A 56,535-nucleotide genomic window follows, 5' to 3' on the forward strand; every position below is an offset into this window, starting at 1 on the left:
TGTCATATTCAACGTGAGAGGTGTTGATGGTGATACCACGAGCTTTTTCTTCCGGCGCGTTATCGATCTGGTCGAATGCGCGAGCGGAACCACCGTAGGTTTTAGCCAGAACGGTAGTGATGGCAGCAGTCAGGGTAGTTTTACCATGGTCAACGTGGCCGATAGTACCAACGTTGACGTGCGGTTTTGTACGTTCAAATTTTTCTTTAGACACGGCTATATTCCTTACTATAGTGCTCTCCCCTTCGGAGAGAGCACGGGACTTAGGTTTTAATCCTGTGGATTATTTACCACGGGCTTCAATAACGGCCTGAGCAACGTTGTTCGGCGCATCATCATACTTCAGGAATTCCATGGTGTATGATGCACGACCTTTGGTCAGAGAACGCAGCTGAGTTGCATAACCGAACATTTCGGACAGCGGTACTTCAGCGTGGATCTTAACGCCGGTTACTTCGGATTCCTGACCGCGCAGCATACCGCGACGACGGCTCAAGTCACCGATAACGTCACCAGTGTTCTCTTCCGGAGTTTCTACTTCAACCTTCATGATCGGCTCAAGCAGAACTGGTTTTGCTTTCTTAAAGCCTTCTTTAAAGGCAATAGACGCAGCCAGTTTAAACGCCAGCTCAGAGGAGTCAACGTCGTGGTAAGAACCGAAGTGCAGACGGATACCCATATCAACTACCGGGTAACCTGCCAGCGGACCAGCTTTCAGCTGTTCCTGGATGCCTTTATCAACGGCCGGGATGTATTCGCCAGGAATTACACCACCTTTGATGTCGTTGATGAACTCGTAACCTTTCGGGTTAGAGCCCGGCTCCAGCGGGTACATGTCGATCACAACGTGACCGTACTGACCACGACCACCAGACTGCTTGGCGTGTTTACCTTCGATATCGGTAACTTTCGCGCGAATCGCTTCACGGTAAGCAACCTGAGGTTTACCGACGTTCGCTTCAACGTTGAATTCACGCTTCATACGGTCAACGATGATGTCGAGGTGCAGCTCACCCATACCGGCGATAATGGTCTGGTTAGACTCTTCGTCAGTCCATACGCGGAAAGACGGGTCTTCTTTAGCCAGACGACCCAGAGCCAGACCCATTTTTTCCTGGTCAGCTTTGGTTTTCGGCTCAACGGCGATGGAGATTACCGGCTCAGGGAATTCCATACGCTCCAGAATGATCGGCGCATCCGGGTCACACAGGGTGTCACCAGTAGTTACGTCTTTCAGACCGATTGCAGCAGCGATGTCGCCCGCGCGAACTTCTTTGATCTCTTCACGTTTGTTAGCGTGCATCTGTACGATACGACCGAAACGCTCACGTGCAGCTTTCACGGAGTTCAGTACGGTATCACCAGAGTTAACCACACCGGAGTACACGCGGAAGAAGGTCAGGTTGCCCACGAACGGGTCGGTAGCGATTTTGAACGCCAGTGCAGAGAACGGCTCGTCGTCGCTTGCGTGACGCTCAGCCGGAGTATCTTTACCGTCGTCCAGGATGCCGTTGATCGCCGGAACGTCAACCGGGGATGGCAGGTAGTCAACTACCGCATCCAGCATCGCCTGAACACCTTTGTTCTTGAACGCAGAACCACAGGTTACCAGGATGATTTCGTTGTTCAGAACGCGCTGACGCAGAGCTTTTTTGATCTCTTCTTCAGTCAGTTCTTCACCACCCAGGTATTTTTCCATCAGCTCTTCAGAAGCTTCAGCTGCGGACTCGATCAGGTTCTGGTGCCATTCGTCAGCCAGGTCCTGCATGTCAGCCGGGATATCTTCGTATTCGAAGGTTACGCCCTGGTCTGCATCGTTCCAGTTGATGGCTTTCATTTTCACCAGGTCAACAACGCCGGTGAAACCTTCTTCAGCACCAATTGCCAGCTGCAGCGGAACCGGGTTCGCGCCCAGACGGGTTTTGATCTGACCAACAACTTTCAGGAAGTTAGCGCCCATGCGGTCCATTTTGTTAACGAATGCGATGCGCGGAACTTTATATTTGTTTGCCTGACGCCATACGGTTTCAGACTGCGGCTGAACACCACCAACTGCGCAGTAAACCATTACCGCACCATCAAGAACACGCATGGAACGTTCTACTTCGATAGTGAAGTCAACGTGCCCCGGGGTGTCGATGATGTTTACACGGTGCGGTTCATACTGCTTAGCCATACCAGACCAGAATGCAGTAGTCGCAGCGGAAGTGATGGTGATACCACGTTCCTGCTCCTGCTCCATCCAGTCCATGGTAGCGGCGCCGTCATGAACTTCACCGATTTTGTGGTTTACACCGGTGTAGAACAGAATACGTTCGGTAGTAGTGGTTTTACCGGCGTCGATGTGCGCACTGATACCGATGTTACGGTAGCGTGCGATGGGTGTTGTACGAGCCATTTGATTCCTCGTTTATTTCTTTAGGCGTTCAGTTAAGTTATCCAGAGCGGGCGACTCATCTGAAGCGCCCGCCTGGTGACTATGACTCCGAAGGGATTACCAACGGTAGTGAGCGAACGCCTTGTTGGCTTCGGCCATACGGTGAACGTCTTCACGTTTCTTAACTGCAGTACCTTTGTTGTCTGCAGCATCAGTGAGTTCGTTCGCCAGGCGCAGAGCCATGGATTTATCACCGCGTTTACGAGCAGCTTCAACGATCCAACGCATTGCCAGGGCATTACGACGGACCGGACGAACTTCAACTGGAACCTGATAAGTAGAACCACCTACGCGGCGGGACTTAACTTCGACAGTCGGGCGCACGTTTTCGAGCGCAACTTCGAAGGCTTCCAGTTCAGATTTACCAGAACGCTGAGCCAGGGTCTCCAGCGCGCTGTATACGATAGTTTCTGCAGTAGATTTTTTACCATCTACCATCAGGATATTGACAAATTTAGCCAGCAGTTCTGATCCGAACTTCGGATCCGGCAGAATTTTACGCTGACCAATGACGCGACGACGTGGCATGGAAATACTCCGTTGTTAATTCAGGATTGTCCAAAACTCTAAGAGTTTAGTATGACATTAAGATAAATCAGTTTGGCCTTACTTAACGGAGAACCATTAAGCCTTAGGACGCTTCACGCCGTACTTGGAGCGAGCCTGCTTACGGTCTTTAACGCCGGAGCAGTCAAGCGCACCACGAACGGTGTGGTAACGAACACCCGGAAGGTCTTTAACACGACCGCCACGGATCAGGATCACGGAGTGCTCCTGCAGGTTGTGACCTTCACCACCGATGTAGGAGGTGACTTCGAAACCGTTAGTCAGACGCACACGGCAAACTTTACGCAGTGCGGAGTTCGGTTTCTTAGGAGTGGTGGTATATACGCGAGTACATACGCCACGTTTCTGCGGGCAGGCTTCCAGCGCTGGCACGTTGCTCTTTGCAACTTTGCGCGCGCGTGGTTTGCGTACCAGCTGGTTAATTGTTGCCATTAAATAGCTCCTGGTTTTAGCTTTTGCTTCGTAAACACGTAATAAATCGCCTCATATATTATGAGGACGCAGAATTTTAGGGCGGTGCCGAAAAGGTGTCAAGAAATATACAACGATCCCGCCATCACCAGGCCAACTGACCGGCATGTTTGACTGTGAGTCTGACGAAATCAGTATAGCTAACCCTGCCGACACTGTCCGCAATTTGACCAGTTAGCCCGCGGGCGTCAACGTCGTCTTGCAGCACGTAAAGGGTTATGGGGGCGGATTGCAGGATCTCAAGGAAGCGGCCGCCGGCGATAGCCGCCGCGACGCCATCAGACAGCAGTAACAGATCGTCACCTTGCTCCATCAAGCGAAGCATTGCTGCGATATCGGCATGCCAGGGAGAAACACTGAGCGTATGGAGCATGGGGGCCTCAGAAACGCAAAATGACATCAAATTCATGCAGACGGGCGCGCAGGGCATCCGGCGCCAGGCATTCGGCATCCACCACCCACGGGGTCGCGGGATCCAGGCCGCGCTCTCGCGCCGACTCGGCGCACAGCCAGCACTGGTCGATATCGTATAGCGACAGCAGTTTAAAGGTGGCGATGTAGTCGCGGGCCAGCACAGCACCAGGCCGCTGGGCGGGCAACAGCTGAAACACGCCGTCGCCTACGAAAAACACGCCAATCTCGTCGGTGAGGGCGGAGGTGGCTAATAAGGCATCGAGGCCTTCCCTGCCGGCGGCGCTGCCGTGCGGTGCGGAAGAAAAAACGAAAGCCACACGTTTCATCAGAACTGTACCATCCGATCGCAAGTGAGCGCCGCTTCCGCCAGCGCGCCAAGTCCGCTTAACGTAAAACCCGGCTGCAGATTATGGCCAGGCAGAGCGAGCTGTTGCGCTTCGCGTTCGTCCGTTACGCCACGACGCAGGGCGGCCGCCACGCAGATATGCAGCGCGACGCCGTGCTCATTGTGGAGGGATTGCCACCCGCGCACCAGATCGAACTCATCGCTGGCGGGCGCCGTCAACTGGTTAGCGTTAAGCACGCCTTCGCGATAGAAAAAAACGCACGCCAGCTCATGGCCTTCCTGCAGCACGGCCTGAGCAAATTGCCAGGCGCTGCTCGCCTGCTGCGTGCCATAGGCAGGTCCGGTCACCGTGAGGGCAAAACGCATTACTTATCCAGCCCCTGGAAATCACCGCTTTTGAACTGGCGAATATAGAGGTAGACGGTGTGCTTGGAGATATTCAGACGATCGGCCACCTGGTTAATGGCGTCTTTAATATCGAAGATCCCTTTCTCGTAGAGATTCAGCACGATTTGACGGTTTTTAGCATTGTTCGACACGCTGCGATCGGCATTCACCTCTTCGATGGTGAATTCCAGAGTCTGGGCGACCAGATCGTCAACCGAGGAAGCAAAGTTCACCGGCGAGTTAACCTCAGGCGTTTCTGGTGGAATAAAGGTGCTCATGATCTGCGAAAACGGCACATCCAGATTCATGTTGATGCACAACAGACCAATCACCCGGTGATCGCGGTTGCGGATGGCAATCGTCACCGACTTCATCAGGACGCCGCTTTTGGCGCGGGTAAAGTAGCATTTGGAAACGCTGCTATCGGCGCCCGTCATATCGTGCAGCATGCGCAGCGCAAGATCGGTAATCGGTGAACCGATTTGGCGGCCGGTATGTTCACCATTGGCGATACGGATGGCAGAGCATTTCAGATCCTGCAAAGAATGCAGCACGATTTCACAGTGCGAACCGATGAGCATCGCCAACCCGTCCACCACCGCTTCATAAGATTTAAGAATATCGAAATCGGTCTGGTCAAAGGGACGTTGATCCAGCAGGTCAAGCTCGCTGGTTTCGTTGGTTAAAAGCGACCTGGACATGAAAAAAAGCACTCCTTTTCAGGAGCCTGTCGTTATTGTCAGGGCAGGCTCATCATCATTATTAAGCTATCTAAAGTAATACAGCGCCTGAGGATCTTTCCAGTTTTAATTATATCTGCGCGCAATAAAAAAGCCGCCGCCTCTGACGAGACGGCGGCCTGAACCCGATTACTTCTTAGCGTCAGCTTTCGCGTCTGCGGCTTTCGCATCGCCAGCGGCTTCCGGCTGAGCATCTGCTTTCGGCGCCGGTTTGATATCCAGCAGCTCTACATCAAAGACCAGCGTGGAGTTGGCCGGGATCCCCGGGACGCCGGTTTTGCCGTAGGCCAGATCTGGCGGAATGACCAGCTTGATTTTGCCGCCTTTCTTGATGTTCTTCAGGCCTTCAGTCCAGCCCGGGATCACCCCGTCGAGACGGAAAGAGAGCGGCTCGCCGCGGGTATAAGAGTTATCAAACTCTTTGCCGTCGATCAGCGTACCTTTGTAGTTAACCACCACGGTGTCGCTGTCTTTAGGCGCATCGCCAGTGCCTTCTTTCTCGACTTTATACAGCAGGCCAGTCTTCGACGTTTTCACGCCCTTCTCTTTGGCAAAGCTGTCACGGAAAGCTTTACCTTTGGTTTCGTTCTCAGTAGCGTCTTTTTCCATTTTCTGCTGAGCTGCGGTCTTCACGCGCGTTTCAAAGGCCTGCAGAGTCTGTTCGATCTCCTGGTCGGACAGTTTGCTCTTATCGGCAAACGCGTCCTGTACGCCGGCGATCAGCTGGGCTTTATCCAGCTTAATGCCCAGTTTTTCTTGTTCTTTCAGGGAGTTTTCCATGTAACGCCCCAGGGACGCGCCCAGCGCATAGGCTGATTTCTGATCGTCATTTTTAAATGCCGATTTACTCTCAGCCGCCGGGGCTGCTTTCGCCGCGGTATCTGCAGCAAAGGTCAGCGGTGCATTCAGGGCGACGGCCATTGTGGTCGCCAGCAGCGTTACTTTAAACAGTGATTTCATCCATTTCTCCAGGGCCGGGGCCTCTCACCCCAGGGTTATCGTAAAAAGCAAAAAACGTACTATAGAACGTCGCCGTTAAAATCTACATACGGACGTTCCTGAATATCGCCTCTTTTAGGACTATTTTTGTATGAATAAGTTTCCTGTAGGACGCAGCGATGCTGCGCGCCGGGGGAAACTTAAGTAGAATCCGCCCGCAGGATCAGACTAAAGAGGTTACCCATGCACGATAGCACATTAGAAACGCGCCTTGCGGAGCTGGAAAGCCGGCTGGCGTTTCAGGAAATCACCATCGAAGACCTCAACAAAACCGTGACCGCCCACGAGATCGAGATGGCGAAGATGCGGGAGCATATGCGTCTGATGATCGAGAAGCTGAAGGCGACCCAACCCTCCCATATCGCCTCCCAGGCCGAAGAGACGCCACCGCCGCACTATTGAGGCGTAAAAAAAGCGGGTTTCCCCGCTTTTTGTCGTCTTCGTGCCGAGGCGCAAAGATTAGTGGCAGCCGCAGCCACCGTGGCCGCCGCAGCCGCCTTTACCATGGTCGTGGCCATGATCGTGGTCGTGACCGTGACCGCCGCAGCAGCCATCGTGACCATGATCGTGGTCGTGATCGTGACCATGCGCGCCGTGCACGTGACCGTGCTCCAGCTCTTCAGCGGTCGCTTCGCGGATGGCGACAACTTCCACATTGAATTTCAGGTTCTGGCCTGCCAGCATGTGGTTGCCATCAACCACAACGTGGTCGTCTTCAACTTCAGTGATTTCTACTGGTACCGGACCCTGATCGGTTTCCGCCAGGAAGCGCATGCCAACCTGCAGTTCATCAACGCCCATGAAGACGTCTTTCGGTACACGCTGCACCAGGTTTTCGTCATACTGACCGTAAGCGTCGTTAGCGCCGACGGCTACGTCAAATTTGTCGCCCACTTCGTGGCCATCCAGCGCGTTTTCCAGGCCGGAAATCAGGGAGCCGTGACCGTGCAGGTAATCCAGCGGCGCGCTTACCGGAGACTCATCAACCAACACACCGTCTTCTGTACGTACCTGATAGGCCAGGCTGACCACCAGGTCTTTTGCTACTTTCATGATATCTCCTGAGATGGGAAGAATAGTGGCGCAGATTGTAGCGGAATTCTGCTGCCGTGTACCCTTTAGCTTAAAAAAAGCCGACGGATAACGCTAGTCGGGATGAAAAATGCCAATCACCTGCTCCTCTTTGCGTACATGCTCACGGGCCTCTTTATCCGCCTCACGCATCTGATGACCGCACTTAACGCATTCAACAACATCGACATTATTCTCACGCCACATCGCCAGTGAATCCTGCGCCTGGCACGCCGGACATTTCGCCCCGGCAATAAAACGTTTACGCACTGCCATATGATTTACCTTTATTCAAACTCGTCCCAGCCGTCCAGCTGCCGGCTCTCTTTCTGCATTTCGCGCTGAAAAATCTCTTCCAGTTCGCGCCGGGCTTCCCGCACGCGTGATATCTGTACCGTATCAGTATGCACCGGCATTAACTCACGCAGCATTCGCATATCGAGGCGTCGGAAGTGCAGCTGCGCGCGCTGGGCCTGGTGAGGATGCATCCCCAGGGTAATGAGGGCTTTACGCCCCAGCTCAAGCGCACTGGAGAAAGTCTCACGAGAAAACTGCGTCACGCCGGCCTGCAGCAGCTCATGCGCCTCGACGCGCCCGCGAGCGCGGGCCAGGATGTGCAGATGTGGAAAGTGTTGTTGACACATCTCCACCAGCCGCATGGTGTCTTCCGGCTCATTACAGGTAATGACGATCGACTGCGCCTCCTCCGCCCCTGCCGAGCGCAGCAGCTCCAGCTGGGTAGCGTCGCCAAAATAGACTTTATAGCCATAGTTGCGCATCAGATTTACCGCGCTGATGTCTCGCTCCAGCACCGTAATACGCATCTTATTAGCCATCAGCAGGCGACCGATCACCTGGCCGAAACGGCCAAAGCCAACAATAATCACCTGCGGTTTATCATCCTCTACCCACGGCGCCTCATCGGTATCCTCCGCTGGATTCAGGCGTCGCGACAATATCTTATCGATCCCTTTCATCAGCAGCGGCGTGGTCATCATCGACAAGGTGACGGCTACCAGCAGCAGCGCCATCTGGTCGTGCTGGAACAACCGCTGCGAGGCGGGCAGCGAAAAGAGGACAAACGCGAACTCGCCGCCCTGGCTTAATACGCCCGCAAACTGCATACGTTCGGAACTCCGCAGGCCATAGAGACGGGCCAGCAGATAAAGCACCAGCATTTTTACCGCCACCAGCACCGCCACGCTCACCGCCACCCACAGCAGATGGGTGTACAGCACGCCAAGGTTCAGCGCCATCCCGACGGAGATAAAGAACAACCCAAGCAGCAGCCCCTTGAACGGATCGATGGCGATCTCCAGTTCATGGCGATACTCGCTTTCCGCCAGCAGCACGCCGGCGATAAAGGTACCCAGCGCCATCGACAGTCCCAGCGCCTCCATAAACAGGGCGGATCCGAGAACCAGCAGCAGCGTGGCGGCAGTGAACACTTCCCTGACCCCGGAGCTGGCGATAAAGCGGAATACCGGCCGCAGCAGATAGCGACCGCCAATCAGCATCCCGGCAAACGCCAGGACCTTCATGCCGACTGTCAGCCAGTTCACATGCTCATCCGCGGAACCAGCCAGCAGAGGCACCAGCGCCAGCGCCGGGATCACCGCCAGATCCTGAAACAGCAGGACCGAAAAGCCTAACTGCCCTGATTCGCTGCGGCTCATTCCCTTCTCGCGCATCAGCTGCAGTGCCATCGCGGTAGAGGACATCGCCAGGCCAATCCCGCCGACCACCGCCGCCTGCCATGAAAACCCTGTCGTCATCAACAGACCGCCGAGGATCGCCGCGCTGAGCATCACTTGCGCCGCGCCAACGCCGAAGATGGAGCTTCGCAGCCGCCATAGCTTGGCGGGATTGAGCTCCAGGCCGATGATAAACATCAGAAACACCACGCCGAGTTCAGAGAAATGGAGAATTTCATCCACATCGCTGATAAATCCGAGCCCCCACGGACCAATGGCGATCCCGGCCAGCAGATAGCCCAGCACCGCGCCAATCCCCAGTCTTGAAGCCAGAGGGACGGCGATGACGGCCGCGAACAAAAACAGCACCCCCGCCAGCAGCAGATCAAATCCCGCCATGGACACCTCCGGCGGCAAGGGGGTTGGCCAGCCAGTCTCGATAGGCCAGGGCGCGGCTGCGCAGCTCCTCTGGCTGCTGCCGCCGGGCCCAGTAGACGATAATGGGGCTCATCCAGTGCATACGGCACATACCGGCGGTCAGTTCAAAAGGACGCAGAATATCGTTCATCGGATAGCGATTTGCATCGCGACGGTAAGCGCTCTCTGGTTCGCCGGTGGTGATCACGCTGCGCCAGTACTTTCCCGCCAGTTCGTTCCCTCCGGCGCCGCTGGCGAAGCCGCGGCTTAAGACACGATCCAGCCACTCTTTGAGCAGCGCAGGACAGCTCCAGGTATATAAAGGATGCTGGAAAACAATCACCTCATGCTGGCGCAGCAGGTCCTGTTCGTGAGCAATATCGATAAAAAAATCCGGATAGTGCGCGTAGAGATCGTGCACGGTGACGTTCGGCAACTGTAAGGCGGGTTGTAATAAAACCCGGTTGGCCACGGAATCCTGAGATTCTGGGTGGGCATACAGCAGCAACACTTTCGCTGTCTGAGACATCATTCCCCTCCCGTAGGTCTTCTGGCGGCCTGCACAGCCCCGGCTTTTTGACACAGCCAGAATGACTTTGTGTATCGTCTTCGTTTTGGGCTACCATGGCGGCCCGGTGAAGCGATTCGCTTCCAAACTACATTATCATAATGACAAATTAACATAGTCTGAACATACGGCGCCTTATGATTGTTTTCTCCTCGTTACAAATTCGTCGCGGCGTACGCGTCCTGCTGGACAACGCCACCGCTACCATCAACCCTGGCCAGAAGGTCGGTCTGGTGGGGAAAAACGGCTGCGGGAAATCGACGCTGCTATCGCTTTTGAAAAACGAGATAAGCGCTGACGGCGGCAGTATGACCTTTCCCGGCAACTGGCAGCTGGCCTGGGTGAATCAGGAAACCCCGGCCCTGCCGCAGCCGGCAATCGATTATGTCATTGACGGCGATCGTGAATATCGCCAGCTGGAAGCCGCGCTCCAGCAGGCTAACGAGCGCAACGACGGCCATGCCATCGCCACCGTCCACGGCAAGCTGGACGCCATCGACGCCTGGACCATCCGCTCCCGCGCCGCCAGCCTGCTGCACGGCCTGGGTTTCAGCAATGAACAGCTTGAGCGGCCAGTCAGCGATTTTTCCGGCGGCTGGCGTATGCGCCTTAATCTCGCGCAGGCGCTGATCTGCCGCTCCGATCTGCTGCTGCTCGATGAACCGACTAACCACCTCGACCTTGATGCGGTGATCTGGCTGGAGAAGTGGCTGAAGGGCTACACGGGGACGCTGATCCTGATCTCCCACGATCGCGATTTCCTCGATCCTATCGTCGACAAAATTATCCACATCGAACAGCAGACGATGTTTGAGTACACCGGCAACTACAGTTCGTTTGAAGTGCAGCGCGCCACCCGGCTCGCTCAGCAGCAGGCGATGTACGAAAGCCAGCAGCAGCGTGTCGCGCATCTGCAAAGCTATATCGATCGCTTCCGCGCCAAAGCCACCAAAGCCAAGCAGGCGCAGAGCCGTATTAAAATGCTGGAGCGGATGGAGCTCATCGCCCCGGCGCACGTGGATAACCCGTTCCACTTCAGCTTCCGCCAGCCGGAGAGCCTGCCTAACCCGCTGCTGAAGATGGAGAAAGTCAGCGCCGGCTATGGCGAGCGTATTATCCTCGACTCCATCAAGCTCAATCTGGTGCCGGGGTCGCGTATCGGTCTGCTGGGCCGCAACGGCGCCGGGAAATCGACGCTGATTAAGCTCCTGGCTGGCGAACTCCAGCCCGTAAGCGGGGAGATCGGCCTCGCCAAAGGCATCAAGCTCGGCTACTTCGCCCAGCATCAGCTGGAGTTTCTGCGCGCCGATGAGTCGCCGCTGCAGCACCTGGCGCGCCTGGCGCCGCAGGAGCTGGAGCAGAAGCTGCGCGATTATCTGGGCGGCTTTGGTTTCCAGGGCGATAAGGTCAGCGAAGAGACCCGCCGCTTCTCTGGTGGAGAAAAGGCGCGTCTGGTGCTGGCCCTGATCGTCTGGCAGCGCCCTAACCTGCTGCTGCTCGACGAACCGACCAACCATCTCGACCTCGATATGCGTCAGGCTTTAACCGAAGCGCTGATCGACTTTGAAGGGGCGCTGGTGGTCGTATCGCACGATCGCCACCTGATCCGCTCCACCACCGACGATCTGTACCTTGTCCACGATGGCAAAGTCGAACCGTTCGACGGCGATCTGGAAGATTATCAGCAGTGGCTCAGCGACTCGCAAAAACAGGAGTCCCAGAGCGGCGACGCGCCAAAAGAGAGCGGCAACAGCGCGCAAGCGCGCAAAGACCAGAAGCGTCGGGAAGCGGAGCTACGCAGCCAGACCCAACCGCTGCGCAAAGAGATCGCCCGTCTGGAAAAAGAGATGGATAAGCTCAACGCGCAGCTGGCCAGTGCAGAAGAGAAACTTGGCGACAGCGAACTCTACGACGCCTCGCGTAAAGCAGAACTGACTGAATGCCTGCAGCAGCAGGCCAGCGCGAAATCCGGGCTGGAGGAGTGCGAAATGGCCTGGCTGGAGGCACAGGAGCAGCTGGAGCGCATGCTTCAGGAAGGCTAATCGCCGCGTCATCATTCTGCCTGCGCCTACTACGGCGCGGGCAGAGTGTATTTCTGCCCGCCCTCGCGGTCTGGCCATCAGTGACATCAATGGTTTGTTGTGGTGTAACCTGGCGTCACTGGCCACAAGACCACATATTGGCTAACTCCTGCGCGCCCTGCGCGGTATAGTCATCATCACGTTTATTAATTATTCTGGTGCTATGGTTGAAATCATCCCCACAGACATGACGCCCCCCGAAAACGATTCGCGTGAGTTCCATCCCATGCGCGGCGCGGGCAATCGTCATCTGCAAACCATGCTGCCGCGGCTGATCCGCCGTAAATTGCGCTTTACCCCGCACTGGCAGCGCCTTGAGCTGCCAGACGGCGATTTTGTCGATCTCGCCTGGAGCGAAGACCCGCACCAGGCGTGCCACAAGCCGCGCCTCGTCGTCTTTCATGGTCTGGAAGGGAGTCTGCACAGCCCGTATGCCCATGGACTGATCCACGCGGCGATGCAGCGCGGCTGGCTTGGCGTAGTCATGCATTTTCGCGGCTGCAGCGGCGAACCTAACCGCAATCACCGCATCTATCACTCCGGCGAAACGGAAGATGGCACCTGGTTTCTGCACTGGCTGCAGCGCGAGTTTGGCCCCGCGCCGACCGCCGCCGTCGGCTATTCGCTGGGCGGCAATATGCTGGGCTGCCTGCTGGCAGAAGAAGGCGACCGCTGCCCGCTGGATGCGGCGGTGATCGTCTCCGCGCCTTTCATGCTGGAAGCCTGCAGCTATCATATGGATAAGGGCTTCTCGCGGGTTTATCAGCGCTACCTGCTCAATCTGTTAAAAGCCAACGCCTCACGCAAGCTGAAAGCGTATCCTGGCTCGCTGCCCGTCGATTTACGTCAGCTCAAAGGGATGCGCCGCATCCGGGAATTTGACGATATGATCACCGCCAAAATCCATGGCTTTGCCGATGCGCTGGATTACTACCGGCAATGCAGCGCCATGCCGCGGCTCAGCGATATCACTAAGCCGACGCTCATCATTCACGCGAAAGACGATCCGTTTATGGACCACCATTCCATTCCCCCGCAGGAACAACTGCCGGCGAACGTCGAGTATCAATTGACTGAACAAGGCGGCCACGTTGGCTTCGTCGGCGGCACCCTGCGTAAACCGGAGATGTGGCTGGAAAGACGCATTCCCGACTGGTTAAACCGCTGGCTGGAGGTTCCCGTATGATTATTCCCTGGCAGGATCTGGATCCCGAAACGCTGGATAACCTGATTGAAAGCTTTGTGTTACGTGAAGGCACCGATTATGGTGAACATGAACGTTCACTTGCCGATAAAGTCGCCGATGTAAAACAGCAGCTGAAACGCGGAGAGGCAGTCCTCGTGTGGTCGGAACTGCATGAGACGGTCAATATTATGCCGCGCGCCCTGTTTAACGGCTAAGGCGACGCCACTACATCGTTTAACCAGGGAGTTGTTATGTCTGCCAAACATCCGGTGATCGCCGTCACAGGCTCCAGCGGCGCGGGCACTACCACCACCAGCCTCGCCTTTCGCAAAATCTTCGCGCAGCTAAATCTGCACGCTGCGGAGGTGGAAGGCGACAGCTTTCATCGCTACACCCGCCCGGAAATGGACATGGCGATCCGCAAAGCGCGGGATCAGGGCAAACATATCAGCTACTTTGGCCCGGAGGCGAACGACTTCGGTCTGCTGGAACAGACCTTTGTCGACTATGGCCGCCATGGCAAAGGTCAGTCGCGTAAATACCTCCACACCTATGACGAAGCCGTGCCGTGGAATCAGGTGCCGGGAACCTTCACCCCGTGGCAGCCGCTGCCGGAGCCGACGGACGTGCTGTTCTATGAGGGGCTGCACGGCGGGGTTGTCACGCCGCAGCATGATGTCGCCAGCCATGTCGACCTGCTGGTCGGGGTCGTGCCTATCGTTAATCTCGAGTGGATACAGAAACTCATTCGCGACACCAGCGAGCGCGGCCACTCCCGGGAGGCGGTGATGGACTCCGTCGTCCGATCGATGGAAGATTACATCAACTTCATCACCCCGCAGTTTTCCCGCACCCACATCAACTTTCAGCGCGTGCCGACGGTGGACACCTCCAACCCGTTTGCCGCGAAAGCGATCCCCTCTCTGGACGAGAGCTTTGTGGTGATCCATTTCCGCAATCTGCAGAACATCGACTTCCCCTGGCTGCTGGCGATGCTACAGGGCTCGTTTATCTCGCACATGAACACTCTGGTGGTGCCGGGCGGTAAAATGGGGCTGGCGATGGAGCTTATTATGGCGCCGCTGGTCGAACGCCTGATGGAAGGCCGCAAGATCGGCTAACAGAAGAAACCCCGGCCAGGCCGGGGTTAAGAAAATTCACAACAGCAGGCGAAGACTACGCCTCGATCACTTCATAGGAATGGGTGATCTTCACCGCTTTTTCCAGCATCAGCGCCACCGAGCAGTATTTCTCTGCCGACAGATCCACCGCACGGGAGACCGCGGCATCTTTCAGCGCCTTACCGGTGACGATAAAGTGCAGATTAATATGCGTGAACAGGCGCGGCGCCTCTTCCCGGCGTTCAGAGGTCAGCTTCACTTCGCAGTTAGTCACCTCATGGCGACCTTTTTGCAAAATGGAGACCACATCGATCGCACTGCAACCGCCCGCCGCCATCAGCACCATCTCCATCGGGCTGGGCGCCTTATCCCCGGAGTTGCCATCCATCAGAATCTGGTGTCCTGACGCGGACTCCCCGATAAAGGTTAACCCTTCAACCCATTTCACACGCGCTTGCATAAAATTTAACTCCAGTATCGCAATATTCTTGTCAGATTACGCGCACATAACAATTCTCGCAACGGAAGGCGACCTGCGTCATGCTGAAGCGAGACACCAGGAGACATGCGGCGAAAGCTATGCTAAAACAGTCTGGATGCTACAGTAATACATTGATGTACTGCATGTATGCAGAGGAGTTCACATTACGGGCTGTCGAAAAATCATCAGCCAGCTTCCCAGGTATAGGGAAACAATACGATTGCATGCCCGGACGCCGTGTAGTGTCGGCGCCCGGAGATAGCTTATAACAGAGGATAACCGCGCATGGTGCTTGGCAAACCGCAAACAGACCCTACCCTTGAATGGTTCTTGTCTCATTGCCACATTCATAAGTACCCATCAAAGAGCACGCTGATCCACCAGGGTGAGAAAGCAGAAACGCTGTACTACATCGTTAAAGGCTCCGTGGCTGTACTCATCAAGGATGAAGAAGGTAAAGAGATGATCCTCTCCTACCTCAACCAGGGCGATTTCATCGGTGAATTAGGCCTGTTTGAAGAGGGTCAGGAGCGTAGCGCCTGGGTACGGGCGAAAACCGCATGTGAAGTGGCCGAAATCTCTTATAAGAAATTCCGTCAGCTGATCCAGGTGAACCCGGACATTCTGATGCGTCTCTCTTCGCAAATGGCTCGCCGTCTGCAGGTGACGTCTGAGAAAGTGGGCAACCTCGCCTTCCTCGACGTGACGGGCCGTATCGCCCAGACGCTGCTGAACCTGGCGAAGCAACCCGATGCCATGACCCACCCGGACGGTATGCAAATTAAAATTACCCGTCAGGAAATTGGTCAGATCGTCGGCTGCTCTCGTGAAACCGTTGGCCGTATTTTGAAAATGCTGGAAGATCAGAACCTGATTTCCGCCCACGGTAAAACTATCGTCGTCTACGGTACCCGTTAAGTTGCTAAGCGGCGTATTGCTCCTGCAGTACGCCGTTTTTGTTTTTCCCTCATGTGGCGCAGGCTGATTTACCACCCGGAAGTTAACTATGCACTGCGGCAAACGCTGGTGCTGTGTCTGCCTGTGGCCATCGGTCTTCTGCTCGGCCATCTCCAGCAGGGCCTCCTGTTCTCCTTAGTCCCCGCCTGCTGCAACATCGCCGGCCTCGACACCCCGCATAAGCGCTTTTTTAAACGTCTGATTATCGGCGGCTGTTTGTTTGCCGGATGCAGCCTGGTGGTGCAGCTGCTGCTCGCCCAGGCGATTCCCCTGCCGCTTATTCTCAGCGGCCTGGCGCTATTGCTCGGCGTCACCGCGGAGATCAGTTCGCTGCACGCGCGCCTGCTGCCCGCGTCGCTGATCGCCGCCATTTTTACCCTCAGCCTGGCGGGCAATATGCCCATCTGGGAGCCGCTGCTGATCTACGCCTTCGGCACGCTATGGTACGGCGTGTTTAACTGGTTCTGGTTCTGGCTGTGGCGTGAACAGCCGCTGCGGGAGTCACTCAGTCTGCTCTACCGGGAACTGGCCAATTATTGCGAAGCCAAATATAGCCTGTTGACCCAGCATACCGATCCCTCGACCGCCCTGCCGCCGCTGCTCATCCGCCAGCAGAAGGTGGTCGATTTAATCACCCAGTGCTATCAGCAGATGCATATGCTGGCCGCCAACCAACGTAACGACCACAAACGTCTTCTGCGGGCGTTCCAGATGGGGCTGGATCTACAGGAGCATATTTCGGTCAGCCTGCATCAGCCGGAAGAGGTGCAAAAACTGGTAGAACGCAGCCATGCCGAAGCGGTGATCCGCTGGAACGCGCAGACCGTCGCCGCCCGTCTGCGCGTGCTGGCGGATGACATGCTCTATCATCGCTTTCCGCAGCGCTTCCAGATGGATAAACAGATCGGCGCCCTGGAAAAGATCGCCCGCCAGCATCCGGACAACCCGGTCGGCCACTTCTGCGCCTGGCACTTCAGCCGCATCGCCCGGGTGCTGCATACCCAGCGCCCGCTGTATGCCCGGGATCTGATGGCTGACAAAGAGCGTCGTTTACCGCTGTTTCCCGCGCTAAAAAACTATCTGTCGCTGAAATCGCCCGCGCTGCGCAATGCCGCCCGCATCAGCGTGATGCTGAGCATCGCCAGCCTGATGGGCAACGCCCTGCATTTGCCGAAGCCCTACTGGATCCTGATGACGGTGCTCTTTGTTACCCAGAATGGCTATGGCGCCACGCGGGTTCGTATTGTCCACCGGGCGGCGGGGACGCTCGCCGGCCTGATCATAGCCGGGCTGACCTTGCACTTTCACGTTCCGGAGAGCTACACCCTGAGCGGGATGCTGCTGATCACACTGCTCAGCTATCTGATTATCCGCAAACACTATGGCTGGGCGATGGTGGGCTTTACGGTGACGGCGGTATATACCCTGCAGCTGCTGACGCTCAACGGCGAACAGTTTATTATCGCCCGGCTGATCGACACGCTGATCGGCTGCCTGATCGCCTTCGGCGGGATGGTCTGGCTGTGGCCGCAGTGGCAGAGCGGCCTGCTGAAAAAAAACGCCCACGATGCGCTGGAGGCCGACCAGCAGGCGATTCGCCTGATCCTCAGCCCCGATCCCAAAGCGCCCGCGCTGGCCTATCAACGTATGCGCGTTAATCAGGCGCACAACGCGCTCTACAACTCCCTGAATCAGGCAATGCAGGAGCCGGGGTTCAATACCCACTACCTGGAAGATATGAAGCTATGGGTGACGCACAGCCAGTTTATCGTCGAACATATCAACGCCATGACCACCCTGGCCCGGGAGCATACGATGCTCACCCCGGATCTTGCCCAGCGCTATCTCGAATCCTGTGAGATTGCCCTGCAGCGCTGTCAGCAGCGACTGGACAGCGATGGCCCCGGCAGCGCAGGGGATGTCAATATTATGGAGTCACCGGAAAGCGAGGTGCCGATCGGTCCGTTAAGCACCCTGGAGCAGCATCTGCAACGCATTCTGGGCCATCTGAACACCATGCACACTATCTCGTCTGTAGCATGGCGTCAGCGGCCGCATCATGGCATCTGGCTACGGAAGATCAGCCGTTAATCACCTTTGCCACGGCCTGGGCAAAGCGTGCCATCCCCTCGGCGATATCCTGCTCTTCGATGATCAGCGAGGGAACAAAACGCATCACGTCCGGCCCGGCGTTAAGCACCATGACGCCGGCTTCCGCAGCGGCATAGAGGAAATCGCGCGCGCGGCCCTTGTGCTGCGGCTTAAGTTCGGCGCCAATCAGCAGGCCCATCCCGCGAATATCACTGAACAGATCAAACTCGGCATCCAGCTGCTGCAGGTGTTTGACGAACAGTTCGCGTTTCGCGTTCACGCCATCCAGCACCGCCGGAGTATTGATCAGATCGAAAGCGGCGTTGGCGACCGCGCAGGCCAGCGGGTTGCCGCCGTAGGTTGACCCATGGGAACCGGCATGGAAGGCGCTGGCGATCTCGTGGGTGGTCAACATGGCGCTGACCGGGAAACCGCCGCCCAGCGCTTTCGCGCTGGTGAGAATATCCGGGGTTACGCCATAGTGCATATAGGCGAACAGCGATCCGGTACGCCCCATACCACACTGCACTTCATCAAAGACTAACAGCGCCTGGTGCTGATCGCACAGTTCGCGCAGTCCTTGCAGGAACGCCGGCGTTGCTGCCGTCACGCCACCTTCGCCCTGAATCGGCTCCACCACCACCGCGCAGGTGTGGTCATCCATCACCGCTTTTACCGCCTGCAGGTCGTTGAAGGGAACATGGACAATATCCGCCGGTTTAGGGCCGAAACCATCGGAGTACTTCGGCTGCCCACCGACCGAGACGGTAAACAGAGAGCGGCCATGAAAAGCGTTATGGAAGGCGATGATTTTGGTTTTATATGGGCTATGGCGGGTCACCGCATAGTGACGCGCCAGCTTAAAGGCTGTTTCATTGGCTTCGGTACCGGAGTTCATAAACACCACTCGCTCGGCGAAGGTGGCATCGACAAGCTTACGTCCCAGGCGCAGCGCTGGCTCATTGGTAAAGACGTTGCTGGTATGCCACAGCGTTTCGCCCTGCTCGTGAAGCGCCGCCACCAGCGCCGGGTGGCAATGGCCCAGCGCCGTCACCGCGATACCGCCGGCGAAATCAATATACTCTTTGCCCTGCTGATCCCAGACGCGGCTGCCTTTCCCCTTTACCGGGATGAATTCTGCCGGTGCATAAATTGGCAAAATAACTTCATCGAATGTGGCGCGGGTGATTGCCGGTTGTTCAGTTGCCATGTCTTGCCCATCCCTCTTCGTTATGCAGATATGATTATGATAATATAATCACAAAATATGCATAAAAAGTCAGTCAATGGCAACCGAAATCACCGCTTAATAAAGTTCGCCAGCAATTGATGGCCCTGTTCGCTAAGGATGCTTTCCGGATGGAACTGCACGCCCTCGAGATCCCAGTCGCGATGACGGATCCCCATAATCTCACCGCTGGCGCTGCGGGCGGTGACGATAAACTCAGGCGGCAGCGTCGGCGGGTCAATCACCAGCGAATGATAGCGGGTCACCGTCAGAGGATTATTCAGCTCCTGAAACACCCCTTCGCCGTTATGCTCGATAAGCGAAGTTTTTCCATGCATCACCTGCGCCGCCCGCACAATGGTCGCGCCAAACGCCTGGGCTATCGCCTGATGCCCGAGGCAGACGCCCAGCAGCGGCGTTTTCCCTGCATAGTGACGGATTACTGAGAGGGAAATCCCCGCTTCATCCGGCGTACAGGGACCGGGCGAAATCACCATCTTCTCCGGCGCCAGCGACGCTATCTCCTCCAGCGTCAACGCATCGTTGCGCCTGACCAGCACTTCCGCCCCCAGTTCGCAAAAGTACTGATACAGATTCCAGGTGAAAGAGTCATAGTTATCGATAAGCAGGATCATAGCGGCTCCGGAACAATCAAACCGGGCTATTCTACTCAGATTCCCGCGCTTCGCTTACCACTTTGCGAAAGATCGCCGCCAGCGGGTCCGGATCGCCCATCGCGCCCTGCTGGCAGGCGTTACTCCAGGCGGCAGGATCGACGTCACGCCAGTCAAGAAGGTAGCCGGCATGTATCGCCAGCTGTTCAAAGAAAATGCGCTGGGTTAGGCCATTGCCGAGACGAAAAGGGTGCAGCACATTAATTTCACCATAGAACCAGCTCAGGCGTTCGATAAAGGTATCCCGCGGCAGGCCGCAGAGATAATCCTCCTGCTCCAGGGCCTGCATCAGGGCGTTCCCTTCCTCTTCGATGCGGGCAAAGTGACAGAACGGCGTATCGCCCAGGTAGAGGTTCACTTCACGCAGCCTACCCGTCCAGTCAAACAGATCCTGATACAGCTGATGATGAATAGCGCACAGATAGGGTAAGCCGCGCACCCGCGGACCCAGCGGCAGGGTAGCCGCCCGCAGCGATGTCATCTCCAGGGCAGCCTGCTGCAGAGTGTTGGCCTGGCGGATGCCGAGGCGGTTGCGCAGGACGTTCAGGGCCGGATAGAGGTAAGGATCGCGTTCATCGCCAAATTTATCGCTCATACTCCCTCCGCAGCGTCGCGAGGCGCGCCTGCGCCTCCTCGGCAGTCAGCGTAACCAGTGGCACCGATACGCCTTCGAGGCGACGGCTGGCCTGAAAATTGCTATTACGTGTCTGTTCCCAGAGCCGGGATTTTTGCTTATCGGTGAGTGGACGCATCGTCGCCCCCTTATCGTCCCCTGTGTGCCACAAGTATAAGCAGCAATTACAGGTTATGCCGGGAGGCAACCGGCGCGGCGATAGACTACCGCGCCGTGGGAAGATTAGGGCAGCACTTTCGCAGAGAGGATAACAACCGGTTTAGTCGGCACATTCTGGTATGGGCCGACGTTATGGGTCTGAACCTGGGAGATCTTATCCGCAACGTCCATGCCTTTCACTACCTTGCCAAACACCGCATAGCCAAAGTCGCGCTGGCCATGGTCGAGGAAGGCGTTATCCGCCACGTTGATGAAGAACTGGCTGGTGGCGCTATCCTGATCGGCGGTACGCGCCATGGCGATGGTGCCGCGGGTGTTGCGCAGGCCGTTGTCTGCTTCATTTTTGATCGGCGGGTTAGGCTGTTTCTGCTGCATCTGCTCGTTGAAGCCGCCGCCCTGCACCATGAATCCCGGGATCACGCGATGGAAGGTAGTGTTGTTGTAGAAGCCGCTGTTAACGTACTTCAGGAAGTTATCCACGGAAATCGGGGCTTTCTGGCTGTTTAACTCAAGCTCAATGTTACCTGCCGAGGTGGTCAGCAGCACATGCGGATCGCCCTTTGCCGCCATGGCCGGGGAGAACGCTGAAATGGCGAAAACGGCAGCCATCGCCGCCAGTGTTGATTTGAGCATGGAAAATCCTTAACGGAGCAGAATAAAAGCGAGTGCCTTGATTCTAAAGAGCCTTTGCATCCTGGGCCAGCCTTTTACCAAATTTTACTTAGCTGTAATAATTGTAACCGCGCAAACGTTCTCTCTGGCGTCGAAAAAACGTGATTCAAGTCACATTAAAACATGCAAAAGATAACGTATTTCACAATAAACATTTAATTACATCACCTGAACGACTAAAATATGTCCGCCCGGCGCGGCGTCAACGCGCTTTACCTTTCTATTCACAGGCCAGTCATGACTAACAGCAACCGTATTAAGCTCACATGGATCAGCTTCTTCTCCTACGCCCTGACCGGCGCGTTGGTGATCGTCACCGGGATGGTGATGGGTAACATTGCGGATTATTTCCATCTGCCCGTTTCCAGTATGAGCAACACCTTTACCTTTCTGAACGCCGGTATTCTGATCTCCATCTTCCTCAATGCCTGGCTGATGGAGATCGTGCCGCTGAAAACTCAGCTGCGTTTTGGCTTTATTTTGATGGTGCTGGCGGTGGCCGGCCTGATGCTCAGCCACAGCCTGGCGCTGTTCTCCGCATCAATGTTCGTTCTCGGCCTGGTGAGCGGGATCACCATGTCGATCGGGACCTTCCTGATCACCCATATGTATGAAGGCCGTCAGCGCGGGGCGCGTCTGCTGTTTACCGACTCCTTCTTTAGCATGGCGGGAATGATTTTCCCGATGGTCGCCGCGGTCCTGCTGGCGCGCAGCATCGAGTGGTACTGGGTCTACGCCTGTATCGGTCTGGTGTATGTCGCTATTTTCGTCCTGACATTCGGCTGTGACTTCCCGGTACTCGGCAAAAAAGCGCAGAGCGAAAACAGCCAGCCGGTGGTGAAAGAGAAGTGGGGCATCGGCGTGCTGTTCCTCTCCGTCGCGGCGCTGTGCTATATCCTCGGTCAGCTGGGCTTTATCTCCTGGGTACCGGAATATGCCAAGAGCCTTGGCATGAGCCTCGGCGATGCCGGTAAGCTGGTGAGCGATTTCTGGATGTCCTACATGATCGGCATGTGGTCATTCAGCTTTATCCTGCGCTTCTTCGACCTGCAGCGCATCTTAACCGTCCTCGCCGGCCTCGCGACGGTGCTGATGTACCTGTTTATCAATGGTTCGCCGGAGCATATGCCGTGGTTTATTCTGACCCTGGGCTTCTTCTCCAGCGCCATCTACACCTCGATCATCACGCTCGGTTCGCAGCAAACTAAAGTCGCTTCACCAAAGCTGGTGAACTTTATCCTCACCTGCGGCACCATCGGCACCATGCTGACTTTCGTGGTCACCGGCCCGATTGTGGCAGCCAGCGGTCCGCTGGCCGCGCTGCACACCGCTAACGGCCTCTACGCCGTGGTGTTCGTGATGTGCTTTATCCTCGGCTTCGTCTCCCGTCACCGCCAGAACAACGCTCAGGCGGCGTCTCACTAAGCCTTCGGCCCCTTTGCGTCCGCAAGGGGGCTGTTTCTCATAAAAGAAAGCTCCTCGCCACCGCGGTCGGTCTGGATCCAGGTTTGCGCCAGTTGGGTGGTCGCAATCACCCTTCCCTCGCGAATTGACCAGCGCACCGGCACCTGGCAGCGTACCGCCTCAAAGCCATTCTCCGCCGGCAGAATGATCAGGTTAGCCGGATTGCCGCTGACGATGCCGTAATCCGTCAGGCCAAACGTGCGGGCGCTGTTGTCGGTGACAAGCTGCAGGCCGTCGTTAATTTGCTGGTAGCCCATCAGCTGGCAAACGTGGAGCCCCATATGCAGGACCTGCAGCATATTACCGGTCCCCAGCGGGTACCACGGGTCAAAGACATCATCATGACCAAAGCAAACGTTGATCCCCGCCGCCATCAGCTCCTTCACCCGGGTAATGCCTCGTCGCTTCGGGTAGTCGTCAAACCGGCCCTGTAGATGAATATTGACCAGCGGATTGGCGACAAAATTGATGCCGGAGAGCTTAAGCAGGCGGAACAAGCGCGAGGTATAAGCGCCATTATAGGAGTGCATGGCGGTGGTATGGCTGGCCGTCACCCGCGGACCTATTCCCGCTTTTAACGCCAGCGCGGCAACGGTTTCCACAAAGCGCGACTGTTCGTCGTCAATTTCATCGCAGTGAATATCCAGCGGACGGTCATATTTCCGCGCCAGCCGGAAAGCGATATGCAGCGATTCCACCCCATATTCACGGGTGAACTCAAAGTGCGGGATCGCCCCGACGACATCCGCCCCCAGCTTCAGGGCCTCTTCCAGCAGTGCCTCGCCGTTGGGGTAAGAGAGAATCCCCTCTTGCGGAAAAGCGACAATCTGCAGCTCGACCCATGGCGCCACCTCCTGTTTGACCTCCAGCATCGCCTTCAGCGCCGTCAACGTCGGATCGGAGACATCGACATGGGTACGGACAAACTGCACGCCATTGGCGATCTGCCACTTGAGGGTTTTCCACGCCCGGGCTTTAACGTCTTCATGGCTGAGCAGCGCTTTCCGCTCCGCCCAGCGCTCAATCCCCTCAAACAGAGTGCCGGACTGGTTCCAGTTTGGCTCGCCGGCCGTCTGGGTGGTATCCAGATGGATATGCGGCTCAATAAAAGGCGGGATCGCCAGCCCGCCGCGAGCGTTCAACACTTCGTAGCTTTCGTCCCGCGCCTCCCCCATCGGCGTGATCTCGCCAAAGCGCCCCTTATCTATCGCTATCTGCCACAGGCCGTCGCGGTCTGCCAGGCGTACGTTCTGAATCAACCAAAGCGGCGCTGCTGTCATATCAACCTCTCCATTCAATACGGCTTGTTTTCTACTCAACCCCAATCGCGACCCACCCAATTCTTGTACACAAAATCAGCAAAAAGGAAAAGCCAGCGTTTTCCACAACTTAGAAAAATACAGACAAATCAATTGTATACCCATTAAGTGGTAGGTGAAGTTGTCATTGATTTGCATCAATAAGCCTGATGGCTGAATCGTTAAGGTAGGCGGTAATAGAAAAGAAATCGAGGCAAAAATGAGCAAAGTCAGAATCGCTATTATCGGTAACGGCATGGTTGGCCATCGCTTTATCGAAGAGCTTCTTGATAAGGCGCCTGCCGGACAATTCGACATTACCGTGTTCTGTGAAGAGCCGCGTATCGCCTACGACCGTGTCCACCTGTCGTCTTATTTCTCCCACCATACCGCAGAAGAGCTGTCGCTGGTCCGCGAAGGTTTCTATGAGAAACACGGCGTCAAGGTGCTGGTCGGCGAAAGGGCCATCACCATCAACCGCCAGGAGAAGGTGATCCACTCCAGCGCCGGGCGCACGGTGTTCTACGACAAGCTGATCATGGCGACCGGCTCATACCCCTGGATCCCGCCGATTAAAGGCGCGGAAACCCAGGATTGCTTCGTCTATCGCACCATTGAAGATCTCAACGCCATTGAATCCTGCGCCCGTCGCAGTAAACGCGGCGCGGTGGTCGGCGGCGGTCTGCTCGGCCTCGAAGCCGCAGGCGCGCTGAAAAACCTCGGCGTGGAAACCCATGTTATCGAGTTCGCGCCGATGCTGATGGCCGAGCAGCTCGACCAGATGGGCGGCGAGCAGCTGCGGCGCAAAATTGAAAGCATGGGCGTGAAAGTTCACACCAGTAAAAACACCAAAGAGATCGTTCAGCAGGGCATCGAGGCGCGCAAAACCATGCGCTTCGCCGACGGTAGCGAGCTGCAGGTCGATTTCATCGTCTTCTCTACCGGGATCCGCCCGCGCGATAAACTGGCCACCCAGTGCGGGCTGGCGGTTGCCCAGCGCGGCGGCATCATGGTCAACGATAGCTGCCAGACCTCCGACCCGGATATCTATGCCATCGGCGAATGCGCCAGCTGGAACAACCGCGTGTATGGCCTCGTCGCGCCGGGTTATAAAATGGCCCAGGTGGCCGTCGATCACCTCCTCGGCAGTGAAAACAGCTTCACCGGCGCCGACCTCAGCGCCAAGCTGAAGCTGCTGGGCGTGGACGTGGGCGGCATCGGCGATGCCCACGGCCGCACGCCGGGCGCCCGCAGCTACGTCTATCTTGACGAAAGCAAAGAAGTCTATAAGCGTCTGATCGTCAGCGCCGACAACAAAACCCTGCTCGGCGCGGTGCTGGTCGGCGACACCAGCGACTACGGTAACCTGCTGCAGCTGGTGCTCAACGCCATTGAGCTGCCGGAGAATCCGGATTCGCTGATCCTCCCGGCCCACGCCGGCAGCGGCAAACCGTCGATCGGCGTCGATAAACTGCCGGACAGCGCGCAAATCTGCTCCTGCTTTGACGTCAGCAAAGGCGACCTGATCGCCGCCATTAACAAAGGCTGCCATACCGTCGCGGCGCTGAAAGCGGAAACCAAGGCCGGTACCGGCTGCGGCGGCTGTATCCCGCTGGTCACCCAGGTGCTCAACGCCGAGCTGGCGAAACAGGGCATCGAGGTCAACAACAACCTGTGCGAGCACTTCGCTTACTCCCGCCAGGAGCTGTTCCACCTGATCCGCGTGGAAGGCATCAAAACCTTCGACGAACTGCTGGCCAAACACGGCCAGGGCTACGGCTGTGAAGTTTGTAAACCGACCGTCGGCTCCCTGCTGGCTTCCTGCTGGAATGAGTACATCCTCAAGCCTCAGCACACGCCGCTGCAGGACACCAACGACAACTTCCTCGCCAACATCCAGAAAGATGGCACCTACTCGGTCATTCCGCGCTCCGCGGGCGGCGAAATCACCCCGGAAGGGCTGGTCGCCGTGGGCCGTATCGCTCGTGAATTCAATCTGTACACCAAAATCACCGGCTCCCAGCGCATCGGCCTGTTTGGCGCGCAGAAAGACGACCTGCCGGAAATCTGGCGGCAGCTGATTGAAGCGGGCTTCGAAACCGGCCACGCCTACGCTAAAGCGCTGCGGATGGCGAAAACCTGCGTCGGCAGCACCTGGTGCCGCTACGGGGTCGGCGACAGCGTCGGCTTCGGCGTCGAACTGGAAAACCGCTACAAAGGCATCCGCACCCCGCACAAAATGAAGTTCGGCGTCTCCGGCTGTACCCGCGAATGCGCGGAAGCCCAGGGCAAAGACGTCGGGATCATCGCCACCGAGAAAGGCTGGAACCTGTACGTATGCGGTAACGGGGGGATGAAGCCGCGCCACGCCGATCTGCTGGCCGCGGACCTCGATCGCGAGACGCTGATTACGTATCTCGACCGCTTTATGATGTTCTACATCCGCACCGCCGATAAGCTGACCCGCACCGCGCCGTGGCTGGACAACATGGAAGGCGGGATCGACTATCTGCGCAGCGTGATCATCGATGACAAGCTCGGTCTGAACGACCATCTGGAAGAGGAGCTGGCTCGCCTGCGCGCCGCCTTCGCCTGCGAGTGGACCGAGACCGTCAATAACCCGGCGGCGCAGACTCGCTTCAAACACTTTATCAACAGCGACCAGCGCGACCCGAACGTTCAGGTGGTGCCGGAACGTGACCAGCATCGCCCGGCCACGCCGTATGAGCGTATCCCGGTTACTCTGGTGGAGGAAAAAGCATGAGCCAGTGGGTAAACATCTGCAAAATTGACGACATCCTGCCCGCCACCGGCGTCTGCGCCCTGCTCGGTCAGCAGCAGGTGGCGATCTTCCGTCCCTATCATGACGACAGGGTGTTCGCCATCAGCAACATTGATCCGTTCTTTAACGCCAGCGTACTGTCTCGCGGAATTATCGCCGAGCATGACGGCGCCCTGTGGGTTGCCAGCCCGCTGAAAAAGCAGCGCTTTCGCCTGAGCGATGGCCTGTGTATGGAAGATGCCAGCCACTCTATCGCCCGTTTCGACGCCCGGGTAAAAGACGGCCACGTTCAGCTTAAAGCGTGAGTCCCGCTTCCTCCCCCCGGTCACGGGGGGAGATATAAGTAACACTTCTGACCGACAGCGCATGAGTGCGGGATATGTCGCATGTTTTGTATTACCTTTGCTGCTATTCTACGACCACTCACTTTCTACCCATTATTTTTATGAGGTTATTCTGTGGATCACTTACCCATATTCTGCCAGTTACGCCAGCGGGATTGTTTACTGGTTGGCGGCGGGGATGTCGCCGAACGCAAGGCCCGTCTGCTGTTGGATGCTGGCGCAAACGTCACGGTCAATGCGCTCGACTTTACCCCTCAGTTTCAGGTGTGGGCCGATTCACAGATGCTGACCCTGGTGCAGGGGGAGTTTATCCCCTCGCTGCTGGACAACTGCTGGCTGGCCATCGCCGCTACCGATAATGAAACGGTGAACCAGCAGGTCAGCGACGCGGCCGAAGCGCGGCGTATTTTCTGTAACGTGGTGGATGCCCCGCGCCAGGCCAGCTTTATCATGCCGTCGATCATCGACCGCTCGCCGCTGATGGTCGCCGTCTCCTCGGGCGGGACATCACCGGTGCTGGCGCGCCTGCTGCGCGAGAAGCTGGAGTCAATCTTACCCCTGCATCTTGGTCAGCTGGCCCGCTACGCCGGCCATCTGCGCGCTCGCGTCAAGCAGCAGTTTGCCACCGTAGACGAACGCCGACGCTTCTGGGAGAAGCTGTTCGTTAACGACCGCCTGGCGCAGTCGCTGGCCAATGATGATCGGCAGGCAGTGGCGGATACCACCGAGCAACTGCTGACCGAGCCGTTAGAGCATCGCGGCGAGGTCGTCCTGGTTGGCGCCGGCCCCGGTGACGCCGGGCTGCTCACGCTCAAAGGCCTGCAGCAGATCCAGCAGGCCGACGTGGTGGTCTATGACCGACTGGTCTCCGACGACATCATGAATCTGGTGCGCCGCGATGCCGACCGGGTGTTCGTTGGCAAGCGCTCAGGCTACCACTGCGTGCCTCAGGAGGAGATCAACCAGATCCTGCTGCGCGAAGCGCAAAAAGGAAGACGCGTGGTCCGGCTGAAAGGCGGCGATCCCTTTATCTTTGGCCGCGGCGGAGAGGAGCTGGAGACCCTCTGCGAGGCGGGCATCCCCTTCTCGGTTGTGCCAGGCATCACCGCCGCCTCCGGCTGCTCCGCCTACTCGGGGATCCCGTTGACCCATCGCGATTTCGCCCAGGGCGTGCGCCTGGTCACCGGCCATCTGAAAACCGGCGGCGAGCTGGACTGGGCGAACCTGGCGGTGGAGAAGCAGACTCTGGTGTTCTACATGGGTCTGAACCAGGCGCCGGCGATCCGCGAGAAGCTTATCGCCCACGGCATGGCGGAAGATATGCCTGCCGCCATCGTCGAGAACGGCACCGCCGTGACGCAAAAAGTGGTCAGCGGCACCTTAGGACAGCTGGATATTCTGGCGCAGCAGATGGCCAGCCCGGCGCTGATCATTGTCGGCCGCGTGGTCGGCCTGCGGGATAAACTGAACTGGTTCTCGAACCACTAACCTTCGCCTCGCGGCGTGAACGACAGGCATAAAAAAGGGCGGGATAATCCCGCCCTGTTTAGCTGTTGCGTCGCTTACGGCTTGGCGACAAAGCCAATCGCTTCGTATACCGCTTTCAGGGTTTGAGAAGCCCGCGCGCTGGCCTTTTCTGCGCCGTCTTTCATCACCTGATTGAGAAACGCTTCGTCGTTACGGAAACGGTGATAGCGCTCCTGCAGGTCAATCAGCATGCCCGATACCGCTTCGGCGACTTCGCCTTTCAGGTGGCCATACATTTTGCCTTCGAAGTGCTGCTCCAGCTCAGGAATGGTTTTCCCGGTGACCGCGGAGAGGATATCCAGCAGGTTGGAGACGCCCGCTTTCTCTTTCAGGTCGTAGCGCACCACCGGCGGCTCGTCGGAATCGGTGACCGCACGTTTGATCTTCTTGACCACCGATTTCGGGTCTTCCAGCAGGCCGATGACGTTGTTGCGGTTGTCGTCGGACTTGGACATCTTTTTCGTCGGCTCCAGCAGCGACATCACGCGCGCGCCGGATTTAGGGATAAACGGCTCAGGCACTTTAAAAATATCGCCGTAGATGGCGTTAAAACGCTGGGCGATATCGCGACTCAGTTCAAGGTGCTGTTTCTGATCTTCGCCCACCGGAACCTGGTTGGTCTGGTACAGCAGGATGTCAGCGGCCATCAGTACCGGATAATCAAACAGACCGGCGTTGATGTTCTCCGCGTAGCGCGCGGACTTGTCTTTAAACTGGGTCATGCGGCTCAGTTCGCCGAAATAGGTGTAGCAGTTCAACGCCCAGCCTAACTGGGCGTGTTCCGGCACGTGCGACTGAACGAAGATAGTGCTTTTCTGCGGGTCGATGCCGCAGGCCAGATACAGCGCCAGGGTGTCCAGCGTCGCCTTACGCAGCTGCTGCGGATCCTGGCGCACGGTGATGGCGTGCTGATCCACGATGCAATAGATGCAGTGGTAATCGTCCTGCATGTTTACCCACTGACGCAGCGCACCCATGTAGTTGCCAATGGTCAGTTCACCTGAGGGCTGTGCGCCACTAAAAACGATGGGCTTAGTCATGTTTCAATTCCTGAGTTTCACTGTGCGGTAACCCGAGAGCGGGTAAGAGTTCATTAAACTGGTCGAAGAGATAGTCCGGCTCGCTCAGCGCAAGCGGTTCGCCATAGTTATAACCGTAGGTCAGGCCAACCGAGCAGCAGCCAGCCGCTTTGGCCGCCTGAATATCATTACGTGAATCGCCGACGAACAGCAGCGCCTCCGGCGTCAGGCCGAGCTTTTGCGCTACCAGCAGCAGCGGTTCCGGATGCGGCTTTTTGTTCTGGACGTCATCGCCGCCGATCACCACGGTAAAATATTTCGCAATATCGAGCGCGTCCAGCAGCGGGGCGACGAACGGCGTCGGCTTATTGGTCACCAGCGCCAGTGGCAGGCCTTTGCCCTGCAGCGCGCCGAGCGTATCGGCCACTGCCGGAAACAGGAAACTGCCCTCTTCCGCCGCTTCGGCGTAATAGCGGTCAAACAGTTTACGCAAAATGCGCAGCTGTTCGTCTTGCGGAATATCATGATCGTCGACGGAAGGCTTGCCCATCGCCGCACGTAACGTGGCACGCTCCTGGCGAGCCCAGCTCAGCGCCCGCTCCATCAGGACATCGGCGCCGTTGCCGATCCAGGTGACGACGCGCTCTTCTCCCGCCACCGGCAGCTCCAGGGCGTAGAGGGCGTTATCAACGGCGGCGGTCAGACCCGGCACGCTGTCCACTAGCGTGCCGTCGAGATCAAACGCGATGCCGCGGATCGCCTGTAATTTATCCATGACTCACCTTCGCTAATTCACTACGCATTTGATCAATCACTTTCTTGTAGTCCGGCTGGCCGAAGATCGCCGAACCGGCAACGAACATATCCGCGCCCGCCGCGGCGATTTCGCCGATATTGCTCGCTTTCACCCCGCCATCCACTTCCAGACGGATGTCGTAGCCGGACGCATCGATGCGCTGGCGCACTTCACGTAGTTTATCCAGCGTCTGGGGAATAAAGGACTGGCCGCCAAAGCCCGGGTTAACCGACATCAGCAGGATCACGTCCAGTTTATCCATCACATAATCGAGATAGCTCAGCGGCGTCGCGGGGTTAAACACCAGGCCCGCTTTACAGCCGTGCTCTTTGATAAGCTGCAGGCTGCGGTCGACGTGTTCGGAGGCTTCCGGGTGGAAGGTGATGATGCTGGCGCCAGCTTCGGCAAAATCAGGAATGATGCGGTCGACCGGCTTCACCATCAGGTGGACGTCGATCGGCGCGGTAATACCGTAGTTACGCAGCGACTTCAGCACCATCGGGCCAATCGTCAGGTTCGGCACGTAGTGGTTGTCCATGACGTCGAAGTGCACGACATCCGCACCCGCCGCCAGCGCCTTCGCGGTATCCTCACCCAGACGGGCAAAATCAGCCGACAGAATCGAAGGGGCAATCAAATACTGCTTCATCCGCATCTCCTTGAAATTTATTTGGTCTTAGGCGGACGGTAGAGCGCTAAGAGCTCGTCCACCTTTTTACGCGTACCACCGTTGCTGCTGATGCTGCGCCGAACCTTCACAATATGCGTTTCTGCCGCGTTTTTATACCACTCCTGCGTCAACGGCGTGCGGTGGTTGGAAATCAGCACCGGGATCCGTTTCTTCATCAGCGACTCCGCCTTTTGCGCCAGCAGCACCTGTTGCTCCAGGTTGAAGCTGTTGGTGTGGTAGGCGGTAAAGTTCGCCGTCGCCGTCAACGGCGCATAGGGCGGATCGCAATACACCACCGTGCGGCTATCCGCACGCTGCATGCACTCTTCATAAGATTCGCAGTAAAACTCAGCGTTTTGCGCCTTGTCGGCAAAATGATAGAGCTCAGCCTCGGGGAAATAGGGCTTCTTATAGCGGCCAAACGGCACATTGAACTCGCCGCGCAAATTGTAGCGACACAGGCCGTTGTAACCGTGACGGTTCAGATACAGGAACAGCACCGCGCGACGCAGCGGGTCCTGGCTCTGATTGAACTCATCACGGTACTGGTAGTAGCGCTCAGCGACGTTATTTTCCGGGGTAAACATCTCGCGGGCGGCAGCGACGTACTCGTCGGTGCGCAATTTGACGATGTTGTACAGGCCGATTAAATCACTGTTGATATCCGCGAGGATATAACGAGAAAAGTCGGTATTGAGAAATACCGACCCGGCGCCCACAAAGGGCTCGATTAAGCACTCACCTTCCGGCAAATGCTTTTTAATATCGTCAAGCAGGGGGTACTTCCCCCCTGCCCACTTTAGAAAAGCGCGATTCTTTTTCATGCTGCCTAACTAATTACACGTTCTCCGGCTGTGGAGAAAGCTCCGACAGCATCCTGCGCTTAAGACTACCCCACGGCATTATTTCAGATCAGCCTGAACCTGATGCAGTGGTTTTGCCCATGGATTTTTCGCCTGCACGTCCGGCGGCAGCGAGGTGACCGCGCGTTTCGCTTCATCTTTCGATGAATAGATACCGCTCACCAGCACGTACCACGGTTGGCCGTTACGCGATGTTTCATAGACAACATATCTGTCCAGCTTCTCTTTCTTCGCCCAGTTGTTCAGGTTTTCATAGTTAGAGGAGCTGCTGAGCTGCAGGGTATAGTTACCCGACGGCGCAGATTTCATCGAGCTGACGTCGCCTGCCGTTTTACCGCTCTTCGCCGCCGGCGCTGCCGCGGCCGCCGTTGCGGCTGGCGCAGCAGTGGTGGTGGTTGCTGGTGCTGCAGGTTTACTCTGCGCGGTGGCTACCGGTTTGCTTTCCGCGACGGTCGTTTTCGCCGGGGCAGTGGTCGCCGCGCTTTCAACATGCTTCGGCTGAACCGACTTCGTTTCTACCGGCGCTTTTGCCACCGCCTGTGGTTTCGGCTGCGGCTTCGCTTCGATGACGGTGTGCTTACGCTCAGCAGGACGCGGCGTTGCCGCCGTCTGACGTTCGGTCGTCTGGCGCGGCGCCGCGGTGCCACTGGCGCCATTACGGATCGGCGCGACGGTTGCCGGTTCAGTTGGCAGCGTCGAGTTAGCTACGGCGCCGTCCAGCTGGCCCTGCTGCTGGGTCAACGCATTATTCAGATCGCCCTGAACTTCAACGCGCTGCTGGCCCTGCGGCTCTGCCGCGGCCTGGCCCTGGGTCGGGTTCGCGGCAATAGGCGGTACCGTGACGTCCTGCTGTGTGGTGGTATTGGCGGCAGTCTGATCCTGGCCGGCAGCTGGCGTGCTGGTGGACTGGTCGTCAGACAGATTAATGCTCTTCTCGCCGGAAGCGGTCTGCTGGCTGGAAGAAGATGGCGATTTCAGCGCGGAACCGATACCCACGATTAACAGCAACAGTACCAGAATGCCCACGCCCATCATGATGTACTGGCGGGAAGCGGGTTTCGCCGGCGCTTTTTTACGCTTACGCGGACGACGCTCTACAGGCTGCTCTTCGAGCATCTCCTCATCTTCCGCATCCAGTTCTTCTTCGAATTCTTCCTCTTCACGCTCACGACGGGCCTTGCCGGCGCGCGTCGGACGGCCTTCATCGGCATCAAGATCGACATCGTCAAAATTGATCTGCGGATCGGCATCACGCTCGGAAGACTGACGGGAACGACCAGCACGACGATCGTTGCGATCGGCTTTCATATCGTCTTCTGGTTTGAAATCATCCATTTAACACCCCACTAAAAGGCTTATGCTCACGATTATTGCACATCACCCGAAATGATAACGCCGCGCGAACGCGGCCAGACCTTCTTATTGTTGCGCCTGCTGAGTGTCAGCAATCGCGCCAAGAACCACATCGTGCGGCACTCCGCCGCGCAGCTCGCTGCTTCCTATTGCGAGCGGGAGCACCAGCCGCATTTCGCCAGCCAGTACTTTCTTATCGCGCATCATATGGGGCAAATACGCCTGCGCACGCATTTCCTGCGGGCCGCGTACCGGTAAGCCTGCACGCTTGAGCAGATCGATAAGGCGCTGAGTATCCTGCGCGCGGAACTGCCCCAGCCGTTCGGACGTATGCGCCGCCATCACCATACCTGCCGCCACCGCTTCGCCGTGCAGCCAGTTACCGTAGCCCATTTCCGCTTCGATAGCATGGCCGAAGGTATGTCCAAGATTGAGTAAAGCACGTAACCCGGTTTCACGCTCGTCGGCAGCCACAACTTCCGCTTTCAGCTCACAGCAACGGCGAATGCAGTACGCCATGGCCTTTTCATCCAACGCCAGCAAGGCATCAATGTTGTTTTCCAGCCAGCTGAAGAAGGCGCCGTCGAGGATCACCCCATACTTAATGACCTCAGCCAGTCCGGAAGCGAGTTCGCGCTTCGGCAGCGTCTTCAGACAGTTAAGATCAACCACCACGGAAACCGGCTGCCAGAAGGCGCCAATCATGTTTTTGCCGAGAGGGTGGTTCACTGCGGTTTTGCCGCCGACCGACGAGTCGACCTGCGACAGCAGGGTGGTAGGGGCCTGGATAAAACGCACGCCGCGCTGATAGCTTGCCGCGGCGAAACCGGTTAAATCACCGATAACACCGCCGCCGAGCGCCACCAGCGTGGTGTCGCGGCCATGGGGTTTTTGCAACAGCGCGGTAAATACGGTATCCATCACCGCCAGGCTTTTATACTGCTCGCCGTCGGGCAGGACTACGCTGTCAACGTTGACCCCTGCCTGCTCAAGCGCAGAGCGGACGGTATCCAGATAAAGCGGCGCCAGCGTTTCGTTGGTGACCAGCATAGCCTGGTCGCCCGACTTAAGTGGCAGGAAGGAAGCTGGATCGTTGAACAAACCAGCCGCGATGGTAATCGGGTAACTACGTTCCCCGAGGGTAACAGTAAGCCTCTCCATAACGCGACATCCACCTCAGTGACTTTTACTCTGACGCACTTTTATTAAGCCAGAATCAGTTGCTTTCCAGCATATGAATAATCTGGTTCGCGACGACTTTCGCACTCTGATCGTCTGTGCGGATAGTCACATCGGCGATCTCTTCATACAGCGGGTTACGCTCGTCAGCCAGCGCTTCCAGTACTTCACGAGGCGGCGCATCGACTTGTAGCAAAGGACGCTTTTTATCGCGCTGCGTACGGGCCAACTGCTTCTCGATCGTTGTTTCCAGGTAGACCACCACGCCGCGGGCGGAGAGACGGTTACGCGTTTCACGGGATTTTACAGAGCCGCCGCCAGTCGCCAGCACAATTCCCTGTTTTTCCGTCAACTCATTGATAATTTTTTCTTCACGGTCGCGGAAGCCTTCTTCGCCTTCAACATCGAAGACCCAGCCCACATCAGCGCCAGTGCGTTTCTCAATCTCTTGATCGGAATCGTAAAATTCCATGTTGAGCTGTTGGGCTAACTGGCGCCCAATAGTGCTTTTGCCGGCACCCATAGGCCCAACCAGAAAGATATTGCGTTTCTCTGCCATTTTTTCGGTACTACTAAGACTATTCGTTAATGATAAACCCGCTTCGCAGACACCCAGCGCCGCAGGGCATGAACTGAAACCTCATATGCAATAGAGCGAGAGTCAGACTAAAAATTATCTCAATACTCCGGCTGGTTTGGCAACTGAATAAAATCGCCGGACAATAAAGGGAGGATTGATGTCGTACCCGACTCTCAAATCGGTACCCCTTGTATGCTAAATCCGTCCTCACGTCAAACACCTGAAACGTGTTTAGCATGAAAAACCTGCTTAACGTACTGCCAGAATCCGTGGCGTAATAAAGACAACCAGTTCACGGCGTTCATTATCTTTCCCGTCGCGGCGAAACAGACGCCCCAGCACCGGGATATCGCCAAGCAGCGGGACGCTGTCGCGGGCGGTTTTGTTTTTCTGCGAAAAGATGCCGCCCAACGCCAGGGTCTCGCCGCTGCGGACTTCCACCAGGGTCTCGATCTCCTGTTTATCAATGGCCAGCGCCTCGCCGTTATCCTGCTTCAGCACCTGGCCTGGCGTGTTCTCGCTTATTCGCAGCTTCAACCGCACTCTCCCCTGCTGCAGCACCGTCGGCGTCACCTCCATGCCCAGCACCGCCTCTTTAAACTCCACCGACGTGGCGCCGCTTTCACCGCTGGAGACCTGATAGGGGATCTCGCTCCCCTGCTTGATGCTGGCGGGCTGCATATGAGAGGCGAGCAAACGAGGACTGGCGATAATCTCGACCTGCTGCTTGCGCTCCAGCGCGGAAAGCTCCAGCTCAAGCAAGCGCCCGTTAATTTTGCCGATGTTAAAGCCTGCGCGGGTGCTGGCGTCGTTGACTGACAGATCGCTGCTTAGGGTGGTGATGTGCCCGGATCCCGGCGTGCTTTCAGCCTCCGCCAGCCGCCATTTCACCCCCAGTTCACGCAGGCTGGTTTCGCTCATTGACACGATATGGGCGGCCAGCTCCACCTGTCCGACCGGCAGATCCATCTCCTGCGCCCAGGCCTTCAGCGCCGGCAGATGGCGGGCATCATCGCGGATCAGCAGCCGATTGGTCCGCTTGTCCGCCATCAGGTTTCCCCGGGCGCTAAGCAACTTACCGCCGCTTTTAGCCAGCTCCTCGGCATCGGCATAGTGCAGGGTCACGCTCTCCGCCCGCAGCGGCAGGTTCTGCAGACGTTTCGCCTGTTCCGCTTCGCGCTGCGCCAGGTTGGCCTTTTGCCAGGCCTGCGTATGTGCGTAGATGACCGTCCCCTGCTGTTGCAAAGAGAGGCCTGCGCTATCCGCCACTGCCCGCAGCGCCTGGGTCCAGGGAACCTTCTGCAGGCGCAGGGAGAGCGTGCCGCTGACGTCCGGTGCGACAACGAGATTCTTCTGGTTCATTTCGGCCAGGGCTTGCAGCACCTGGGCCACTGGCGCGTCGTCAACGACCAGCGAAACCGGCTTATCATTTCGCGCGGCGACCACCGCCAGCGGTAGCAGCAAAAGCAGGCTTATCCATCGCATCATCTTGTTTTCCTTTACGTTGCCAGCGCCACGCTGGCGGTTCACATCCCGGAGGCGTGACGATGTCCAGTTCACTGTCCGTCAGCCGGTTCACCCGCCAGCCCGTGGGCAATTGCTCATCCAGGCGCACCCGTCGCCACGTGCCGCTTCCGTCCTGCAAAAAACCCATCCAGCCTGCGCCATCGCCGGCCGCGCCGCCATAACGCCATTGCGACAGCTGCGCCGCGCGGCAGGGATCCTCAACCGGCTGAAAAGGATCGCGCCCGGCCGCCAGCAGCGACAACGGCAACCACAGCAAAACCCAGCATTTACCGACCATCTTCCGCCTCCAGCTGCAGCTGCATGCGCAGCGCCTGCCCCTCGCGCTCCAGCGAGAACGAACGCGGGTTCATCCCGCTGCGCGCCAGCCATGAAAACAGAGCGGGTACCGTCGGCCAGGAGAGAGCCAGCTCCATCTCGCCGCCGCTCCCCTGCGGATGCCAGGCGATTAGCTTCGCCCCGGCGAGCGGAATGGCTATGGGCGAGAACGGCTGCTTGTCGATGCGCTCCCCGGATCTTTCACCGTCAGGGATGCGCAGCGCCATGATCCGCCGCCACTGCGTTTGCAGAGCGCCATCGCGGGACAGCGCCGCCAGCGGCGGCCGGGCATCGCGCCAAAGCGCCACGCCGCCCCCCGTCAGCCCCATCGCGAGCAGGATCAGCAGCCCCGCCCGGGTGCGCAGGGTATTAATCCTCATCGGCGCGCGCTCCCGACAGGGTGAAACTGAACCGCCAGCGCCCCTCGGCGTCGCGCTGCGTTCCGCCGGCTTTAGCCGGCGCGAATCCCGTGACGCTGGCCAGAGAAGCCTCCACTCCGGCCAGCGCCTGCAGGTTGAGGGCCAGGCCATCCAGCGTCAGGCGCGCCCCCTGGTACTCCAGCCGCGTCAGCCATGCCTGAGCGGGCAGGTCCGCCGCGAGCGCCATTAGTCGGGGTTGCCAGGCAGCGATCGTCGATCTGCGCTGGAGCTGCTCGCGCTGGCGTTGATGCTGCTGCCACGCTTCGCGCATCGCCTGTTCACGTTGTTTGAGCGAGGCGAGCAGCGCTGCGTCGGCCGTCGCGTGGAGCCTCGCCAGGGCGTCGCGCTGTAGACCAGCCGTTCGCCCCACCTGCAGGGTCATCCCCGCCAGCAGCACGATACCGATGGCTAACAACAGGGTGTAGCGCAGGCGCTGGCGGCGACGCAGGTCACGCCAGGGGAGAAGATTAACGACATGCGTCATGGCGCCCGCCCCCCCAGCGCCAGCCCAAGGGCAATGGCGTAGCGATCGCCATCGGCTGGCAGCGGAGGCTGCCGGCGGTGAACCACCTGCCAGACATCAAAACGACTGGCCTCGTCGCCCGCGTCAGCGCACAAGCGCAGAGGAACCTGAAGCTGCCCCGCCAGCTGGCTCAAGGACCCTATCGCATCGCAGGCGTCACAGCCCCAGGCCTCATGGGTCGCCCATAGCCAGTGCTTTTCATCCCGCCACGCCAGGCCTTGCTCTGCTGCCGTCACCCAGGGGAAAAAAGCGCCGAGCGCACTGGCATCCGGTACGATGGCAGTTACCCGCAGGCGCAGCCGCCCTGCCAGCTCCCGCAGAACATTGATATCCAGCCGCTGCGCCGCCGTAACCTGCCAGCCGTCATTTCGCGAGGTGGGCGCATAATCAATACAGAGAGAGGAGGCGGGCATCGCCAGCTGCTGGGTCATGGCGCTGGCTATCCACGTCGCCTGTTCCCGCTCTCGCAGGGCGAACTGGGGATAAGGCACGCGTTTTTGCAGCGTGCGAGCTGCGGGGAAGGCGATATTGATCTGATGCTGTACCGGTAGCTCCCGCCGCCAGGCGGCCAGCCGTGAGCCGAGGGCGCTGACGTCCGCCACCATCCCCTGCCGCACCAGGCCTGGCGGCAACGGAATGCGCCACCAGCGGCGCAGCGCCCAGTGTGAGCGCTCAAACAGTAGCGCGACAATGGCAATGCTATCTTGTTGGATATGCATTCCGATCCGCCAGTTTCTGAAAGCCATGCTTATGATCTCCTTATCCGGCAAAACTGTCCGGCTATATCAATGCACCTGGCTTGCCTTTATACTACCGCGCGTTTGTTTATAAACTGCCCAAATAAAACTAAATGGGAAAACACCGGTGAAGTTCGTAAAGTATCTATTGATCCTTGCAGTCTGTTGCGTACTGCTGGGAGCAGGCTCGATTTTTGGCCTCTACAAATACATAGAGCCGCAACTCCCCGACGTCGCAACCCTGAAGGATGTGCGTTTGCAGATCCCGATGCAGGTCTATAGCGCCGACGGTGAGCTTATTGCGCAGTACGGCGAAAAGCGCCGTATCCCTGTCACGTTGCAGCAAATTCCCCCCGAGCTGGTGAAAGCGTTTATCGCTACCGAAGACAGTCGTTTCTATGAGCATCACGGCGTCGATCCGGTGGGTATTTTCCGCGCCGCCAGCGTGGCGATGTTTTCAGGCCACGCCTCGCAGGGCGCCAGCACCATCACCCAGCAGTTAGCGCGTAACTTCTTCCTCAGCCCCGAGAAGACGTTGATGCGTAAGATTAAAGAGGCCTTTCTGGCTATCCGCATCGAGCAGCTGCTGAACAAAGATGAAATCCTTGAGCTGTACCTGAACAAGATTTACCTCGGCTACCGCGCCTATGGCGTCGGCGCCGCGGCGCAGGTCTATTTTGGCAAACCTATCGACCAGCTGACCCTCAGCGAAATGGCGGTGATTGCCGGTCTGCCGAAAGCCCCGTCCACTTTTAACCCGCTCTATTCGATGGATCGCGCCACAGCCCGGCGCAACGTGGTGCTGTCGCGTATGCTGAGCGAGGGGTACATCACCCAGGCGCAATACGATGAGGCGCGCAGCGAACCCATCGACGCCAGCTACCACGCGCCGAAAATCGCCTTCTCCGCGCCCTATCTGAGCGAAATGGTGCGCCAGGAGATGGTGAATCGCTACGGCGAGCAGGCCTACGAAGATGGCTACCGGGTGTACACCACGATTACCCGCAAAAACCAGCAGGCGGCCCAGCAGGCGGTCCGCAATAACGTGCTGGATTACGATATGCGTCACGGCTACCGCGGCCCGGCCAGCGTGCTGTGGAAGGTCGGCGAAACGCCGTGGGAGGCGAAAAAGATCGTTGACGCCCTGAAGCGCCAGCCTGGCTTTGGCCCGCTTTCTCCTGCGGTGGTCACCTCCGCGAATGCCCAGGAGGCCGTCGCGCTGTTGGCTAACGGCGACTCCGTTTCGCTGACGATGGACGGCGTGCGCTGGGCTCGCCGCTTTATCTCCGATACGCAGCAGGGGGCGACCCCGCGTAAAGTCAACGACGTCGTGCAGGCCGGGCAGCAGATCTGGGTTCGCAAAGTGGGAGACAGCTGGTGGCTGTCGCAGGTCCCGGACGTCAACTCGGCATTGGTCTCCATTAACCCGCAAAACGGCGCGATTATCGCCCTTGTCGGTGGGTTTGACTTTAACCAGAGCAAGTTCAACCGCGCCACTCAGGCGCTGCGCCAGGTCGGCTCCAACATCAAGCCATTCCTCTACACGGCTGCGATGGATAAAGGCTTAACTCTGGCAAGCATGCTCAACGATGTGCCAATCTCGCGCTGGGACGCCGGAGCCGGTTCCGACTGGCGGCCGAAAAACTCGCCGCCGCAGTATGCCGGTCCGATTCGTTTACGCCAGGGCCTGGGGCAGTCGAAAAACGTGGTCATGGTGCGCGCCATGCGCGCCATGGGCGTTGACTATGCCGCCGAGTATTTGCAGCGCTTTGGCTTCCCGGCGCAAAACATTGTCCACACCGAATCACTGGCGCTGGGCTCCGCCTCCTTTACGCCTCTGCAGGTCGCCCGCGGTTATTCGGTGATGGCCAACGGCGGCTTCCTGGTGAACCCGTTCTTTATCAGTAAGATTGAGAACGATCAGGGCGGGGTCCTCTTCGAAGAGCGTCCGAAAATCGCCTGCCCGCAGTGTGATTTACCGGTGATTTACGGCGATACGCCAAAATCCAACGTGCTGGAAAACAAAGATGTGGAAGATGTCGCCACCTCGACGGAACCGCAGAATGGCACCGTGCCGCCGCAGCCGCAGCTGGAGCAGGCCAATCAGTCACTGGTGGCGCAGAGCGGCGCCCAGGAATACGCGCCGCATGTGATCAACACCCCGCTGGCCTTCCTGATCAAGAGCGCGCTGAACAGCAACATCTTTGGCGAACCGGGCTGGATGGGAACCGGCTGGCGCGCCGGACGTGACCTGCAGCGGCATGACATCGGCGGCAAAACCGGGACCACCAACAGCTCGAAGGACGCCTGGTTCTCAGGCTACGGACCGGGCGTGGTGACCTCGGTTTGGATCGGCTTTGACGATCATCGTCGCGATCTTGGCCGGACCACCGCATCGGGGGCGATTAAAGATCAGATCTCCGGCTACGAAGGCGGCGCCAAAAGCGCCCAGCCGGCCTGGGACAGCTTTATGAAGAGCGTGCTGGAAGGCGTTCCGGAAGAGCCATTAACGCCGCCGCCGGGAATCGTCACGGTGAATATCGATCGCAGCACCGGTCAGCTGGCGAACGGTGGCAACAGCCGGGCGGAATACTTTATTGAGGGTACCCAGCCCACGCAGCAGGCGGTCCATGAGGTGGGCACCACCCTGACTGACGGCGGCGGTGAAACCCACGAGCTGTTCTGACAAAAAAAGCGCCTGCGGGCGCTTTTTTATTGCTGCTTAGCGTAAACGCTCGTTCAGAGTCGGCCCTGGGCCTGCAACCATTCCCGCACTAAAAACAGCGCACTAACGTTGCGGGCCTCGTTAAAATCTTCTTCATCCAGCAGCGACATCAACTGCGCCAGCGGCCAGCGCACCTGCGGCAGCGGCTCGGGCTCATCGCCCGGCAGCGACTCCGGATAGAGATCTTCCGCCACCAGGATGTTCATTTTGCTGGAGAAGTAAGAGGGAGCCATACTGAGCTTCTTCAGAAACGTCAGCTTATTGGCGCCGAAGCCAACCTCTTCTTTCAGCTCGCGATTGGCCGCTTCATCCACGGTTTCACCCGGATCAATCAGCCCTTTGGAGAAGCCCAGCTCGTAGGACTCCGTCCCGACGGCATACTCGCGAATCAAAATAATATGATCATCAACAATCGGCACAATCATCACCGCTTCGCGGGTGGAAGGCCGCATACGTTCATAAACGCGACGCACACCGTTGCTGAATTCCAGATCGACGCTTTCGACATTAAAGAGGCGCGAACGGGCGACAGTTTCAACATTGAGAATGGTGGGTTTTTGTAATGATTTGCTCATTGTCATCGGTCTATGCTGTGATTAAGCAGTCATTGTGCGATACGCAACACGCTTTCGGCAATCCAAATCGCTACTTATTTACAGAGTTGTAACCTTTTCCCTGCAAAGGGAAAAGTAATAAAGATAAAAAAGTCAATAGCTTGAATTCTCTTTGAGAATTTACCGATTTCTGGCCTTTAACGTTTTTGGTAAGCTAATACGCTGCTGCATGACATATTTACTACCCTGCAAGCAGGTGCGCCGCTAACACTGCAGCTTGACGTTAGTCTTCACGTTCACCGACGATTTCGTAAGAAAAATATAACTATGATGGGATGGGCATGGGCACCTTTCTGATATTCCTTACAGCTCTGCTAATCTGCGTATTGCTCATTGGATGGTGGTATCGCACGCACGCCAGACGCCGCCGGCTCCCTCTACTGCACGCCTTTAGCGATGCCACCACGCGGCCGATCGCGGCCGATGAGCGCCAGGCCATCGAAAAGTATCTTGCCGAACTGAGCCGCGCCCAGCAGGTTCCCGCGTCCGGCGCCACCAGCGCGCCCGTCGCTCTGGCGCTAAACGAACAGAGCGATACCGTCTATGGGGTGACGCGAGCCATCACCCGCTACGGGATCACTACCGACGCGCCGAATAAATGGCGCTATTTTCTCGATTCGGTGGAGGTACATCTGCCGCCGTTCTGGGAACAGCATATCAACGATGAAAACAGCGTCGAGCTGATCCCCACCGACAGCCTGCCGCTGGTTATCACCCTTAACGGCCATACCCTGAGCGACTATCGTCAGGAAGCGCAAAGCTACGCGCTGGAACGCGCCTCGGCCACCCAGGCCTCAATTCGCGGCGAAGAGAGCGAACAGGTAGAGTTGCGGCAGATCCGTCGGGAAAGCCCGGAAGAACACGCCCTGAACCGCCCGGATGGTCTGCGCGAAGCGATCCTGATCGTCGCCTCTTTCCTGTTCTTTTATTTCAGTCTGATTGGGCCTGCCGTCTTTACCCCATGGCTGGTGGCTGCCGGTTTGCTGCTGCTCGCCGCCGGCCTATTGGGGATCTATGCCCCGCCGCGCCGCGCCTCGCTGCGCGAAATCCATTGCCTGCGCGGCGTCCCTAAGCGCTGGGGGCTGTTTGGCGAAAACGATCAGGAGCATATCAATAATATCTCGCTGGGCATTATCGATCTCATCTATCCGCGCCACTGGCAGCCCTGGATCGCCCAGGACCTCGGACAGCAGACCGATATTGATATCTATCTCAACCGCCATGTAGCCCGTCAGGGACGCTACTTGTCGCTTCATGATGAAGTGAAAAACTTCCCGCTGCAGTACTGGCTGCGCAGCGCGATTATCGCCGCCGGCGCCCTGGTGATGGTAATCATGCTATGGGCCAGCGTACCGCTGAATATGCCGTTTAAGTTCACCCTGTCGTGGCTGAAGGGGGCGCAGACCATTGAAGCCACGACCGTCAGCCAGCTGGAAAAGGCCCATGTGCGCATTGGCGATACGTTGCGCCTGACCGGCACCGGGATGTGCAACATCCGCACGCCGGGCAGCTGGACGGCCAAAGAGGATTCGCCGTTCCTGCCTTTCGATTGTTCGCAGATTGTGTGGAACGATGCCCCTCCTCTGCCGCTGCCGGAGTCTGACATTGTCAGCAAAGCGACCGCTCTGATGCAGTCCGTCCAGCGTCAGCTGCACCCGGAAACCGACGACGACTCCCGCGTCAGCCCGGCGCTGCGCTCCGCCATTCAGAAATCTGGCATGGTGCTACTGGATGATTTCGGCGATATCGTTCAGAAAACCAACGATCTCTGTTCCGCTGCCGATGATTGCCTGCGGCTGAAGAATGCGCTGGTTAATCTCGGCAATACCCGTAACTGGGAGACGTTAACTAAGCGTGCGTCCGCCGGGAAACTGGATGGCGTGAACGTGCTGCTGCGGCCAGTCAGCGCCGAGTCGCTGGAGAATCTGGTGACCACCTCAACCGCCCCCTTTGTCATGCGTGAAACCTCGCGGGCGGCGCAGGCGCTCAACAGCCCGGCCCCGGGCGGCTTCGTCATCGCCAGCGACGAGGGTAGCGTGCTGGTCAATCAGCCGTGGCCGGCGGTGAGCCTGTATGATTACCCGGCGCATGAGCAGTGGGGGGAACTGCGGCGGCTGGCCGGTATGCTGATGCATACCCCCTTCCATGCCGAAGGGATAGTCACCAATCTGTTTACTGACGCCAACGGCACTCAGCATATCAACCTGCACCGCATTCCTGACCGCAGCGGCCTGTGGCGCTATCTGGGCATCACCCTGCTGCTGCTGTCGATGGTGGGATGCATGGCTTACCACGGGGTGCAGGCGCTGCGTCGTTATCAACGCCATCGCCAGCGTATGGAAGAGATTCAGAAATATTACGAAAGCTGCCTGAACCCGGTGCTGCTCCCCTCGTCTGACCCGCAAGATTAATTTTCCCGGCGACAGGGTGTGATACCCTGTCGCCCATTTCCCGCTCGCTGGAGAGTCATCATGCATTTTGATATCGCCTGGCAGGAGGTCGATACCGTTCTGCTGGATATGGACGGCACGCTCCTGGATCTGGCTTTCGACAACTATTTCTGGCAAACGCTGGTGCCGGAAACCTGGGGGGCCGCCCGCGGCCTCAATCTGCAACAGGCGAAAGAGGCCATGCACCAGGAGTATCACGCCGTGCAGCATACGCTAAACTGGTACTGTCTGGATTACTGGAGCGAGCGCCTGGGTTTGGATATTTGTGCGATGACCAGCGAACAGGGTCCGCGCGCCACGCTGCGTGAGGATACCGTGCCGTTCCTTGATGCGCTCAAGGCCAGCGGTAAGCGACGTATTCTGTTGACCAATGCCCATCCCCACAATCTGGCGGTGAAACTCAAACACACCGGCCTGGATGCGCACCTTGATTTATTACTTTCCACCCACACATTTGGTTATCCGAAAGAGGATCAGCGTCTGTGGCGCGCCGTGGCGGAGGAAACCGGCCTTGAGGCGCATAAAACGCTGTTTGTCGACGACAGCGAGGCAATTCTGGATGCCGCGAGGGAGTTTGGCATTCGTTACTGCCTGGGCATTACCAATCCCGACTCCGGGCTGGCGGAAAAGCAGTATCTGCGCCATCCGGGGCTGAATGATTACCGACGACTGATCCCTTCGCTTACCCCGAAGGAGAGGCGATGAAAGAGAAGCCTACCGAAACCGTCAGACTGGACAAATGGCTTTGGGCCGCCCGCTTTTACAAGACCCGCGCGCTGGCGCGAGAGATGATTGAAGGCGGCAAGGTGCATTACAACGGACAACGCAGCAAGCCCGGGAAAATCGTCGAACTGGACGCCATGCTAACGCTGCGTCAGGGCAACGACGAGCGGACGGTGCGCATCGTCGGTATCACCGAACAGCGCCGCCCGGCAAGCGAAGCCGTCACCCTGTATGAAGAGACGGCTGAGAGTATCGAGAAGCGTGAAAAAATGGCCCTGGCGCGCAAAATGAACGCCCTGACCATGCCGCACCCTGACAGACGTCCGGACAAGAAAGAGCGCCGCGACTTGATGAGATTTAAACACGGCGAGAGTGAGTAACTCGCGCCAGAAAGAGAGATGATTATGACTCAACACGATCAATTACATCGTTATCTGTTTGAAAACTATGCCGTGCGCGGCGAGCTGGTGACGGTGTCGGAAACCCTGGAACAGATTCTGGCAAATCACACTTATCCCCAGCCGGTGAAAACGGTGCTGGCGGAGCTGCTGGTCGCCACCAGTCTGCTGACTGCGACGCTGAAATTTGCCGGCGACATCACCGTGCAGCTGCAGGGCGATGGGCCTTTACAGCTGGCGGTGATCAACGGCAATAACCAGCAGCAGCTGCGCGGCGTCGCGCGTGTGCAGGGCGAGATTGCGGACGATGCGGATCTGAAAGCGATGGTCGGCAACGGCTATCTGGTCATCACCATCTCCCCGGAAGAGGGTGAGCGTTATCAGGGCGTGGTCGGTCTGGAAGGCGATACGCTGGCCGCCTGCCTGGAAGATTACTTCCAGCGTTCAGAGCAGCTGCCGACGCGCCTTATTATCCGCACCGGCGAACATGAAGGTCAGCCGATGGCGGGCGGGATGCTGCTGCAGGTGATGCCGGCGCAGGATGCCCAGACTGCCGACTTTGAGCACCTGGCGACGCTCACCGAGACCATCAAGGCGGAAGAGCTGTTCACCCTGCCGGCGAACGATGTGCTGTGGCGTCTGTACCATGAAGAAGAAGTCACGGTCTACGATCCGCAGAGCGTGGAGTTCAAGTGCACCTGCTCCCGCGAACGCTGCGCCGGCGCGCTGAAAACCCTGCCGGACGAAGAGATAGATAGCATCCTTGCCGACGAAGGCGAGATTGATATGCACTGCGACTACTGCGGTAACCACTATATCTTCAACGCCATGGACATCGCCGAGATCCGTAATAACGCCTCTCCGGCCGATCCGCAGGTCCATTAATCCTCACCTCTTTTGCAGGCACCGGGCGGCGATGTGGTTTGTCGCCCGGTGTCTGACTTTTATTTATTCACGAGTTGAATCGATTTTCGCTGAAAGAGTTACGTAATTTTATTCCAGGAAAGCGATTACATTCACATTTCAGTAGTTTTTTTAATTACTTTTTAACCATTGAGAAACATCTAACCCCACCATCCAGCCATTTCCTGAGATAATCCACTTCACTTCGTGACAGGAGTCACCGTTTTTTTCGTCATTCTGAAGAATGTCGAGATACGTAAATCTATGAGCCTGGTCGCGGTCAATACCCGGTAATAAACCCTACAATTTACAGCAGTACATCTTGGCTAAGGAGCAGTGACATGCGCGTTAATCATGGTTTAACCCCGCAGGATCTCAAGGCTTATGGTATCAATGACGTTCAGGATATCGTCCACAATCCCAGCTACGACATGTTGTTTCAGGAAGAGCTCGACCCCAACCTGGAAGGCTACGAACGTGGCGTATTAACCAGTCTGGGTGCTATCGCCGTCGACACGGGCATTTTTACCGGTCGTTCTCCGAAAGATAAGTACCTCGTGCGCGACGACACCACCCGCGATACCGTCTGGTGGTCCGATAAAGGCAAGGGTAAAAACGACAACAAGCCGCTTTCGCAGGAAACCTGGCAGCATCTGAAAGGGCTGGTAACACAGAAGCTGTCCGGTAAACGCCTGTTTATCGTCGACGCCTTCTGCGGCGCTAACGCCGATACCCGCCTCAGCGTACGTTTCATTACCGAAGTGGCCTGGCAGGCGCACTTCGTTAAAAACATGTTCATCCGCCCGAGCGACGAAGAGCTGGCGGAATTCACGCCCGACTTCATCGTGATGAACGGCGCGAAGTGCACCAACCCGCAGTGGAAAGAGCAGGGCCTGAACTCGGAAAACTTCATCGCTTTCAACCTCACCGAGCGCATTCAGCTGATCGGCGGCACCTGGTACGGCGGCGAGATGAAGAAAGGGATGTTCTCGATCATGAACTACCTGCTGCCGCTGAAGGGCATCGCCTCCATGCACTGTTCTGCCAACGTGGGCGAGAAAGGCGATGTCGCCATTTTCTTCGGCCTCTCAGGCACCGGCAAAACCACCCTCTCCACCGACCCGAAACGCCGCCTGATTGGCGATGACGAACATGGCTGGGATGACGACGGGGTGTTTAACTTCGAAGGGGGCTGCTACGCCAAGACCATCAAGCTCTCTGAAGCGGCCGAGCCGGATATCTATCACGCCATTCGCCGTAACGCCCTGCTGGAAAACGTAGTAGTGCGCGCCGACGGGACAATCGATTTCGATGACGGCTCAAAGACCGAAAACACCCGCGTCTCCTACCCCATCGACCATATCGATAATATCGTCAAACCGGTCTCCAAAGCGGGTCACGCCACCAAAGTGATCTTCCTGACGGCCGATGCGTTCGGCGTACTGCCGCCGGTCTCCCGCCTGACCGCCGATCAGACGCAGTACCATTTCCTGTCCGGGTTTACCGCCAAACTGGCCGGCACCGAGCGCGGCGTGACCGAACCCACGCCAACTTTTTCCGCCTGCTTCGGCGCCGCCTTCCTGTCGCTGCACCCGACACAGTACGCCGAAGTGCTGGTCAAACGCATGCAGGCGGCCGGCGCGCAGGCTTATCTGGTCAATACCGGCTGGAACGGCACCGGCAAGCGCATCTCGATTAAAGATACCCGCGCCATCATCGACGCCATCCTCAATGGCTCGCTGGACAACGCGGAGACCTTTACCCTGCCGATGTTTAACCTGCAGATCCCGACGGCCCTCCCGGGCGTGGATCCCCAGATCCTCGATCCGCGCAGCACCTATGGTTCCCCGGAGCAGTGGCAGGAAAAAGCCGACCAGCTGGCGAAGCTGTTTATTGAGAACTTTGAGAAGTATACCGATACGCCAGCGGGCGCCGCGCTGGTGGCGGCAGGGCCGCAGCGCTAACGGGCGCAAAGATGAAAAAGCCGGGCTTGCCCGGCTTTTTATTGTGCAGCGTTCTGACCAACCAAACGCGGGCGCGATCAGCTCTCTTTGGCCGGTTTCATCGGCGCCAGCACCCGGTGCACCGGCAGCCAGGCGCGGATCAGTAACCCGCCGCGTTCGCTGGAGCCAATCTCCAGCCGGCCGTTGTGATTATCGATAATACGCTGAACAATCGCCAACCCCAGCCCGGTGCCGCTGGTGCTGCGGGCGCTGTCGCCGCGTACAAACGGCTGAAACAGGTGCTCTCGCTGCTCAGGTTTAATCCCCGGTCCGTCATCTTCTACCTGGAACCAGGCCCGGCTCGCTTCGCTGCCGCTGCTGACCTTGATCCAGCCATTGCCATAGCGGGCCGCGTTGACCACCATATTCGCCAGCGCGCGCTTGATAGACAGAGGATGCATGCGTACCGGAATTTCGCCGGCCTGCAGGGCGGTGGCGATCTCCCGCTCATAGCCGCTCTCCGCAGCGATCACTTCCCCCAGCACCGCATTCAGATCCGCCAGCTCCATCGGCATCTCCTGCCCGGTGCGCAGATAGTCGATAAACTGCTCGATGATGGCGTTGCACTCTTCGATATCTTTATTGATCGACTCCGCGAGATAGCCGTCCTGCTCGCCCATCATCTCGGTGGCCAGACGAATGCGGGTCAGCGGAGTCCGTAAATCATGGCTGACCCCAGCCATCAGCAGCGTACGGTCGTCGGCCAGCTGCTTCACGCCCGCGGCCATGTGGTTGAAGGCGCGCGTCACCGAACGCACTTCGGAGGCGCCATACTCGCGCAGCGGCGGCGGAATAATGCCGCGCCCGACCTGCAGCGCCGCATGCTCCAGATCCACCAGCGGGCGGTTCTGAATACGGATAAACAGCCAGGCGCCGCCTATCGCCAGCAGCATGATCGCCAGGGTATAGCGGAACAGCGGCGAGAAGTCGCCCTGATGGATCTCAGTCAGCGGCACCCGCACCCAAATATTGGGCGAGAGCCAGGTCTTCAGCCACACCACGGGGGAGCTTTTATTGACCTCCACCCGCACCTCAGTGGGGCCGCCAAGCTGATGAGCCATCTGCTGGCTCAAGAATTCATAATGCTGCGCCCAGCGCAGGCCTGCGTCTTCCGCCGCTTCATTGGAATAGAGCGAAATCCCCAGCTCGCGATAAATTTCACGGCGAAACGCCGGGGGCACCACCAGCTGGGTGCCATCCTCCAGCTGCAGCTTATCAGTCATCAGCATACGCACTTCGTAGGCCAATACTTTATTAAACTGCTGGAGACTTGGCAGGATCGCGAAATTCAGTACTACCAGATAGGTCGTCACCAGGCTGACGAACAGCAAGGTGACGATCAGGAGCAGCGTGCGAGCAAAGGAGCTGCGCGGCGAAAAGCGCACGCGTTTCATGCCTTAGAACCGTCCGGGACGAAGACGTAGCCCAGACCCCAGACGGTCTGGATATAGCGCGGATGCGCCGGGTCCTCTTCCACCATGCGGCGCAGGCGGGAGATCTGTACGTCGATGGAACGCTCCATCGCAGAGTATTCGCGGCCGCGAGCGAGGTTCATTAACTTATCGCGCGACAGCGGCTCACGAGGATGGCTTACCAGCGCCTTCAGGACCGCAAACTCGCCGCTGGTCAACGGCATCGGCTCGTCTTCACGGAACATCTCGCGGGTGCCCAGGTTCAGTTTGAATTTACCAAAGGCGATAACCGCCTCTTCCTGCGACGGCGCGCCCGGCAGCTCGTTCGCCTGACGGCGCAACACCGCCCGGATGCGGGCCAGCAGTTCACGCGGGTTGAACGGCTTCGGAATGTAGTCGTCGGCCCCGATCTCCAGGCCCACGATACGATCAACCTCTTCGCCTTTCGCCGTCACCATAATGATCGGCATCGGGTTGCTCTGGCTGCGCAGACGGCGGCAAATCGAGAGACCATCTTCCCCAGGCAGCATCAGATCCAGCACCATCAGGTGGAAGGATTCGCGGGTTAACAGACGATCCATCTGTTCGGCGTTCGCCACGCTACGAACCTGGAAGCCCTGCTCGGTAAGATAACGTTCGAGCAGCGCACGCAGGCGCATGTCGTCATCCACAACCAGAATCTTATAATTCTCTTGCATTGTTTGTACTCCCAAAGGTTCACTGCAATAGTCAGTGCGTATTCTCAAAAAAGCCCGGCGCGCTCACCAGCTAAATCTGGTATATATTCCAGGCTAAATTGTTACAAAGCATATTTAACAGCAGGTTAAGTATACATTTAATCATAAGACACAGTATTTATCCTGTCGGTATTATTACGCGCTACAAATTGTGCGCAACGACAGACTGTCAGAAGGTTGAACTCACGATGAAAACGCCGCTGATCACCCGCGAGGGATATGAAAAACTGAAGCAGGAGATGGACTATCTGTGGCGCCAGGAGCGCCCGGAAGTGACCAAAAAGGTGACCTGGGCCGCCAGCCTCGGCGACCGCAGCGAGAACGCGGATTACCAGTACAACAAAAAGCGCCTGCGCGAGATCGATCGCCGGGTCCGCTATCTGACCAAATGTCTGGAACAGTTAAAGATCGTCGATTACTCCCCACAGCAGGAGGGCAAAGTCTTCTTCGGCGCCTGGGTAGAGATTGAAAACGATGAAGGCGATATCAAGCGCTTTCGCATCGTCGGTTACGATGAAATTTTTGGCCGCAAAGACTATATCTCCATCGACTCGCCGATGGCGCGCGCACTGTTAAAAAAAGAGGTTGGCGATCTGGCCATCGTCAACACGCCGGCGGGCGAAGCCAGCTGGTATGTCAATGAGATCGAATACGTTAAATAGACAAGAACTTTCCGAGAGACGCCCGGCGCGACTGGCATTTTTAGCCGTCAGTCCGTATAACTAGTCCCTGTTTTTTGACCCTAAAGATGAATTAAAAGCCATGATGAATGATTCGCTCTGCCGCATTATTGCGGGTGAACTTCAGGCCAGAGCCGAACAGGTAGAAGCTGCCGTTCGCCTGCTTGATGAAGGGAACACCGTGCCGTTTATTGCACGTTATCGTAAAGAAGTCACCGGCGGTCTGGATGACACGCAGCTGCGTAATCTGGAAACCCGCCTCGGCTATCTGCGCGAACTGGAAGACCGTCGTCAGGCGATCCTCAAATCCATCGCTGAACAGGGCAAACTGACCGACGCGCTGGAAAAAGCCATCAACACCACGCTCAGCAAAACTGAACTGGAAGATCTCTACCTGCCGTATAAACCGAAGCGCCGCACCCGCGGGCAAATCGCTATCGAAGCGGGGCTGGAGCCGCTGGCTGACCTGCTGTGGAACGAACCGTCCCACGATCCGGAAACGGAAGCCGCAAAATATATTGATGCCGATAAAGGCGTGGCCGACAGCAAAGCGGCGCTGGATGGCGCGCGCTATATCCTGATGGAGCGTTTTGCCGAAGACGCCGCGCTGCTGGCGAAGGTCCGTGACTATCTGTGGAAAAACGCCCACCTGGTCTCCACCGTCGTCAGCGGCAAAGAAGAGGAAGGCGCCAAATTCCGCGACTACTTCGATCACCATGAACCGATCGCCACCGTGCCGTCGCATCGCGCGCTGGCGATGTTCCGCGGTCGCAACGAAGGCGTCCTGCAGCTCTCTTTAAACGCTGACCCGCAGTTTGACGAGCCGCCGAAAGAGAGCCACGGCGAGCAGATTATTATCGACCATCTGGGCCTGCGCCTGAATAACGCCCCGGCGGACAGCTGGCGTAAAGGCGTCGTCAGTTGGACCTGGCGGATCAAAGTCCTGATGCATCTCGAAACCGAGCTGATGGGTACCGTGCGCGAGCGCGCTGAAGACGAAGCTATTAACGTCTTCGCCCGCAACCTGCACGACCTGCTGATGGCTGCGCCCGCCGGGCTGCGCGCCACCATGGGCCTTGACCCGGGCCTGCGCACCGGGGTGAAAGTGGCCGTGGTTGACGGTACCGGCAAACTGGTGGCCACCGATACCATCTACCCCCACACCGGTCAGGCCGCCAAAGCGGCCGTCGCCGTCGCCGCGCTGTGTGAGAAGCACAACGTCGAGCTGGTGGCGATCGGCAACGGCACCGCCTCGCGTGAAACCGAGCGTTTCTTCCTCGACGTGCAGAAACAGTTCCCGAAGGTCACCGCCCAGAAGGTGATCGTCAGCGAAGCCGGGGCTTCCGTTTACTCCGCCTCCGAGCTGGCGGCGCAGGAGTTCCCTGACCTCGACGTGTCGCTGCGCGGCGCGGTCTCCATTGCCCGCCGTCTGCAGGATCCCCTGGCCGAGCTGGTGAAAATCGACCCGAAATCCATTGGCGTCGGCCAGTATCAGCACGATGTCAGCCAGACCCAGCTGGCGCGTAAGCTGGACGCGGTGGTGGAAGACTGCGTGAACGCCGTTGGCGTTGACCTGAACACCGCCTCCGTGCCGCTGCTGACCCGCGTGGCCGGCCTGACCCGCATGATGGCGCAGAACATCGTCGCCTGGCGCGACGAGAACGGCCAGTTCCAGAACCGCCAGCAGCTGCTGAAGGTCAGCCGCCTGGGGCCGAAAGCCTTTGAACAGTGCGCCGGCTTCCTGCGTATCAACCACGGCGACAACCCGCTGGATGCCTCCACCGTTCACCCGGAAGCCTACCCGGTGGTCGAACGCATTCTGGCCGCTACCCAGCAGGCGCTGAAAGATCTGATGGGCAATAGCAGTGCGCTGCGCCACCTGAAGGCCGTGGATTTCACCGATGAGAAGTTCGGCGTACCGACCGTGACCGACATCATCAAAGAGCTGGAAAAACCGGGCCGCGACCCGCGTCCGGAGTTTAAGACAGCGAAGTTCGCAGACGGCGTAGAGACCATGAACGATCTGCTGCCGGGGATGATTCTGGAAGGGGCCGTCACCAACGTCACCAACTTCGGCGCATTTGTCGATATCGGCGTCCATCAGGACGGACTGATCCACATTTCGTCGCTTTCTGACAAGTTTGTTGAAGATCCGCACACCGTGGTGAAAGCGGGCGACATCGTGAAGGTCAAGGTCATGGAAGTCGATCTGCCGCGTAAGCGTATCGCCCTGACCATGCGTCTCGACGAGCAGCCGGGCGACAGCAACGCCCGCCGCGGCGGCGGTCAGGATCGCCCGCAGGGCAACCGCCCGGCCGCGAAAGCCGCCAAACCTCGCGGTCGCGACGCGCAGCCTGCCGGCAACAGCGCGATGATGGATGCCCTCGCGGCGGCGATGGGTAAAAAACGCTAATCCCACCCTGCCCCTTTTCAGGGGCAGTTTTCTTTTCATGACCAGGCCATCGCCATCACGCGCAAAACAGGTTCAGTTGTTTCTGATAACCTGTTTTTATTCCACGCCTGAAGACAGCGAAATTAATATTTTCATTTCGTTAACTTAAGAAACCTTAATTAAACATTAGATCGCCGAAATAATATTTCGTGCATTTTCGATCACAGACAGATTTTGCGGCACATCAATAAAAAAGTGATTTCCGCTTTAAAAATAGCGTTGATCGCATCATATGTATTGATGATAAAAACCATTCTCATTATCATCACTTTCAGAATGATTTTTTCTTTTTTCGTTGGCTATGGTATCCGGCGCGGTGACATCCCGACGCCCGGTCAATTCATCTTCGGTTAGCGATAGACAAGTAGGCCCTATGCAATTCACACCTGATAGTGCGTGGAAAATCATTGGATTCTCCCGCGATATTAGCCCAGCATACCGTCAGAAATTGCTCTCCCTCGGCATGCTGCCCGGATCCTCTTTTCATGTGGTGCGCGTGGCGCCGCTCGGCGATCCTGTTCATATTGAAACCCGACGCGTCAGTTTGGTATTACGCAAAAAAGATCTCGCCTTAATCGAACTGGAAGCGGTTGCACAATAACGGCTGGCCCGGCACAAGAGTCTGAAATATGAAAAAATTAACCGTTGGTTTAATTGGTAATCCTAATTCCGGCAAGACCACTTTATTTAATCAACTGACCGGCGCCCGCCAGCGCGTGGGCAACTGGGCCGGGGTCACCGTTGAGCGTAAAGAGGGCGTGTTCGCCACCACTGACCACCAGGTCACGCTGGTTGACCTCCCCGGGACCTACTCTCTGACCACCATCTCTTCGCAGACCTCGCTGGACGAGCAGATCGCCTGCCACTACATCCTCAGCGGCGAGGCCGACATGCTGATTAACGTGGTCGACGCCTCCAACCTCGAGCGAAACCTCTATTTGACGCTGCAGCTGCTTGAGCTGGGGATCCCCTGCGTCGTGGCGCTGAACATGCTGGATATTGCCGAAAAGCAGCAGGTGCGTATCGATATCGATGCCCTCGCCGCGCGCCTCGGCTGCCCGGTCATTCCGCTGGTTTCGACCCGCGGACGCGGGATCGAAGCGCTGAAGATTGCCCTCGACCGTCATCAGGCGAACAGCGATATTGAGCTGGTCCATTATCCGCAGCCGCTGCTGCGCGAAGCTGACCTGCTGGCGCAGCAGATGTCAGCGCAGATCCCGGTCAAGCAACGGCGCTGGCTCGGTCTGCAGATGCTGGAGGGCGACATCTACAGCCGGGCCTATGCCGGCGACGCCGCCGATAAACTGGATATCACCCTGGCGAATCTTAGCGACGAGATCGACGACCCGGCGCTGCATATCGCTGACGCGCGCTATCAGACCATCGCCGCCATTTGCGACGCCGTCAGCAACACCCTGACCGCCGAGCCAAGCCGCTTTACCGCGGCGATGGACAAGGTGATCCTCAACCGCTTCCTCGGGTTGCCGATTTTTCTCTTTGTCATGTATCTGATGTTCCTGCTGGCGATCAACATCGGCGGCGCGCTGCAGCCGATTTTTGACGCCGGCTCGGTCGCGGTCTTTATTCACGGTATTCAATGGCTGGGCTACACCCTGCACTTCCCGGACTGGCTGACCGTGTTCCTCGCCCAAGGGATCGGCGGCGGTATCAACACCGTGCTGCCGCTGGTGCCGCAGATCGGCATGATGTATCTGTTCCTCTCTTTCCTTGAGGACTCCGGCTACATGGCGCGCGCCGCCTTTGTCATGGACCGCCTGATGCAAGCCCTCGGCCTGCCGGGAAAATCCTTTGTCCCGTTGATTGTCGGTTTCGGCTGTAACGTGCCGTCGGTGATGGGCGCCCGCACCCTCGACGCCCCGCGCGAACGTCTGATGACCATTATGATGGCGCCGTTTATGTCCTGCGGCGCGCGGCTGGCGATCTTCGCCGTCTTCGCGGCCGCGTTCTTTGGTCAGAACGGCGCGCTGGCGGTCTTCTCGCTCTATGTGCTGGGCATTGTGATGGCCATTCTCACCGGCCTGATGCTGAAGCACACCATTATGCGCGGCGAAGCCTCGCCGTTCGTGATGGAGCTGCCGGTGTACCACGTCCCGCATATCAAGAGCCTGATTATCCAGACCTGGCAGCGCCTGAAAGGCTTTGTGCTGCGCGCCGGGAAGGTGATCGTCATTGTCAGCATCTTCCTCAGCGCGCTGAACAGCTTCTCGCTGAGCGGCAAGGTCGTCGACAACATCAACGACTCCGCGCTGGCCTCGGTGAGCCGGGTCATTACTCCGGTGTTTAAGCCGATCGGCGTGCATGAAGATAACTGGCAGGCCACCGTGGGCCTGTTTACCGGCGCGATGGCGAAGGAGGTGGTGGTCGGTACGCTGAACACCCTCTATACCGCCGAAGATATCCAGAACGAGGAGTTCAATCCGCGGACCTTCAGCCTCGGCGAAGAACTGCTGGCGGCCGTCGACGAGACATGGCAGGGACTGAAAGACACCTTCAGCCTCAGCGTCCTGGCCAACCCCATCGAAGCCAGCAAAGGCGATGGCGAAATGGCCACCGGCGCGATGGGCGTGATGGGCAGTAAATTTGGCAGCGCCGCGGCGGCTTACAGCTATCTGATCTTCGTTCTGCT

55 protein-coding genes and 1 pseudogene (1 of these 56 only partly in view) are annotated in these 56,535 nt (G+C 57.7%); 21 read left to right on the forward strand and 35 right to left on the reverse strand.

Translation table 11 applies throughout. The features are described from left to right. The 9 genes from MKS11_RS20410 to fkpA all read right to left on the reverse strand — a co-directional run. A partial coding sequence (locus tag MKS11_RS20410; RefSeq protein ID WP_227256966.1) for a GTP-binding protein occupies nucleotides 1-214 on the reverse strand: 214 nt, incomplete at its 3' end. A 69-nt stretch (nucleotides 215-283) separates the two neighbouring features. Continuing rightward, nucleotides 284-2,398 carry an elongation factor G gene (gene fusA, locus MKS11_RS20415; protein ID WP_004202222.1) on the reverse strand — a complete coding sequence of 705 codons (2,115 nt, stop codon included), beginning with the start codon at nucleotides 2,396-2,398 and terminating at the stop codon, nucleotides 284-286. Nucleotides 2,399-2,494: 96 nt separating this feature from the next. Continuing rightward, the gene (rpsG, locus tag MKS11_RS20420; RefSeq protein WP_002920113.1) at nucleotides 2,495-2,965 is read right to left on the reverse strand and encodes a 30S ribosomal protein S7; all 471 of its coding nucleotides are present in this window, start codon (nucleotides 2,963-2,965) and stop codon (nucleotides 2,495-2,497) included. 96 nt (nucleotides 2,966-3,061) lie between these two features. After that, nucleotides 3,062-3,436: a 30S ribosomal protein S12 gene (rpsL, locus tag MKS11_RS20425; protein ID WP_002920115.1), complete on the reverse strand. Its 375-nt coding sequence runs from the start codon at nucleotides 3,434-3,436 to the stop codon at nucleotides 3,062-3,064. A gap of 124 nt (nucleotides 3,437-3,560) precedes the next feature. Further along, entirely contained in the window at nucleotides 3,561-3,848 is a 288-nt protein-coding gene (gene tusB / locus MKS11_RS20430; protein ID WP_004202221.1) for a sulfurtransferase complex subunit TusB, read from the reverse strand. 7 nt (nucleotides 3,849-3,855) lie between these two features. Then, nucleotides 3,856-4,215 carry a sulfurtransferase complex subunit TusC gene (gene tusC / locus MKS11_RS20435; RefSeq protein WP_004202220.1) on the reverse strand — a complete coding sequence of 120 codons (360 nt, stop codon included), beginning with the start codon at nucleotides 4,213-4,215 and terminating at the stop codon, nucleotides 3,856-3,858. Beyond that, complete coding sequence (tusD, locus tag MKS11_RS20440) at nucleotides 4,215-4,601, reverse strand: sulfurtransferase complex subunit TusD (RefSeq protein WP_004202218.1); 387 nt, start codon at nucleotides 4,599-4,601, stop codon at nucleotides 4,215-4,217. Before tusD ends, tusC begins: the two co-directional genes overlap by 1 nt. Next, nucleotides 4,601-5,323: a transcriptional regulator gene (locus MKS11_RS20445; RefSeq protein ID WP_002920130.1), complete on the reverse strand. Its 723-nt coding sequence runs from the start codon at nucleotides 5,321-5,323 to the stop codon at nucleotides 4,601-4,603. Before MKS11_RS20445 ends, tusD begins: the two co-directional genes overlap by 1 nt. Before the next feature lie 168 nt (nucleotides 5,324-5,491). Then, a complete protein-coding gene (fkpA, locus tag MKS11_RS20450) occupies nucleotides 5,492-6,322 on the reverse strand; it encodes an FKBP-type peptidyl-prolyl cis-trans isomerase (protein ID WP_004202215.1) in 831 nt (276 codons plus the stop codon). Nucleotides 6,323-6,544: 222 nt separating this feature from the next. Between fkpA and MKS11_RS20455 the strand changes: the two genes are divergently transcribed. Further along, nucleotides 6,545-6,763, forward strand: a complete 219-nt coding sequence (locus tag MKS11_RS20455; RefSeq protein WP_002920136.1) for a protein SlyX — start codon at nucleotides 6,545-6,547, stop codon at nucleotides 6,761-6,763. A 57-nt stretch (nucleotides 6,764-6,820) separates the two neighbouring features. Here MKS11_RS20455 and slyD read toward each other — a convergent pair whose 3' ends face one another. The 4 genes from slyD to kefG form a co-directional block, all read right to left on the reverse strand. Continuing rightward, nucleotides 6,821-7,414, reverse strand: coding sequence for a peptidylprolyl isomerase (slyD, locus tag MKS11_RS20460; protein ID WP_004202213.1), 594 nt, complete (start codon nucleotides 7,412-7,414; stop codon nucleotides 6,821-6,823). Between the two features lie 93 nt (nucleotides 7,415-7,507). Next, a complete protein-coding gene (locus MKS11_RS20465) occupies nucleotides 7,508-7,708 on the reverse strand; it encodes a YheV family putative zinc ribbon protein (protein WP_002920143.1) in 201 nt (66 codons plus the stop codon). An 11-nt stretch (nucleotides 7,709-7,719) separates the two neighbouring features. Then, nucleotides 7,720-9,525: a glutathione-regulated potassium-efflux system protein KefB gene (gene kefB / locus MKS11_RS20470; RefSeq protein WP_004202210.1), complete on the reverse strand. Its 1,806-nt coding sequence runs from the start codon at nucleotides 9,523-9,525 to the stop codon at nucleotides 7,720-7,722. Continuing rightward, the gene (gene kefG / locus MKS11_RS20475) at nucleotides 9,512-10,075 is read right to left on the reverse strand and encodes a glutathione-regulated potassium-efflux system ancillary protein KefG (protein WP_004202208.1); all 564 of its coding nucleotides are present in this window, start codon (nucleotides 10,073-10,075) and stop codon (nucleotides 9,512-9,514) included. Before kefG ends, kefB begins: the two co-directional genes overlap by 14 nt. Before the next feature lie 173 nt (nucleotides 10,076-10,248). Here kefG and MKS11_RS20480 point away from each other — a divergent pair, with 173 nt between their 5' ends. The 4 genes from MKS11_RS20480 to MKS11_RS20495 all read left to right on the forward strand — a co-directional run bounded on the left by MKS11_RS20480 (nucleotide 10,249) and on the right by MKS11_RS20495 (nucleotide 14,499). Then, complete coding sequence (locus tag MKS11_RS20480; RefSeq protein ID WP_017899944.1) at nucleotides 10,249-12,153, forward strand: ABC transporter ATP-binding protein; 1,905 nt, start codon at nucleotides 10,249-10,251, stop codon at nucleotides 12,151-12,153. A gap of 226 nt (nucleotides 12,154-12,379) precedes the next feature. Next, on the forward strand, nucleotides 12,380-13,378 hold the full coding sequence (locus tag MKS11_RS20485; protein ID WP_072206932.1) for a hydrolase: 999 nt from the start codon (nucleotides 12,380-12,382) through the stop codon (nucleotides 13,376-13,378). Next, nucleotides 13,375-13,593: a YheU family protein gene (locus tag MKS11_RS20490; protein ID WP_002920151.1), complete on the forward strand. Its 219-nt coding sequence runs from the start codon at nucleotides 13,375-13,377 to the stop codon at nucleotides 13,591-13,593. Before MKS11_RS20485 ends, MKS11_RS20490 begins: the two co-directional genes overlap by 4 nt. Before the next feature lie 36 nt (nucleotides 13,594-13,629). After that, complete coding sequence (locus tag MKS11_RS20495; protein WP_004202201.1) at nucleotides 13,630-14,499, forward strand: phosphoribulokinase; 870 nt, start codon at nucleotides 13,630-13,632, stop codon at nucleotides 14,497-14,499. 55 nt (nucleotides 14,500-14,554) lie between these two features. On the opposite strand, the gene MKS11_RS20500 is transcribed toward MKS11_RS20495, so the two are convergent. Continuing rightward, the gene (locus tag MKS11_RS20500; protein WP_004202200.1) at nucleotides 14,555-14,959 is read right to left on the reverse strand and encodes an OsmC family protein; all 405 of its coding nucleotides are present in this window, start codon (nucleotides 14,957-14,959) and stop codon (nucleotides 14,555-14,557) included. Nucleotides 14,960-15,265: 306 nt separating this feature from the next. On the opposite strand from MKS11_RS20500, the gene crp reads away from it, so the two are divergent. Then, nucleotides 15,266-15,898 carry a cAMP-activated global transcriptional regulator CRP gene (gene crp, locus MKS11_RS20505; RefSeq protein WP_000242758.1) on the forward strand — a complete coding sequence of 211 codons (633 nt, stop codon included), beginning with the start codon at nucleotides 15,266-15,268 and terminating at the stop codon, nucleotides 15,896-15,898. 51 nt (nucleotides 15,899-15,949) lie between these two features. Then, nucleotides 15,950-18,028, forward strand: coding sequence for a YccS/YhfK family putative transporter (locus tag MKS11_RS20510; RefSeq protein ID WP_080838329.1), 2,079 nt, complete (start codon nucleotides 15,950-15,952; stop codon nucleotides 18,026-18,028). Here the strand turns inward: MKS11_RS20510 and MKS11_RS20515 are convergent. The 5 genes from MKS11_RS20515 to ppiA all read right to left on the reverse strand — a co-directional run bounded on the left by MKS11_RS20515 (nucleotide 18,018) and on the right by ppiA (nucleotide 21,356). Beyond that, on the reverse strand, nucleotides 18,018-19,238 hold the full coding sequence (locus tag MKS11_RS20515; RefSeq protein WP_004202198.1) for an aspartate aminotransferase family protein: 1,221 nt from the start codon (nucleotides 19,236-19,238) through the stop codon (nucleotides 18,018-18,020). The two genes, MKS11_RS20510 and MKS11_RS20515, sit on opposite strands and share 11 nt — an antisense overlap. Nucleotides 19,239-19,327: 89 nt before the next feature. Beyond that, complete coding sequence (gene pabA, locus MKS11_RS20520; RefSeq protein ID WP_004202196.1) at nucleotides 19,328-19,891, reverse strand: aminodeoxychorismate synthase component 2; 564 nt, start codon at nucleotides 19,889-19,891, stop codon at nucleotides 19,328-19,330. A gap of 31 nt (nucleotides 19,892-19,922) precedes the next feature. Beyond that, complete coding sequence (locus MKS11_RS20525; protein WP_284109677.1) at nucleotides 19,923-20,525, reverse strand: putative adenosine monophosphate-protein transferase Fic; 603 nt, start codon at nucleotides 20,523-20,525, stop codon at nucleotides 19,923-19,925. Then, nucleotides 20,515-20,682, reverse strand: a complete 168-nt coding sequence (locus tag MKS11_RS20530) for a YhfG family protein (RefSeq protein ID WP_004202194.1) — start codon at nucleotides 20,680-20,682, stop codon at nucleotides 20,515-20,517. The genes MKS11_RS20525 and MKS11_RS20530 overlap by 11 nt, the downstream gene beginning before the upstream one ends. 104 nt (nucleotides 20,683-20,786) lie before the next feature. Next, complete coding sequence (gene ppiA / locus MKS11_RS20535; protein ID WP_002920238.1) at nucleotides 20,787-21,356, reverse strand: peptidylprolyl isomerase A; 570 nt, start codon at nucleotides 21,354-21,356, stop codon at nucleotides 20,787-20,789. Between the two features lie 276 nt (nucleotides 21,357-21,632). Between ppiA and tsgA the strand changes: the two genes are divergently transcribed. Continuing rightward, nucleotides 21,633-22,820 (forward strand): MFS transporter TsgA, encoded by a 1,188-nt coding sequence (gene tsgA, locus MKS11_RS20540; RefSeq protein WP_004202192.1) that lies wholly within the window; start codon nucleotides 21,633-21,635, stop codon nucleotides 22,818-22,820. Here tsgA and MKS11_RS20545 read toward each other — a convergent pair. Further along, the gene (locus MKS11_RS20545) at nucleotides 22,817-24,139 is read right to left on the reverse strand and encodes a cytosine deaminase (RefSeq protein WP_004202190.1); all 1,323 of its coding nucleotides are present in this window, start codon (nucleotides 24,137-24,139) and stop codon (nucleotides 22,817-22,819) included. The genes tsgA and MKS11_RS20545 overlap by 4 nt on opposite strands. A gap of 238 nt (nucleotides 24,140-24,377) precedes the next feature. On the opposite strand from MKS11_RS20545, the gene nirB reads away from it, so the two are divergent. From nirB to cysG, 3 genes are all read left to right on the forward strand, one after another. Beyond that, nucleotides 24,378-26,921, forward strand: a complete 2,544-nt coding sequence (gene nirB, locus MKS11_RS20550; protein ID WP_017899950.1) for a nitrite reductase large subunit NirB — start codon at nucleotides 24,378-24,380, stop codon at nucleotides 26,919-26,921. Further along, complete coding sequence (nirD, locus tag MKS11_RS20555; protein ID WP_004202186.1) at nucleotides 26,918-27,244, forward strand: nitrite reductase small subunit NirD; 327 nt, start codon at nucleotides 26,918-26,920, stop codon at nucleotides 27,242-27,244. The genes nirB and nirD overlap by 4 nt, the downstream gene beginning before the upstream one ends. A gap of 153 nt (nucleotides 27,245-27,397) precedes the next feature. Next, entirely contained in the window at nucleotides 27,398-28,771 is a 1,374-nt protein-coding gene (gene cysG, locus MKS11_RS20560) for a siroheme synthase CysG (RefSeq protein WP_284109678.1), read from the forward strand. A gap of 74 nt (nucleotides 28,772-28,845) precedes the next feature. Here cysG and trpS read toward each other — a convergent pair whose 3' ends face one another. From trpS to MKS11_RS20620, 12 genes and pseudogenes are all read right to left on the reverse strand, one after another. Next, complete coding sequence (gene trpS / locus MKS11_RS20565) at nucleotides 28,846-29,850, reverse strand: tryptophan--tRNA ligase (protein ID WP_002920253.1); 1,005 nt, start codon at nucleotides 29,848-29,850, stop codon at nucleotides 28,846-28,848. Further along, entirely contained in the window at nucleotides 29,843-30,604 is a 762-nt protein-coding gene (gene gph, locus MKS11_RS20570) for a phosphoglycolate phosphatase (protein ID WP_087771814.1), read from the reverse strand. The genes trpS and gph overlap by 8 nt, the downstream gene beginning before the upstream one ends. Further along, nucleotides 30,597-31,274, reverse strand: coding sequence for a ribulose-phosphate 3-epimerase (gene rpe / locus MKS11_RS20575; protein WP_004202179.1), 678 nt, complete (start codon nucleotides 31,272-31,274; stop codon nucleotides 30,597-30,599). The genes gph and rpe overlap by 8 nt, the downstream gene beginning before the upstream one ends. A 17-nt stretch (nucleotides 31,275-31,291) precedes the next feature. Then, nucleotides 31,292-32,119, reverse strand: coding sequence for an adenine-specific DNA-methyltransferase (gene dam / locus MKS11_RS20580; protein WP_004202178.1), 828 nt, complete (start codon nucleotides 32,117-32,119; stop codon nucleotides 31,292-31,294). Nucleotides 32,120-32,197: 78 nt separating this feature from the next. Further along, nucleotides 32,198-33,493 carry a cell division protein DamX gene (gene damX, locus MKS11_RS20585; RefSeq protein WP_060656631.1) on the reverse strand — a complete coding sequence of 432 codons (1,296 nt, stop codon included), beginning with the start codon at nucleotides 33,491-33,493 and terminating at the stop codon, nucleotides 32,198-32,200. 84 nt (nucleotides 33,494-33,577) lie between these two features. Continuing rightward, entirely contained in the window at nucleotides 33,578-34,672 is a 1,095-nt protein-coding gene (gene aroB / locus MKS11_RS20590) for a 3-dehydroquinate synthase (protein WP_259596592.1), read from the reverse strand. 55 nt (nucleotides 34,673-34,727) lie between these two features. Next, the gene (gene aroK, locus MKS11_RS20595; RefSeq protein WP_002920267.1) at nucleotides 34,728-35,249 is read right to left on the reverse strand and encodes a shikimate kinase AroK; all 522 of its coding nucleotides are present in this window, start codon (nucleotides 35,247-35,249) and stop codon (nucleotides 34,728-34,730) included. 270 nt (nucleotides 35,250-35,519) lie between these two features. Beyond that, on the reverse strand, nucleotides 35,520-36,758 hold the full coding sequence (gene hofQ / locus MKS11_RS20600) for a DNA uptake porin HofQ (RefSeq protein WP_048295660.1): 1,239 nt from the start codon (nucleotides 36,756-36,758) through the stop codon (nucleotides 35,520-35,522). After that, a complete protein-coding gene (locus MKS11_RS20605; protein ID WP_087771812.1) occupies nucleotides 36,697-37,074 on the reverse strand; it encodes a HofP DNA utilization family protein in 378 nt (125 codons plus the stop codon). The genes hofQ and MKS11_RS20605 overlap by 62 nt, the downstream gene beginning before the upstream one ends. Next, nucleotides 37,064-37,492, reverse strand: coding sequence for a pilus assembly protein PilO (locus MKS11_RS20610; protein ID WP_087771811.1), 429 nt, complete (start codon nucleotides 37,490-37,492; stop codon nucleotides 37,064-37,066). The genes MKS11_RS20605 and MKS11_RS20610 overlap by 11 nt, the downstream gene beginning before the upstream one ends. Next, on the reverse strand, nucleotides 37,482-38,015 hold the full coding sequence (locus tag MKS11_RS20615) for a PilN domain-containing protein (protein ID WP_032456683.1): 534 nt from the start codon (nucleotides 38,013-38,015) through the stop codon (nucleotides 37,482-37,484). Before MKS11_RS20615 ends, MKS11_RS20610 begins: the two co-directional genes overlap by 11 nt. Next, a pseudogene (locus MKS11_RS20620) lies at nucleotides 37,999-38,800 on the reverse strand (pilus assembly protein). Before MKS11_RS20620 ends, MKS11_RS20615 begins: the two are co-directional and overlap by 17 nt. 118 nt (nucleotides 38,801-38,918) lie before the next feature. Here MKS11_RS20620 and mrcA point away from each other — a divergent pair. Continuing rightward, nucleotides 38,919-41,477, forward strand: coding sequence for a peptidoglycan glycosyltransferase/peptidoglycan DD-transpeptidase MrcA (gene mrcA, locus MKS11_RS20625; RefSeq protein WP_023319249.1), 2,559 nt, complete (start codon nucleotides 38,919-38,921; stop codon nucleotides 41,475-41,477). A gap of 53 nt (nucleotides 41,478-41,530) precedes the next feature. Here mrcA and nudE read toward each other — a convergent pair whose 3' ends face one another. Beyond that, complete coding sequence (nudE, locus tag MKS11_RS20630) at nucleotides 41,531-42,091, reverse strand: ADP compounds hydrolase NudE (protein ID WP_004202164.1); 561 nt, start codon at nucleotides 42,089-42,091, stop codon at nucleotides 41,531-41,533. Between the two features lie 320 nt (nucleotides 42,092-42,411). On the opposite strand from nudE, the gene MKS11_RS20635 reads away from it, so the two are divergent. From MKS11_RS20635 to pckA, 5 genes are all read left to right on the forward strand, one after another. Further along, on the forward strand, nucleotides 42,412-44,541 hold the full coding sequence (locus MKS11_RS20635; protein WP_064183549.1) for an intracellular growth attenuator family protein: 2,130 nt from the start codon (nucleotides 42,412-42,414) through the stop codon (nucleotides 44,539-44,541). A gap of 60 nt (nucleotides 44,542-44,601) precedes the next feature. Continuing rightward, entirely contained in the window at nucleotides 44,602-45,285 is a 684-nt protein-coding gene (gene yrfG, locus MKS11_RS20640) for a GMP/IMP nucleotidase (RefSeq protein WP_004202162.1), read from the forward strand. After that, the gene (hslR, locus tag MKS11_RS20645) at nucleotides 45,282-45,683 is read left to right on the forward strand and encodes a ribosome-associated heat shock protein Hsp15 (protein WP_017899959.1); all 402 of its coding nucleotides are present in this window, start codon (nucleotides 45,282-45,284) and stop codon (nucleotides 45,681-45,683) included. Before yrfG ends, hslR begins: the two co-directional genes overlap by 4 nt. Before the next feature lie 18 nt (nucleotides 45,684-45,701). After that, nucleotides 45,702-46,586 (forward strand): Hsp33 family molecular chaperone HslO, encoded by an 885-nt coding sequence (hslO, locus tag MKS11_RS20650; protein ID WP_017899960.1) that lies wholly within the window; start codon nucleotides 45,702-45,704, stop codon nucleotides 46,584-46,586. Between the two features lie 359 nt (nucleotides 46,587-46,945). Continuing rightward, nucleotides 46,946-48,568: a phosphoenolpyruvate carboxykinase (ATP) gene (pckA, locus tag MKS11_RS20655; RefSeq protein WP_087771810.1), complete on the forward strand. Its 1,623-nt coding sequence runs from the start codon at nucleotides 46,946-46,948 to the stop codon at nucleotides 48,566-48,568. Between the two features lie 77 nt (nucleotides 48,569-48,645). Here the strand turns inward: pckA and envZ are convergent, their stop codons facing one another. After that, entirely contained in the window at nucleotides 48,646-50,001 is a 1,356-nt protein-coding gene (gene envZ / locus MKS11_RS20660; protein ID WP_004202158.1) for a two-component system sensor histidine kinase EnvZ, read from the reverse strand. Then, nucleotides 49,998-50,717: a two-component system response regulator OmpR gene (ompR, locus tag MKS11_RS20665; protein WP_001157751.1), complete on the reverse strand. Its 720-nt coding sequence runs from the start codon at nucleotides 50,715-50,717 to the stop codon at nucleotides 49,998-50,000. The genes envZ and ompR overlap by 4 nt, the downstream gene beginning before the upstream one ends. Nucleotides 50,718-50,944: 227 nt before the next feature. Here ompR and greB point away from each other — a divergent pair, with 227 nt between their 5' ends. The 4 genes from greB to feoB form a co-directional block, all read left to right on the forward strand. Then, nucleotides 50,945-51,418 (forward strand): transcription elongation factor GreB, encoded by a 474-nt coding sequence (gene greB / locus MKS11_RS20670; protein WP_002920503.1) that lies wholly within the window; start codon nucleotides 50,945-50,947, stop codon nucleotides 51,416-51,418. A gap of 100 nt (nucleotides 51,419-51,518) precedes the next feature. After that, nucleotides 51,519-53,849, forward strand: coding sequence for a Tex family protein (locus tag MKS11_RS20675; RefSeq protein WP_087771809.1), 2,331 nt, complete (start codon nucleotides 51,519-51,521; stop codon nucleotides 53,847-53,849). 412 nt (nucleotides 53,850-54,261) lie between these two features. Beyond that, the gene (feoA, locus tag MKS11_RS20680; RefSeq protein ID WP_004202154.1) at nucleotides 54,262-54,489 is read left to right on the forward strand and encodes a ferrous iron transporter A; all 228 of its coding nucleotides are present in this window, start codon (nucleotides 54,262-54,264) and stop codon (nucleotides 54,487-54,489) included. A 28-nt stretch (nucleotides 54,490-54,517) separates the two neighbouring features. Further along, nucleotides 54,518-56,535: the 5' portion of a Fe(2+) transporter permease subunit FeoB gene (feoB, locus tag MKS11_RS20685; protein WP_064178583.1), read on the forward strand. It continues 301 nt past the right edge of the window; the window shows 2,018 of its 2,319 coding nt (coding positions 1-2,018); the start codon lies at nucleotides 54,518-54,520; its stop codon lies off the right edge, out of view.

Source organism: Klebsiella sp. K5-45 (assembly GCF_030128605.1).
Taxonomy (GTDB): Bacteria; Pseudomonadota; Gammaproteobacteria; order Enterobacterales; family Enterobacteriaceae; genus Klebsiella; species Klebsiella quasipneumoniae.

Bases quoted from the DNA above. Each gene is read 5' to 3' on its own strand.
- MKS11_RS20525 (WP_284109677.1), bottom strand. From the start codon at position 20,525: ATGAGCGATAAATTTGGCGATGAACGCGATCCTTACCTCTATCCGGCC.
- slyD (WP_004202213.1), bottom strand. From the start codon at position 7,414: ATGAAAGTAGCAAAAGACCTGGTGGTCAGCCTGGCCTATCAGGTACGT.
- nirD (WP_004202186.1), top strand. From the start codon at position 26,918: ATGAGCCAGTGGGTAAACATCTGCAAAATTGACGACATCCTGCCCGCC.
- MKS11_RS20675 (WP_087771809.1), top strand. From the start codon at position 51,519: ATGATGAATGATTCGCTCTGCCGCATTATTGCGGGTGAACTTCAGGCC.
- MKS11_RS20455 (WP_002920136.1), top strand. From the start codon at position 6,545: ATGCACGATAGCACATTAGAAACGCGCCTTGCGGAGCTGGAAAGCCGG.
- MKS11_RS20515 (WP_004202198.1), bottom strand. From the start codon at position 19,238: ATGGCAACTGAACAACCGGCAATCACCCGCGCCACATTCGATGAAGTT.
- MKS11_RS20445 (WP_002920130.1), bottom strand. From the start codon at position 5,323: ATGTCCAGGTCGCTTTTAACCAACGAAACCAGCGAGCTTGACCTGCTG.
- MKS11_RS20530 (WP_004202194.1), bottom strand. From the start codon at position 20,682: ATGCGTCCACTCACCGATAAGCAAAAATCCCGGCTCTGGGAACAGACA.
- pckA (WP_087771810.1), top strand. From the start codon at position 46,946: ATGCGCGTTAATCATGGTTTAACCCCGCAGGATCTCAAGGCTTATGGT.
- tusD (WP_004202218.1), bottom strand. From the start codon at position 4,601: ATGCGTTTTGCCCTCACGGTGACCGGACCTGCCTATGGCACGCAGCAG.
- damX (WP_060656631.1), bottom strand. From the start codon at position 33,493: ATGGATGATTTCAAACCAGAAGACGATATGAAAGCCGATCGCAACGAT.
- fkpA (WP_004202215.1), bottom strand. From the start codon at position 6,322: ATGAAATCACTGTTTAAAGTAACGCTGCTGGCGACCACAATGGCCGTC.
- kefB (WP_004202210.1), bottom strand. From the start codon at position 9,525: ATGGCGGGATTTGATCTGCTGCTGGCGGGGGTGCTGTTTTTGTTCGCG.
- kefG (WP_004202208.1), bottom strand. From the start codon at position 10,075: ATGATGTCTCAGACAGCGAAAGTGTTGCTGCTGTATGCCCACCCAGAA.
- dam (WP_004202178.1), bottom strand. From the start codon at position 32,119: ATGAAAAAGAATCGCGCTTTTCTAAAGTGGGCAGGGGGGAAGTACCCC.
- rpsL (WP_002920115.1), bottom strand. From the start codon at position 3,436: ATGGCAACAATTAACCAGCTGGTACGCAAACCACGCGCGCGCAAAGTT.
- crp (WP_000242758.1), top strand. From the start codon at position 15,266: ATGGTGCTTGGCAAACCGCAAACAGACCCTACCCTTGAATGGTTCTTG.
- MKS11_RS20635 (WP_064183549.1), top strand. From the start codon at position 42,412: ATGGGCACCTTTCTGATATTCCTTACAGCTCTGCTAATCTGCGTATTG.
- tsgA (WP_004202192.1), top strand. From the start codon at position 21,633: ATGACTAACAGCAACCGTATTAAGCTCACATGGATCAGCTTCTTCTCC.
- MKS11_RS20510 (WP_080838329.1), top strand. From the start codon at position 15,950: ATGTGGCGCAGGCTGATTTACCACCCGGAAGTTAACTATGCACTGCGG.
- MKS11_RS20490 (WP_002920151.1), top strand. From the start codon at position 13,375: ATGATTATTCCCTGGCAGGATCTGGATCCCGAAACGCTGGATAACCTG.
- greB (WP_002920503.1), top strand. From the start codon at position 50,945: ATGAAAACGCCGCTGATCACCCGCGAGGGATATGAAAAACTGAAGCAG.
- aroB (WP_259596592.1), bottom strand. From the start codon at position 34,672: ATGGAGAGGCTTACTGTTACCCTCGGGGAACGTAGTTACCCGATTACC.
- MKS11_RS20480 (WP_017899944.1), top strand. From the start codon at position 10,249: ATGATTGTTTTCTCCTCGTTACAAATTCGTCGCGGCGTACGCGTCCTG.
- MKS11_RS20615 (WP_032456683.1), bottom strand. From the start codon at position 38,015: ATGACGCATGTCGTTAATCTTCTCCCCTGGCGTGACCTGCGTCGCCGC.
- aroK (WP_002920267.1), bottom strand. From the start codon at position 35,249: ATGGCAGAGAAACGCAATATCTTTCTGGTTGGGCCTATGGGTGCCGGC.
- hofQ (WP_048295660.1), bottom strand. From the start codon at position 36,758: ATGATGCGATGGATAAGCCTGCTTTTGCTGCTACCGCTGGCGGTGGTC.
- ppiA (WP_002920238.1), bottom strand. From the start codon at position 21,356: ATGCTCAAATCAACACTGGCGGCGATGGCTGCCGTTTTCGCCATTTCA.
- hslO (WP_017899960.1), top strand. From the start codon at position 45,702: ATGATTATGACTCAACACGATCAATTACATCGTTATCTGTTTGAAAAC.
- nudE (WP_004202164.1), bottom strand. From the start codon at position 42,091: ATGAGCAAATCATTACAAAAACCCACCATTCTCAATGTTGAAACTGTC.
- MKS11_RS20610 (WP_087771811.1), bottom strand. From the start codon at position 37,492: ATGAGGATTAATACCCTGCGCACCCGGGCGGGGCTGCTGATCCTGCTC.
- pabA (WP_004202196.1), bottom strand. From the start codon at position 19,891: ATGATCCTGCTTATCGATAACTATGACTCTTTCACCTGGAATCTGTAT.
- hslR (WP_017899959.1), top strand. From the start codon at position 45,282: ATGAAAGAGAAGCCTACCGAAACCGTCAGACTGGACAAATGGCTTTGG.
- fusA (WP_004202222.1), bottom strand. From the start codon at position 2,398: ATGGCTCGTACAACACCCATCGCACGCTACCGTAACATCGGTATCAGT.
- rpsG (WP_002920113.1), bottom strand. From the start codon at position 2,965: ATGCCACGTCGTCGCGTCATTGGTCAGCGTAAAATTCTGCCGGATCCG.
- feoA (WP_004202154.1), top strand. From the start codon at position 54,262: ATGCAATTCACACCTGATAGTGCGTGGAAAATCATTGGATTCTCCCGC.
- MKS11_RS20605 (WP_087771812.1), bottom strand. From the start codon at position 37,074: ATGGTCGGTAAATGCTGGGTTTTGCTGTGGTTGCCGTTGTCGCTGCTG.
- envZ (WP_004202158.1), bottom strand. From the start codon at position 50,001: ATGAAACGCGTGCGCTTTTCGCCGCGCAGCTCCTTTGCTCGCACGCTG.
- nirB (WP_017899950.1), top strand. From the start codon at position 24,378: ATGAGCAAAGTCAGAATCGCTATTATCGGTAACGGCATGGTTGGCCAT.
- yrfG (WP_004202162.1), top strand. From the start codon at position 44,602: ATGCATTTTGATATCGCCTGGCAGGAGGTCGATACCGTTCTGCTGGAT.
- MKS11_RS20500 (WP_004202200.1), bottom strand. From the start codon at position 14,959: ATGCAAGCGCGTGTGAAATGGGTTGAAGGGTTAACCTTTATCGGGGAG.
- MKS11_RS20465 (WP_002920143.1), bottom strand. From the start codon at position 7,708: ATGGCAGTGCGTAAACGTTTTATTGCCGGGGCGAAATGTCCGGCGTGC.
- trpS (WP_002920253.1), bottom strand. From the start codon at position 29,850: ATGACTAAGCCCATCGTTTTTAGTGGCGCACAGCCCTCAGGTGAACTG.
- rpe (WP_004202179.1), bottom strand. From the start codon at position 31,274: ATGAAGCAGTATTTGATTGCCCCTTCGATTCTGTCGGCTGATTTTGCC.
- tusB (WP_004202221.1), bottom strand. From the start codon at position 3,848: ATGCTCCATACGCTCAGTGTTTCTCCCTGGCATGCCGATATCGCAGCA.
- tusC (WP_004202220.1), bottom strand. From the start codon at position 4,215: ATGAAACGTGTGGCTTTCGTTTTTTCTTCCGCACCGCACGGCAGCGCC.
- MKS11_RS20495 (WP_004202201.1), top strand. From the start codon at position 13,630: ATGTCTGCCAAACATCCGGTGATCGCCGTCACAGGCTCCAGCGGCGCG.
- ompR (WP_001157751.1), bottom strand. From the start codon at position 50,717: ATGCAAGAGAATTATAAGATTCTGGTTGTGGATGACGACATGCGCCTG.
- MKS11_RS20545 (WP_004202190.1), bottom strand. From the start codon at position 24,139: ATGACAGCAGCGCCGCTTTGGTTGATTCAGAACGTACGCCTGGCAGAC.
- MKS11_RS20485 (WP_072206932.1), top strand. From the start codon at position 12,380: ATGACGCCCCCCGAAAACGATTCGCGTGAGTTCCATCCCATGCGCGGC.
- gph (WP_087771814.1), bottom strand. From the start codon at position 30,604: ATGGATAAATTACAGGCGATCCGCGGCATCGCGTTTGATCTCGACGGC.